A 55,449-nucleotide genomic window follows, 5' to 3' on the forward strand; every position below is an offset into this window, starting at 1 on the left:
CATCTGCTACGCCACGCAGAACCGCCAGCTCGCGGTGAAGGAGATGGGCGCCGAGGCCGAGCTGGTGATCGTCGTCGGCTCCCGCAACTCCTCCAACTCGGTACGGCTTGTCGAGGTCGCCAAGCTCGCCGGCGCGCGCGAGGCCTACCTCGTGGACTTCGCCGACGAGATCGACGAGGCGTGGCTGGAGGGTGTGTCCACGGTCGGCGTCACCTCCGGCGCCTCCGTCCCGGAGGCCCTGGTCGACCAGGTCCTTCAGTGGCTTGCGCAGCGCGGCTTCGAGGACGTCGAGACGATCACCACTGCCGTTGAACAGCAGAAGTTCGCCCTACCCAGGGAACTTTCCTGAGCGCCGGCTTCGCAAAGACCGGACAACCAGGAACCCGACAACCAGGAACCCGACAACCAGGAACCCGACAACCAAGAACCCGACAACCAAGAACCCGACAACCAAGAACCCGACAACGAAGAACACCGCCCCGTCACGACAGCGCCACCCGCGTGAACCGCCCCGCCACCCTCAGATCCCCCTCGATCCGCTCCGCCGTCGCCCGCAGCTCCGGCAGGACGTCCCGGAGGATCTCCTCCACCGTCCGGCGCGCCGCGTGCAGTGCCACGTTCGTGGCGGCGACCGCCCTGCCCGTGCGGTCGCGGATCGGGACCGCGATGGAGCGCAGGCCCTTCTCCAGTTCCTCGTCGACCAGGGCGTAGCCCTGGGCCCGCACCTCCTCCAGTACGCCTGTCAGCGGGGACGGCCCGGCGTCCGCCAGCAGCACCCGCCCCAGTGCCGTCGCCGCGGCCGGCAACCGCGTGCCGATCGTGATGTCGGCGCTCAGCACGCGGCTCGCGGTCGCCCGTGCCGTGCACTGGATGTCCTCGCCCGATGACGTCAGGACCGCCAGCAATGCGGACTCGTGGACGCGGGCCGACAGATCCGCCAGGTGGGGGGTCGCGATGCGCGAGAGGGACGTACGGGACAGGGGCGGGAAGCCCAGGGACAGCACGCGGGGCGTCAACACGAACGTGCGGTCCGTGCCGCCCGTGGTCACCAGGCCCAGGTGCTCGTACGTGATCAGCGCCCGCCGTGCCGTCGCCCGGGCCAGGCCCGTCGCCTTCGCCACCTCCGTGAGCGTCAACTCGGCCCGGCCCTCGCCGAAGGCGGTCAGGACGGTCAGGCCGCGGGCGAGGGACTCGACGAAGTCCCTGCCCAGTTCGTGCTTGGACGCACCCGTCCAGGCGGCCAGGCCGGACGGCGGGGACACCCCCGCCCCCACCCCGGCCCCGGACGCCGCCCCGCTCAGCTCCCCCTCCATGTCCGCCACCGCCACCCGCAGCCGAGGCAGCAGCGTCTCCTGCAGGTCCGCCGCCGAGTGCCGGCTCGTGTGGCTCACCACGCTCGCCACGCAGGCGATCCGGCCGGTACGGGGATGACGTACGGGTACGGAGACCGCCACCAGCCCCGGCTCGATCAACTGGTCGTCCAGCGCCCAGCCGTTCTCCCGGGCCCGTGCCACCTCGAACACGAACTCCTCGTCCGAGCCCGCCCCTTCACGCGGCGGTACGGCCAAAAAGCCCCGGTCCTCCGGGTCCGCCGCCCGGCGTGCCCGCCACCCCTGCCAGTCCTCGTCCGTCCACTCCGTCGCGAACAGCGGGCCCGGTGCGGTGCGTTCGGCGGGCAGCAGGTCGCCGATGCGGAAGCTCAGGGACATCGCGCGGCGGCGGGTGGCCTGGTGGATGAAGCGGATGCCGTCGCGGTCGCCGACCGCCAGCGACACCGACTCGTCCAGCTCGTCGGCGAGGGCGTCCGCGCGGGCGTCGAGCAGCGCCGGCAGACGCAGGGCGGACAGGTAGGCGTTGCCCAGTTCCATCAGTCGGGGGGTCAGGACCACGTCCCGGCCGTCGAGACGGACGTATCCCATGCGCGCGAGGGTGGAGGTGATCCGGTCGACCGTGGAACGGGCGAGGCCGGTGGCCCGTTCCAGCCCGCTCGCGCTCATCGTCCCGTCGGCCTCGGTCAGCCGCCGCAGCACGCCGACCCCCCGGATCAGTGGTGCGACCGCCTCGGCGGGCAGGGCGGGGGAGCCGGCCGGCTGCGCGGCGGCGTTCCAGGTCGTCTCGGCGGGCATCGGTTCTCCGGTACGGCGGTCAGGGCAGGCCTACCGTAATCCCGGCCAGGCACACCCTCGCATCACCTACCCCGGCTCACCCGTACCCGGTAGTCCCCCGAGAGCTCCGCTCCCGCCACCGCGATCCGCACTCCCCGCTTCAGGTCCCGGAACTCCTCGCCGGGGGCGAAGGGCGCGTCGGAGAGTTCCGCGTGGACGTTGGGGCTGCGGGTGCAGCCGCCGCTGTCGCGGCGGGAGTCGTAGACCGTGACCGGGCCCCGGCCGGTGTCGACGTCGGCGTCGACCTTGTAGATCAGGATGCCGGGGCGGCACACCGTCTCGTCGTTGCCCTCGCGGGTGCGCAGTTCGACGGCGTATCCGGTGCGGCGGTCGACGGGGACGAAGACGAGCTTGGGGCCGCCGGAGCGGGCCAGCGGGGTCAGCGTGTAGTCCGTCGTCCCCGGCGTCGAGGCACAGCTCACCTGGGTCGCGTCGAGCCAGCCCAGTTTCCACTTGTGCCAGCCGAGGAAGTCGTTGTCGGCCCCCCAGTCCTCGCTCATGATGTCCCAGTGGCCGACCGCGCCCCCGCCCTCCTGGGTGTAGAGGTCGGGCAGGCCGAAGACATGGCCGTTCTCGTGGGGGAGGACGCGGTAGCCGGTCTGGTCGTAGGAGCCGGAGCCGTCGTCCTGGCGGGAGTAGACGAAGGACGCGTTGGCGACGGGGACGCCGTCCGCCACCGGAGCCTCGGGGTTCCCGGCGAAGGTCACGGACAGGACCGTGTCGAGGGCGGAGGGGCCGGCGTTCGGTGTGACCAGCACGTTGAGGAAGTCGTACGACCGGAAGTCCACCGTGGGATCGGCCGTGGCCACGATGTCCTGGACCAGCTGCCGGTAGCCGGGGTCGAAGGGGGCGCCGCGCTCTATGTCGTACGCCCGGAACGACCTGGGCATGCGCAGCCAGTGCCGGATCGGGGTCTCGGGGCGGTAGTCGAGACGGCCGTAGGAGCTGGTGCGGAACCACTCCTGGGTCTGCGGGAAGAACTCGCCGAAGCGGTCGAGCGCGCTGCCCGAGCCGGGTGCGTCGGAGAAGTCGACCATCAGGGTGAGGGCGCGGACGGTGCCGGTGGAGCGGGAGTAGCCGCGGGAGGTGGGGACGCCCTCGGACATCTGGACCGTCGGGCCGCCGCTGATCAGGCAGGGGCCGTGCGAGGAGGTGCGGGCCAGGGCGATGGGCCCGGCGCCTGCCGTCGTGGCGCCCGGTGCGAGGTGTCCCGTGCCGGCCGACGTGCTGACCGTGAGGATCAGCGCGGCCACGGACGCGAGGGCGACCACGCGGCGCGGGCGTATCCGACGGCTCGGCTGCATGCAAGGCCCCTTCGGTCCGCGGCAGCCGGTGACCTGGAAGGCTGCGCCCTTCGATCACCCTGTGGCGAGGGGGTCGGGGGCGCTCGTTGGAAGAGCCCGAACGTGGGTTTCTCGCTCCCGGGGTATGTGACTCAGGTCACAGGAAATGTCCCGGTGAGCGGGAAATAACCGGGGACCCCATCCCCGTTTAGCCATGTGTCCGAGTGAAACGGGGATCCTTTCCCCGGATCGCACACCTCAGCCTCTGGAGTACGCCGTGGAGACCGCCACCCCCGTCGAGCGCAAGGTGGCCCGGCCGCGCGCCGACGCCCTGCGCAACCGGGAGCGGATCGTCGCCGCCGCCCGGGAGATGTTCGTCGAACTGGGCCCGGACGTGCCGCTCGACGAGATCGCCCGCCGGGCCGGCGTCGGCAACGCCACGGTGTACCGCAACTTCCCGGACCGGGACGCCCTGGTCCGGGAGGTCGTCTGCTCGGTCATGGACCGGACCTCGGGGGCGGCCGAGCGGGCGCTGACGGAGACCGGTGATGCGTTCGAGGCGCTGGCGCGCTTCGTGCACACCGCCGCCGACGAGCGGATCAGCGCGCTGTGCCCGATGGTCACCTCCACCTTCGACCAGCACCACCCCGATCTGGAAGCGGCGCGTGAGCGCGTCGAGCGACTCGTCGAGCGGCTCATGGACCGTGCCAAGGCGGCCGGTCAGCTCCGCGCCGACGTGGGCGTCGGTGACCTGATGATCACCGTGAGCCAGCTCAGCCGGCCCCCGGCCGGCACGGCCTGCTTCAGCCTCGACCGCTTCGTCCACCGCCATCTGCAACTGTTCCTGGACGGACTGCGGGCCCCGGCCCGCTCCAGCCTGCCGGGCACTGCCGTGACCATGGAGGACCTCCGCCAGGCCTGACCGATCAGTTCGGCGCGTCGCGCCGGTCACCACACCGACATCTCCGGCCGTCATCGTCGACGAGCCGTCCCTGAAGACACCCTTTTCGTCCCTTACGACCATCTTTTTCCGTCACGAAGTCCCGAAGTGGGTATCCCCATGTCTGAAACAGCCGCAAAGGCTCCCGGCGCCGCCGACGCCAACCGCTGGAAAGCGCTGACGTTCATCGCGCTCGCCCAGCTGATGGTCGTCCTCGACGCGACCATCGTGAACATCGCCCTGCCGTCCGCCCAGCAGGACCTGGGCATCTCCGACGGCAACCGGCAGTGGGTCATCACGGCCTACGCCCTCGCCTTCGGCGGTCTGCTGCTCTTCGGCGGTCGCATCGCCGACCTGTGGGGCCGCAAGCGCACCTTCGTCGCCGGTCTGATCGGCTTCGCCGGCGCGTCCGCCATCGGCGGCGCGGCCACCAACGAGGCGATGATGCTCGGCGCCCGCGCCCTGCAGGGTGCGTTCGGCGCACTGCTCGCCCCCGCCGCGCTCTCGCTGCTCGCCGTGATGTTCACGGAGCCCAAGGAGCGCGCCAAGGCGTTCGGCATCTACGGCGCGATCGCCGGTGGCGGCGGCGCCGTGGGCTTCATCCTCGGCGGCGTCCTCACCGAGTACCTCGACTGGCGCTGGACGTTCTTCGTGAACATCCCGTTCGCGATCATCGCGGCCGCGGGCGCCTACTACGTCATCCGTGAGCCGGCCGGCGGCCGCAACCGTTCGCCGCTCGACATCCCGGGCGTCATCCTCTCCATCCTCGGTCTGGTCACGCTCGTCTACGCCTTCACCCGCGCCGAGTCCGACGGCTGGGGCGACTCCGTGACCGTCGGCCTGTTCGTCGCCTCGGCGGTGCTGCTCGCCGCGTTCGTCTTCACCGAGTCCAAGGTCAAGGCCCCGCTGCTGCCGCTGCGCGTCATCACCGAGCGCAACCGCGGAGGCGTCTACCTCTCCCTCGGCCTCGCGATCATCGCGATGTTCGGCCTGTTCCTCTTCCTGACCTACTACCTGCAGATCGTGAAGGGCTACTCGCCGGTCAAGACCGGCTTCGCCTTCCTGCCGATGATCGGCGGCATGATGGTGGGCTCCACGCAGATCGGCACCCGCCTGATGACCCGGGTCGCTCCGCGCCTGCTGATGGCTCCGGGCTTCCTGGTCGCCGCGCTCGGCATGCTGCTGCTGACGCGCCTCGAGATCGGCTCCTCCTACGCCAGCACCATCCTGCCGGCGATGATCCTGCTCGGCCTCGGCATGGGTACGGCGTTCATGCCCGCCATGTCGCTGTCCACGCACGGTGTCGAGCCGCGTGACGCCGGTGTCGCCTCCGCGATGGTCAACACCTCGCAGCAGGTGGGCGGCGCGATCGGTACGGCCCTGCTGAACACGATCGCCGCCTCGGCGACGACCTCGTACATCAAGGACCACATCGGCGGCGCCGGTTCCCAGGCGCAGCAGCAGCTGGTCCAGCTGGAGGGCCAGGTGCACGGGTACACCAACGCGATCTGGTTCGCCGTCGGCATCCTCGTGATCGCCGCGACGATCGCCGCGACCTTCATCAACACCGGCCGCCCGGGCACCACCGCGGTGACCGGCTCCGGCGAAGGGGTCGAGGACGAGCTGCCGGTGCCGGTGGTCGCGCACTGACGGCGGCCTTCCGGTCGTACCGCTTCGGGCAACCTGTACGTACGGGGAGGGGACGCTCCGTACGTACGCCCCACCGGACCTGCCCCGGCTGCGCTCAGCGGAGCCAGGGCAGGTCCGCACCCGCTTCGTTCGGCTGAAGTCCCTCGGCGACGATCTGCATGATCTCGCCGAGGGACTTCTGCTGTTCGGGGGTGAGCCGGTCGAACATCGCGTTCCGTACGACCGCCACATGGCCCGGCGCGGCCTTCTGCAGCGTCTGGTGGCCCTGGTCCGTCAGCACCGCGAACTGGCCGCGCTTGTCGGAGGGACAGTCCTCGCGCCGTACCCAGCCGTTCTTCTCCAGGCGGGCGATGGCGTGCGAGAGGCGGGAGCGGGTGATCTTCGCGTGCATGGCCAGCTCGGTCATGCGCAGCCGCCGGTGCGGGGACTCGGCGAGCTTGACGAGGAGACCGTAGTAGATGTGCGGCATGCCCGCGTCACGCTGGAGCTGACGGTCCATGTGGTCTTCGAGGAGCGTGCTGGCGTGTACGTAGGAACGCCAGACGCGCTGTTCGTCTTCGGTGAGCCAGCGTGGCTCTTCAGCGGGTGTGGATGCCGTGTTCATGTACTCCACTGTACGAGGGCTCTCCTTGAATATTAAACAAGTAAGGCGTAGAGTCGGACCCATAAGCTTAAAAGTTGAAGCAAATGGAGCTTCAGACTGGAAGCAACGAGCCACGGAGGAGCCGCCGCCATGTCCGCCGCCACGCAGGAGCGCATGCCCGCCCTCTATCTCAGCCACGGCGCCCCGCCGCTGGCCGACGACCCGATCTGGCCCGGCGAACTCGCCGCCTGGTCGGCGGGCCTGCCGCGCCCCAAGGCGATCCTCATGGTCTCCGCCCACTGGGAGGAGGCCCCGCTCGCCCTCGGAGCCACCGAGGCCGTCCCCCTCGTCTACGACTTCTGGGGCTTCCCCGAGCACTACTACCAGGTGAAGTACGCGGCTCCCGGTGCCCCCGAACTCGCCGAGTCCGTACGGAAGTTGCTGCGCGCCCCCGGCATCCCCGTCCAGGACGTCCCGGACCGCGGCCTCGACCACGGCGCCTATGTCCCGCTGGTGGAGATGTTCCCCGAGGCCGACATCCCGGTCCTGCAGGTCTCCATGCCGACCCTCGACCCGGCCCGCCTCATGGAGATCGGCCGCAAGCTCGCGCCGCTGCGCGACGAGGGCGTGCTGATCGTCGGCTCCGGCTTCTTCACCCACAACCTGGCCGCACTGCGGCACACCGGCGGGGGAGTGCCCACATGGTCGTCCGAGTTCGACGACTGGGGCCGCCGCGCACTGGAGACCCGCGACTGGGACGCCCTGCTCGACTTCCTGCACAAGGCCCCGGCGGGCCGGTACGCCCACCCGCGCACCGAGCACTTCGCCCCGCTGTTCGTCACCATGGGCGCGGCGGACGTGGCCGGCGAACTGGACGCTCAGCAGTCGGTGATCGACGGGTTCTGGATGGGGATGGCGAAGCGGTCGGTGCAGTTCGGCTGAGGCGCTTACAGGTCCTTCTCGTACCAGGCCACGTCCCAGTAGCGGCCGAACTTCCTGCCCACTTCCTCGTACGTGCCGACGTGCCGGAACCCGAAGCGTTCGTGCAGCCGCGCGGACGCTTCGTTGGGCTGGGCGATGCCCGCGTAGGCGCGGTGCAGGTCCTCGCCGGACAGGGCCTCGAAGAGGGCCTTGTAGAGGAGGGTTCCGATGCCGCGGCCGCCCGCGTGCGGGGCGAGGTAGACGGTGACCTCCACGGAGGTCGAGTAGGCGGGCTTGGCGCGATAAGGGCTGGATGTGGCGTAGCCCAGAATCTCCTGTGTGTCCGCCTGCGTGGCAACCATCAGGCGATACGGGCCGTCTTCAGGGTGGGAGAGCAGCCAAGGGCGGCGCTCTTCCGGAGTGAAGACTGCGGTATCGAATGTGATGGACGTCTCACGAACGTAGTGGTTGTAGATGTCGGTGAGCGCTGTGAGGTCGCTTTCGACTCCAGGCCTGACCTGCACCTCAGTACGTTCCGGCGGCATCGGTCCTCCTCGTGTGGCCAGGCAGGGTACTGCATGATCAGAAAAATAGAGGGGTGGGTTGGGAATTCTGTCCGGATTCCAGTCGTTGTTTCCATCGGATGCAGGGCACCCGAGGAGAGTGCCCAGCGTCTAAGGACCACTCGCTCACCTCACCATCGCAAGGGAGCACGCATGGCAACCCGTGCCGTCGCCCGTCGTCAGTCCGCCACCGGCGGGACCGACGCGGCAAGCAGTGTTCGCACCCATGGCGGCGAGATCGCCGACCGCGACCTGGTCGGCATGTATCTCGACGAGATCGCGCGTACACCGCTGCTCGACGCCGCCAAGGAAGTCGAGCTGTCCCAGATCATCGAGGCGGGTGTCTTCGCGCAGCAGATCCTCGACGGGGACGAGGAGTCGAAGGCGGACGCCACCCGCGAGGAGCTCGAGGCCCTGGTTGCCGCGAGCGAGCGGGCCAAGGACGTCTTCATCCGCTCCAACCTCCGACTGGTGGTCGCCGTGGCCCGTCGCTACCCCCGTAGCGGCCTCCCGCTCCTCGACCTGATCCAGGAGGGCAACGCCGGCCTGGTGCGCGCGGTCGAGAAGTTCGACTACCGCAAGGGCTTCAAGTTCTCGACGTACGCGACCTGGTGGATCCGTCAGGCGATCACCCGCTCGATAGCGGACCAGTCGCGCACCATCCGCCTGCCCGTCCACCTGGTGGAGGAGCTGGGCCGGATCCGCCGTGTGCAGCGCGAGTTCAACCGCGAGCACGGCCGCGACCCGGAGCCCGCGGAGATCGCCGCCGAGCTCGACTCGAACCCGGACCGCGTGACGGACGTCCTGGACTGGGCCCGTGACCCGGTCTCCCTGAACATGCCGGTGGACGACGCGGGCGAGACCCAGTTCGGCGACCTCCTGGAGGACGCGTCGGCGGTCTCCCCGGAGCAGTCCGTCCTGACGCTGCTGCGCAGCGAGGAGCTGGACGACCTCATCGGCCGCCTCGACCAGCGCACGGCCTCCATCATCAAGATGCGGTACGGCATCGAGGACGGCCGGGAGCGCACGCTGACCGAGGTCGGCAAGGAGCACGGCCTGACGCGCGAGCGGATCCGCCAGATCGAGAAGCACGCGCTGCTGGAGCTGAAGAAGCTGGCGCGGGACACCGGGTTCGACGCGGCGGCGTGACCGCCTCGCGCGGTCGCTGCGCCGGGAGGCGTGCGACCGCCGGCGGCCGCGTACGCTGGGTGGCGAAAGACAGCGCAAACATGGCGTTGTAACGCCGCTTCAACCGGCGGAGCCCTGGGAACAAGACTTCAGGGCCCAGGAGTTCGAGCGCGCCGGCACGTGTCCCATCGCCGGCTTTCTGTGACCCTCCGACCACCGAGCCAAGTCCCGACGCACATCCCCCCGGCGCCGGGACTCTCCCCGAGCCGGGCTTCGGCGCCCCTCCCCCCGGGCGCCGGGGTCCGGCTCTTTCTCCGTCCGCTGCTGCCCGGGTCTCAGCCCGGACACGCTGGAAACGGCGGGCCACCCCGTACCTGAACCCCGGGGTGGCCCGCCGGATGGCAGATTCTGCCACATGGGCATAGCCTGCCGAACGTGAGCAGCCCCACCCACTCCTCTCCCGCGGCGACGACAGCCGTCTCCCTCACCGAACGACGCAAGGCCGCGACCCGTATGGAGATCGCCCGAGCGGCTGCCGGTCTCTTCGTGAAACACGGCCTGCGGGCCACCCGGGCCGAGGACATCGCCCAGGCCGCCGGCATCGCCCCGCGCACCTTCTACCGCTACTTCGCGACCAAGGAGGAGTCCGTCGCCCCGCTCTACGCGGCGGGCGCCCAGCTCTGGGCGGAGGCGGTACGCGAGGCACCCGCCGACCTGTCCGTGCCGCAGGCCCTGGAACACGCGGTCCGGCACACGTTGATGCCGGGCAGCGCGGTGTCCGCGGCGTCCTGGGAGTGGGTCCGCGCCCTGGTCCGGCTGGCGGCGGCCGGTCCGGGGCTCGGGAAGGTGTGGGCGGAGGTGTGCCAGGCGGGGGAGCGGACGCTGGTGGAGGTGCTCGCGGCACGGCTCACGCGGGGTGACGACAACGTTGCCGGGCGTCTCGCCGCCTCCCCCGAGCTGCGCTTCGCCGCGGCCGTGGCAAGTGCCGCCGTACGTACGGCGGTCGAGGCATGGGGGAAGGGGGACGCCCCGTCCGGCGGACCCGAGGGACCGGCCGGGCTGGCCCTGCGGAATCTCGGGGCGCTGGGCGAGTTCCCGTGGGAGGCGTTGCCGGAGGGGTGAGGGGGATCGCGGTCAGTTCCGGTCCGACCCCGCCCGGACCATTCGCGCACCCAACTCCCGTACACAGCGCACAAGTTCCTCCGGTTCCTGCACGGTGAAGTCGAACCCCAGCATGGCCAGCCGCACGGCCAGCCACTCCACGGACCCGGCCGAACCCCGCAACCGGCAACGCCCCTCGTCCAGCGGCTCGGGCGCCCCGAGCCACGTCGGCACCCGGGCCGCGACGACCTCGGCGGCGGCGTCGAACGTCACCGCGAAGTCGTACGTCTCCTGCTGCCCGTGGATCGACCGCCGCAGGTACTCCGCCGCGTTCCCCGTCGGCAGCTCCCGCGGTGCGAACCGTGCCCCGGTCGCGAAGGGATCGCTCACCCGGTCGACGCGGAAGGTGCGCCAGTCGTCGCGGTCGAGGTCGTAGGCGACGAGATACCAGCGCTGCCCGGTGGACACCAGCCGGTACGGCTCGACCACGCGTCGTGAGTCGGCTCCGTCCTTCGCGCGGTAGGCGAACCGCAGGCGCTCCCGCCCGGCCACCGTGGAGGCCATCACGGTCAGCGTCTCGGGCGCGATGCTCGCCCCGTCGCCGCTGGTCAGCGCGGTGGTCGCGGCCTGGAGGGTGGAGACGCGGTGGCGCAGCCGGGACGGCAGCACCTGTTCCAGTTTGGCCAGCGCCCGTACGGACGCCTCGTCCACGCCCTCGACCGCGTGCCCGGCGCCCGCCCGCAGCCCGACCGCGATGGCCACCGCCTCCTCGTCGTCGAGCACGAGCGGCGGCATGGCCTTGCCCGCGACGAGCCGGTAGCCGCCGTCGGCGCCCTGGGTCGCCTGCACGGGATAGCCGAGCTCCCGCAACCGGTCGATGTCCCGCCGGACCGTGCGGCGGGAGACCCCGAGCCGCTCGGAGAGCTCGCCGCCGGGCCATTCGCGGGGCGTCTGGAGGAGGGAGAGGAGCTGGAGGAGCCGTGCCGGAGTGTCCGTCGTCATGAGTCCGAGGATGCCGCAGAACTAGGACACGATCTGACCTAATGCGGCCATAGCTTGTGGGACATGACCTCCACCGAGCCCACCCTCAGTGCGGCCGGCGACCGGCGTCGCTGGTTCGCTCTCGCCATCGTGATGACCGCGGCCTTCATGGACCTCGTCGACGTCACGATCGTCAACATCGCCATCCCGTCGATCCAGGAAAACGCGGGCGCATCCTTCAGCCAGATCCAGTGGATCACCGCCGGATACGCGCTGGCCTTCGCCGCCGGCCTGATCACCGGCGGACGGCTCGGTGACATCCACGGCCGCAAGCGGCTGTTCCTGATCGGCATCGGCGGCTTCACCCTCGCCTCCGCGCTGTGCGGGTTCGCCGCGGGCCCGGAGATGCTGGTCGCCTCCCGCATCCTGCAGGGCGGTATGGCGGCGCTGATGGTGCCGCAGGTCCTGTCGATCGTGCACGCCACCTTCCCGGCGCACGAACGGGGCAAGGTCTTCGGGCTCTTCGGCGCGATCGTGGGGCTGGGGGCCGTCTCCGGCCCGCTGCTCGGCGCGCTGCTGACCGAGTGGAACCTGTTCGGGCTCGAATGGCGGCCCATCTTCCTGATCAACCTGCCGGTCGGCATCGCGGGCCTGATCCTCGGCAGCCGCTTCATCACCGAGTCCAAGGCCCCGAAGGCGCTGAAGCTGGACCTGGTGGGTGTCGCGCTGGTGACGCTGGGCCTGCTGATGCTGATCTACCCGCTCACCCGCGGCGAGGAGCTGGGCTGGCCGCTGTGGGGATACGTGTCGATGGGCGGCTCGCTCGTGGTGCTCGGCGCGCTGGTGGCGTACGAGCGGCGCAAGACGGTGCGCGACGGCTCCCCGCTGATCGAACTTTCCCTGTTCCGCGTCAAGAGCTTCGCCGCCGGCATCGCCGTGCAGACGGTCTTCGGGGTCGCGCTGGGCATCTTCTTCCTGGTGTGGACCATGTACATGCAGATGGGGCTGGGTTGGAGCCCGCTGCGGGCCGGGCTGACCGGCGTCCCGTTCTCGATCGCCGTGTCCCTGGCGGCCGGACTGTCCGTGCAGCAGCTCGTCCCGCGCTTCGGCCGCAAGGTGCTGCAGGCGGGTGCGCTGGTGATGGGCCTGGGCGTACTGCTCTACATCTGGGAGTCCGAGCGGTACGGCATGGCGATCGCCTCGTGGCAGATGGCCCTGCCGCTGATCGTGATGGGCGCCGGCATGGGCCTGATCGTCGCTCCGCTCACGGACGCGGTGCTGTCGGAGGTGCCGCGCGAGCACGCCGGTTCGGCGTCGGGCCTGATCAACACCGTGCAGCAGATGGGCAACGCGCTGGGGCTGGGCCTGGTCTCGGTGGTCTTCTTCGGTGTGATCGCCGACGACCTGCGGCCGGCCCAGGTGGGCCCGGCCTTCGTGGACGGCTTCCAGCACGCGCTGTGGTGGGTGGCCGCGGTGATGGGCGTCATCTTCCTGCTGATGTCCGCGCTGCCGAAGCGGCCTGCGCAGCATGTGGAGGGAGCCGGGGAGGAGCTTCGGGCGGTGGCGGAGAAGGAGCCCGAGCTCGTGTCCTGAGCAGCGTGAAAAGGGCCCGGCACCTGGGGAGGTGCCGGGCCCTTTGTTGTGCTCGGGGCGTTGCCTCGGGTGTTGCCCGGGGTGTTGTGTTCGGGCGGGTGCTGCCGGACTCGGACCCTCCTGGAAGTCCGTTCATGCCCGAATCACGTCCGAACCTGTTTACTTTCCGGAAATCCGGGCGTAGCCTCCCAGCGAAACCACAAGTTCGGGCACAGATCGGAGGCGAACGGACATGTACGCACCGGAGCGGCAGCAGGAGATCCTCCGGCTGGCCCGTGACGGCGGCCGCGTGGACGTGGTGTCGCTGGCCGAGGAGTTCCAGGTCACGGCGGAGACGATCCGCCGCGACCTGAAGGCCCTCGACCGCGCCGGCCTCCTCCGCCGGGTGCACGGTGGCGCCATCCCCGCCGGGCGCCTCGACTTCGAGCCGGACCTCGCCGAGCGCGAGACGACGGCGGCCGACGAGAAGGACCACATCGCCAAGGCGGCCCTCGCGGAACTGCCGACCGAGGGCACGATGGTCCTCGACGCCGGTACGACGGTGGCGCGGCTGGCCGGCGCGATCCCCCTGGAGGCGGCGCTCACCGTCGTCACGCACTCCCTGCCGATCGCCGCCCGCCTCGCGGACCACCCCGGCATCCAGCTCCACCTCGTCGGGGGGCGTGTACGGCACCGTACGCGCGCCGCCGTGGACGCCTGGGCGCTGCGGGCGTACGGCGAGATCAGGGCCGATGTCCTCTTCGTGGCGGCCAACGGCTTCTCCGCCGACCACGGCCTGACCACTCCCGACCTCGCCGAGGCCGCGGTGAAGCGCGCGGCGATGGCCGCGGCCCGCCGCGTGGTGCTGCTCGCCGACTCCTCCAAGCACGGCCAGGAGCACTTCGCCCGCTTCGGCGACCTGAGCGACGTGGACCTGCTGATCACCGACAGCGGGCTGAGCCCCGAAGACGCCGCCGCGATCGAGCGCGGCGGCACGGAAGTAGTGCGCGCATGATCCTCACCGTCACCCCGAACCCGTCCCTGGACCGTACCTACGAGATTCCCTCGCTGGAGCGCGGCGAGGTCATCCGCGCCACCGGTGAGCGCATGGACCCCGGTGGCAAGGGCGTCAACGTCTCGCGCGCCGTCTCGGCCGCCGGACAGCGCACGGTCGCGGTGCTGCCCCTGGGTGGTGCGCCCGGCGCGCTCGTCGCCGACCTGCTGGACGCGCAGGGCATCGAGGTCGCGCCGGTGCCGGTCGCCGGAGCCACCCGCTCGAACATCGCGCTCGCGGAGTCGGACGGCGTGCTCACGAAGATCAACGCGCCGGGTCCCGAACTGTCGGTGGAGGAGCAGGAACTGCTCCTTGAGACGGTGCGCGTGCAGTCGCGCGACGCGGACTGGATCGCCTGCTGCGGAAGCCTGCCGCGGGGGCTCGCGCCGGAGTGGTACGCCGAGCTGGTCGCGCGGGCGCACGCCGCGGGCGCACGGATCGCGCTGGACAGCTCCGGACCCGCCCTGCTCGCCGCGCTGCGCGAGCGGCCGGACGTGGTGAAGCCCAATGCCGAGGAACTTGCGGAGGCCGTCGGGCGCCCCCTGGCCACGGTCGGCGACGCGGTGAAGGCGGCCGAGGAACTGCGCGAGATGGGCGCGCGCGCCGTGCTCGCGAGCCTGGGTGCCGACGGTCAACTGCTCGTGAACGACGCGGGCGCCTGGTTCGGCAGCGCGCGGGTCGACGTCGTACGCAGCAATGTGGGCGCCGGCGACTCCTCTCTCGCCGGGTTCCTGATCGCCGGCGGCAGCGGCCCCGACGCGCTCGCCTCCGCCGTCGCACACGGCGCGGCGGCCGTCCAGCTGCCCGGCAGCGTGATGCCGACGCCGTCCGACCTGGACCCGGCGGCGGTGACGGTCACGGCCGAGGTGCCGGTGGATCGCGTACTGAAGGAGCCGGTGTCATGACGAACCACTTGTCCTCCGGCGTCCTCACCGGACCGGCCTCGATGCGGCGGGCCTCCCCGTTACTCGCCGCGGCCGAAGGGAGGCAGGGCCACCTGAGCCGGCCCGCCGCCCGGAGGGGGCGGGTCTTCCCCGGTCCCGCCCCCTCCACCCCCATGAACCCCCACTGCACCCCCGTCCCCGCCCCCGCCCACCACACTCCCCGGGCGATACGCGTGCGAAGGAGCCCGCGATGAGCGAGATGATCACCGCGGATCTGGTCGACCTCGACCTGTCCGCCGACACCAAGGAAGCGGCGGCGCGTGCCCTCGCCGAGCGCATGGTCGCCCTGGGCCGGGTGACCGACCTGGAGGGCTACCTCGCCGACGTGGCCGCCCGCGAGGCACAGATGCCGACCGGCCTCGACGGCGGCATCGGTATCCCGCACTGCCGCAGTGAGCACGTCACCGAGCCGACGCTCGCCTTCGGGCGCAGCGCCGCCGGAATCGACTTCGGCGCGGCCGACGGCCCCGCCGACCTGATCTTCCTGATCGCCGCCCCCGCGGGCGCCGACGACGCCCATCTGACGATCCTGTCCTCGCTGGCCCGGCAGCTGATGAACGCCGAGTTCACCGACGCACTGCGGTCGGTGGGCGACGCGGCGGCCGCGGCGGCACTGATCCGCGGGGACGAGCCCGAGGCGGCCGAGGCCACCTCCGAAGACTCCGTGGCGGCGCCGGCGGCGGCCTCCGCCGGCGCCGCCACGGGTACCGACGACGCCGGGGACGCCGGTGCTTCCGAAGAGCGCCCGTTCCGGATCGTCGCCGTCACCTCCTGCCCCACCGGCATCGCCCACACCTACATGGCGGCCGAGTCGCTGGAGAACGCGGGCCGCGAGGCGGGCGTCGAACTCGTCGTCGAGACGCAGGGCTCGGCCGGCTTCACCCGGCTCGACCCGGCGGTGATCGCGGCGGCGGACGGCGTGATCTTCGCCCACGACGTGCCCGTACGCGAAAAGGACCGCTTCGCCGGGAAGCCGACCGTCGACGTCGGTGTGAAGGCCGGCATCAACAAGCCCGCCGAACTCATCGCCGACGTGCGCGGCAGGGCCGAGCGCGGCGAGGTCACCGCGGCCTCCAAGGGCGGTACGCCCGTCGAGCGGGCCGGTGAGGCCGGCGACAGCTACGGCACCAAGCTGCGCAAGTGGCTGATGACCGGCGTCAGTTACATGGTCCCGTTCGTCGCCGCGGGCGGTCTGCTGATCGCCCTCGGGTTCGCCATCGGCGGCTGGGAGATCAACAAGGCGCCCTCGGTCATGGAGCACTTCTCCTGGACCCAGGTCGACAGCTGGGCCGCCCTGCTGTTCCAGATCGGCGGGGTCGCCTTCGGCTTCCTCATCCCGGTCCTCGCCGGATACATCGCCTACGGCATGGCGGACCGCCCCGGTCTCGTCCCCGGCTTCGTCGGCGGAATGATCGCCTCCAACATCGCAGCGGGCTTCCTCGGCGGCCTGGTGGCCGGTCTGCTGGCAGGTGGCGTCGTCCTCGCGATCCAGCGGATCAAGATCCCGCCGGTGCTGCGCGGCATCATGCCGGTGGTGGTGATCCCGCTGATCTCCTCCATCGTCGTCGGCTTCCTGATGTTCGTCGTGGTCGGCAAGCCCATCGCCGAGGCCCAGAAGGGCATGACGGACTGGCTCTCGGGCCTCTCCGGCACCAACGCGATCCTGCTCGGCGTCCTGCTCGGCCTGATGATGTGCTTCGACCTCGGCGGCCCGGTCAACAAGGTCGCGTACGCCTTCGCCACCGCCGGTATCGCCGCCCAGAGCCCCAGCGACTCCGCGATGAAGGTCATGGCCGCGGTGATGGCCGCGGGCATGGTCCCGCCGCTGGGCATGGCGCTCGCGACCACCATCCGCAAGAAGCTCTTCACCCCCACCGAGCGCGAGAACGGCAAGGCCGCCTGGGTCCTGGGCGCCTCCTTCATCTCGGAGGGCGCGATCCCGTTCGCCGCGGCGGACCCGCTGCGGGTCATCCCGGCCTCGATGGCGGGCGGCGCGGTCACCGGCGCCCTGTCGATGGCCTTCGGCGCCACGCTCCGCGCACCGCACGGCGGCGTCTTCGTGGTCCCGCTGATCGGCAACGCCTTCCTCTACCTGATCGCCATCGCGGCGGGCGTGTGCGTCACCACGGCTCTGGTCGTCGCACTGAAGAGCATGCGCAAGCCGGCACCGGGAGCCGTGACCGCCGAGGCGGCGGACGGTGGCTCGGCCACGCAGTCGGCCGAGCGGAAGCAGCCGGTCGCGGCATAGCCCTTTGGGATGCTGTGAGTTGTTCACGGCACATGCGAGATACGTCACGGTCCGGGGCTTCGGTCCCGGACCGTGGTGTCTACTGGAACGTATGCCTGAGCACGTCTCGGTCTACCAGTTGCTTGGTATGACCTTCCTCGTCCTGGTGGCCGTCGCCTGGGCCGCCGGCCTGGTCTTCATGCTGCGCCGCGGCCGCGTCGAAGCCGCCCTGTGGCGCGCTCGGACGCTGCCCGCGCTGCCGCACCAGCGGCAGGTCGGCCCGCAGCGGGAGTCCGTCGAGCTGACGCCGACGGAAGAGGACGAGTTCGCGGGTCTGGTACGACGGCTCAGCGCCGGCCGCTGACCCGCTCGGGGAACCCCGCTCAGGAGACCTGCGCCGCCCGCCGCTCCATCGCGTCCCTGGCCGCGTCCTCGCTCACGTACACCTCGCACATGTGCCGCCCGTCCGGCGTCGCAGTGTGCTCGACCTCCCAGAGGGAGACCTCCGCGCCGTCCCGCAGCAGGAACGCGTGCTCGTAGAGCGAGATGGACAACCCGGCGCGGCCCGTGCGGCTGGGGCGCCCGAAGGCCTGCGTGATCTGGTGCGCGAACGCCGTGGTCAGCAGCTCGGCCGTCTCCGCGTCCGGCCGGTCCGTGTTCTCCGCCCGGCGCAGCACCCGGCGCGCGTGGTCCGCCGAGTCGTCGGGCAGGTACGCGTGGCGCGGCACGGGGATCTGCGACAGCTGCATCGTCACCGGCAGTTCGAAGTCCGGAGCGTCCGCCGGCAGGGGCAGGCGGGCGGTGGCCGCGCGCAGCTCCTCCTCGTCCACGTACACCTCGTGCTGCGGGTCGCTGCCCGGCGCGGTGTTGTGGACGAGCTCCCACAGCGTGAGTGCCGAGCCGTCGACGAGCAGCCAGGTGTGGCGGTACGTCTCGCGGTGCAGCCCCGCGCTGTGATGCGCGGAGTGCAGCGAACTGTCGTGCGCCAGCGCGCAGTCCAGTCGCTGGATCGTCTCGTCGGGCAGCTCGAAGGAGTTCAGGGCACGGCCGAGGAGCCGCGCGAGGTGCTCCTCCGGAGACTCGGGCGACTCGGGTGGTTCGTACGCTGCCGTCTCGTACGGAACGCTCAAGGTTTCTCCCGGCGTTGCTGCATGTCACCTTGTGGGTGCATACCGTAGCCCCTCGGTCGGACATCATGTCCGGGAACCGAGAAAACGTACGCCCGGAAAACGGGCGGGCCGCGGGGAAAGTTCCCACGCGGCCCGATGGTTCGTCAAAAACTGCCGGTCAGAGGCCCCTTGGGCGTCGGGCTGCGATCATGCGGCACTCCCCGCAACCCACTCGTTCCACGCCATGTTCCAGCCGTTCAACCCGTTGTCGGGCGACACCGTCTTGTCGGGGGAGTTCTTGACGATCACGACGTCCCCGACGATCGAGTTGTCGTAGAACCACTTGGCGTTCGTGTCGGCCCCGGCGCCCTGCACGTCCTGGAGGCCGACGCAGCCGTGGCTGGTGCCCTGGCGGCCGAAGGGCGGGTTGCCCTTGTTGTACCAGTAGTTGCCGTGGACGAAGGTCCCCGACGTCGTCAGGCGCATCGCGTGCGGGACGTCCGGGATGTCGTACGCGTTGTCGAGGCCGACCGTCCTGCTGTCCATCCGCAGCTTCGCGAACTTCTCCGAGATCACCATCTGCCCGTTGTACGTGGTGAACTCCGCGCTGCCCGCCGAGATCGGCACCGTCTTGAGGGTCCTGCCGTCCCGCGCGACCGTCATGGTCTGCGTGTTCACGTCGACCGTGGACACCTGCGAGCGGCCGATCGTGAAGGTGACGGTCTTCTTCTGCACCCCGACGACGCCGTTCGCGCCCTCGACCCCGTCCAGGTCGATCTTCATGGTGACCTTGGAGCCGGCCTTCCAGTACTCCTCGGGCCGGAAGTCGAGCCGCTGCGCCCCGAACCAGTGCCCGACCACCTTCTGCCCGGTGTTCGACGACACCGTGATGTGCGACTGCACGGCCTTCTGGTCGCTGATCGCCTTGTCGAACCTGAACGACACCGGCATCCCGACACCCACCGTCGTCCCGTCGTCGGGCGTGTACGTCCCGATGAAGCTGTTGGCCGAACTGACGGTGGTGAAGGCGGACTTGGCGGCCTCGGTCCGCCCGTCCGAGTCCTTCGCGGTCGCCGCTATCTCGTACTTCGTCCCCCGCTCCAGCTGCTCCTTCGGCTTCCAGCTGCCGCCGTCGGCGGATATCGCCCCCGGTACGGCCGTCCCCGCGCCGGCCACCGTCATCTTCACGTCCGTCAGCTTCCCGTCGCTGACCTTCACTCCGGTCGTGTTGATCGACGCGCCGGTCGAGCCGTCCTCGGCCGAGATGGAGATCTTCGCCGCCGAGGACTTGGCGGAGTCCCCGGCGTTCTTGTCGTCGTTCTTGGCATTGGCGCTGCCACCGCACGCGGTGAGGGTGAGGGCGCCGACCATCAGGGCGGCACAGGCCCCGAGTACGCGCCGCGCTGCTTTGTCCGGCGTTGTCACGAGTTGCTCCAATTTAAGATGGTGTGTGCGATCCGCTCCAGTGCGTGGAGAAGGAGGGGATCGATCGGCGGTCGGGTTCCCACAGACCGCCATGAACGCCATCACGTGACAGAACCGGGACAAACAAACGCACGAACGCACCCCCTTGGGGAATGCGCGTCAGCGGCCCCCGTACAACTCCCCGTACGACGGCCACACCCCGCCCGGCCCGTCCACCGACTCGGCCGCGCGCACGGCGCGCACGATCGCGCGGGTCACGACGTCCGCGCCCGCCGCGAGGATCTCGTTCAGCGGGAGGGGACGCTCGGTGTCGAGCGGGCGGGCCCCGGTCGCCAGCGCGAACACCGTGTCGCCGTCGTGGAGCAGATGCACCGGCCGCACGGCACGCGCGAGGCCGTCGTGCGCCGTACCGGCCACCTTCTGTGCCTGCGCCTTCGACAGTTCCGCGTCGGTGGCCACCACCGCGAGCGTGGTGTTGAGCGGGGGAGGCGCGCTCTGCGCCGCGAGGTCGGCGAGGCGCCGGCGTGCGGCATCGTGGACCCGCTCCTGCGGGTACTCCACGCGCCCCTGGAACAACTCCCCGTACAGCACCCCCGTTTCCGGATCCTGTACCGACCCCGCCGCGTTCGCCACCACCAGCGCGGCCACCGTGATCCCCGAGTCGAGGACGACGCTCGCGGTGCCCACGCCGCCCTTCATCAACCCGACCGTGGCGCCCGTGCCCGCGCCCACGCAGCCCTCCCGCACCCGCGCTCCGGGCTCGCTCGCCGCAGCCGCCTCGACGGCCGCCCGGCCGGTGGCCGCGTCGGGCCTGGCCCGGAAGTCGCCGCCGCGCCCCAGGTCGAAGACACAGGCGGCGGGCACCACCGGGACGACATGCGCCGGATCCGCCCCGACCCGCACTCCGCGCCCCTGCTCCTCCAGCCAGGCCATCACCCCGGACGCCGCGTCGAGCCCGTACGCGCTGCCGCCGGTCAGCACGATCGCGTCGATCTTCTGCACCACGTTGCGCGGGTCGAGGGCGTCGGTCTCCTTGGTGCCGGGTCCGCCGCCCCGCACGTCCACGGCGGCCACGGCGCCGCCCGCCGGGGCGAGGACGACCGTGGTGCCGGTGAGCCAACCGTCACCGGTGCGTGTCGCGTGCCCCACGCGCACCCCGGCGACGTCCGTCAAAGCGTCAACTGTCATGGGGCCAGTGTCGTCCAGGCACCGGCCCCGCCCCGGGACCGTCAGGCCGCCGGGGCCGCCCGTCTGCTCTCCCCGCTCTCCCGGGCGACCATCCGCGCCGTCAGCGTGGTGCCGACCGCCACCGCGCCCGCCGTCACCACGCCCGCGGCAAGCACCGCCCAGTCGCCCAGGAAGCTGCAGCAGATCACCAGCAGCGCCGTGGTCGGCAACACCAGTTGCTGGGCGGTGCCCACCTTGAAGTGGCGTGAGTGCAGCACCCAGACAGTGAGCAGGTAGAGCGCCGTCGGCAGGGTCACGGCGGACGACGCCGCCAGCGTGGAGATGTGCGCCTTGCCGATCGCCTGCTCGACCGCGACCTCCAGGCCGGCGCCGATCGCCGCGGCCGAGGCGAAGACCAGGTAGTGGCCGTAGCCCCACAGGAACGCCTGCTTGTTGGAGCGGAGATGGCCGTGGATGGGCACCACGAAGTAGATCCACCAGGCGGCGAAGATGATCAGCAGGCCGCCCGCGGCGATCGGCAGCAGTTCGTCCAGCGCGTCGTTCTCCTCGATGCCGGACTTCACGGCGACCGTGGCCGCGGCGATCGTCTCGCCGAGCACGATGATCGTGAACAGCCCGTACCGCTCCGCGATGTGGTGCGGGTGCCAGGACGTCGGATGGTCCTTCTCGGCGTAGGGCGGCACACACATCTCGAGGAGCGCCATCACCAGGAACACCCAGGGCCTGGCCCCCTCGGGCAGGAACAGCAGCCCCAGCCAGCCGACCTGGCAGAGCAGCACGCCACCGGCGTACCGCAGGGCCATCGTTCTCTCCGGGCCCTCGCTCGACCGTGCCACCCGCAGCCACTGCGCCGTCATGGCGAGCCGCATGATCGCGTAGCCCAGCCAGACGGCCAGGAACTCGTTGTCCTCGAACGCCCGGGAGACCCCGGCCGCGAGCACCAGGACACCGGAGATCTGGAGCAGGGTCACGACCCGGTACAGGGCGTCGTCGTTGTCGTACGCCGAGGCGAACCACGTGAAGTTCATCCACGCCCACCAGATGGCGAAGAAGACCATCGCGTAGTCGAGGATGCCCTCGCCGGTGTGCGCCTCCGCCACGGCGTGCACCAGCTGGATGCCCGCCTGGGCGATCGCCACGACGAAACACAGGTCGAAGAAGAGCTCGAGCGGTGAGGCGACCCGGTGCGCCTCGTCGCGGCCGCGGGCGGTGAGTCTGCGCAGGGGGCTCCGGGAACTGGAGGTCATGAGACCAAGCACAGCAGATGAAGCGCCCTTTTTCTTGTGAATGGATTCACAACCAGGGGAGGGGCTGAACTCCCGGGCCGTACCCTGGGACGTATGACCACCGCCCCCGAGCCCGAACCGCGCGAGCCGAAGCCCGCGCTGATCTTCGACGACCCGCTGGACCAGCAGTCCTCGGACGACACGGACCGCGGGTGGGGCGAGCGGCCCGGCACCGACAGCGCGGCCGACCTGAAGCGCTTCCTCGACGAGAAGCCGCCCCACCATCTGTGAGCCGGGCGGGCCGCAGCCCGCCCGCTCCACCGTCGCTACTGCTCGTCGTGGCCCGAGCCGCGCTGGCGCTGCTGCGCGACCAGCGCGTCGCGGATCTCCTTCAGCACCTCCAGCTCGGTCAGCTCCACGACCTCCTGCGTGCCCTCCTTCGCCTTCCTGCGGGCCTCCTGCAGGGCCAGGTACTTCGACATGGGCAGGACCATCAGGAAGTAGACGACGGTCGCGGTGATCACGAAAGTGAGCGTCGCGCCGAGGACCGAGCCCCACAGGAGCCGGATGCCTTCCTCGCCCTGGCAGTTGTCGCTCAGGCAGGAGCTGTAGGTGTCGAGGTTCTTGGTGCCGATCGCTCCGACCAGCGGGTTGATGAGCCCCTTCACCACCGAGTTGACGATGTTGGTGAAGGCGGCGCCGATGACGACCGCCACTGCCAGATCGACAACGTTCCCGCGCATCAGGAAGGCCTTGAAGCCCTCCCAGACGCTCGGCTTCTTCTCGCTCACGTAGGGGACTCTCCTTGCATGCACAGGTTGTGGAACAAACAGCTCCGCAACCTACGGCAGGACGAGTCAGGCCTGTCCAACCGGGTAGCTCCAACGCGGTCCCTGACGGGAATGGGCACGGGACGGAAAGCACACGGCTCAGCACAGCGTCACCGCCAGCCGGGCCGTCGCGCTCGCACCGGCGAGACTCGCCGCGGTGGAGCGCGGCACCGAGAGCACCACCAGCGCCCCGCCCTCGGTCGCCCCGTCCAGTGGCTCGGGCACCTTCGTCACCCGCGCCCCGCGCGCGACGACGCGCGCGTCGGCGCCGGTCGCCGTCTCCTCGGCGGCGATGACGTCCACCCGGTCGCCGGGCCGCAGCAGCCGGACCGTGGCCCCGTCGGCGATCCGCACCGGCGCCGTCACGGTCTGGACGGCACGGCGTTCCCGTACGAAGTCCGCCTGCGGATGTCCGCGGGTCCGCTCCGCGTCGCGCGGGCCCGACGCCACGAGCGCGGCCGCGGTGACGGCGAGGCCGACCGCCACGGCCCGCCTCCGCTGCCGTACGAGCCGCTGCAGTTGACAGCGTCCGCCGCGGACCCGCACCGGGGCGAAGTGCGGCACCTCGCATGTGGGAGGAGCGTCCGTGCCGAGCGGGCGCGGGGAGACGGGAGAAGGGGAGGGAGCAGGGAAGGGAGAAGGGGCATAGGGCATGAGAACCACCACCTGCGACGAGGGATCGGCTTGCGATGCCACGATGAGGCTTCGCGCCGATTCCCGCTGAGGCCGGTGGGCTACTGGCGGGTTGTGGACAACTCCCTCACCCGAACGGGAAGTTCCGCCCCTGCGGCTCAACCGCCGCCCTGTCCGCTACGGCAGCGCGAACCCCGGATCCATCCCGCCCAGCGCGTTCGTGCACAGGCAGTCCCGCTCCTCGGCCGAGGGCAGCGCGGCCACCGCGTCGAACAGCACGCCCCGCAACCGGTCCACGTTCGCCGCGAACACCCGGAGCACCTCGTCGTGGGAGACGCCCTCGCCGGTCTCGGCGCCGGCGTCGAGGTCCGTGACCAGGGTCAACGACGTGTAGCAGAGCTCGAGTTCACGGGCCAGGGCCGCCTCGGGATGGCCGGTCATGCCCACCACCGACCAGCCCTGTGCCTGGTGCCACAACGATTCGGCACGGGTCGAGAAGCGCGGCCCCTCGATCACCACCAGCGTGCCGCCGTCCACCGGCTCCCAGTCCTGACCGCGGGCCGCCTTCAGCGCGGCGGTCCGTCCGGCCGGGCAGTAGGGGTCGGCCAGGGACACGTGCACCACGTTCGGCACCGTGCCGTCCGGCAGCGGCAGCCCGTCGAAGTACGTGCCCGGCCGGGACTTCGTACGGTCGACCAGTTGGTCAGGCACCAGCAGCGTCCCCGGGCCGTACTCGGGGCGCAGGCCGCCCACCGCACAGGGGCCGAGCACCTGGCGCACGCCGACCGACCTGAGTGCCCAGAGGTTGGCGCGGTAGTTGATGCGGTGCGGCGGCAGATGGTGGCCGCGGCCGTGCCGGGGCAGGAAGGCGACCCGCCGGCCGGCGACCTCGCCGAGGAAGAGGGAGTCGCTGGGGGGCCCGTAGGGGGTGTCCACCTGGATCTCGGTCACGTCGTCGAGGAACGAGTAGAAGCCGGAGCCGCCGATTACGCCGATCTCTGCGTTCGCCATGACCAGCACAGTAACCGGCGCGGTCCCGGCCCGGAGCCCGGGGCCGGAAACCTCGCTCGGAGCCCGGGTCCGGAGACGACGAGAACCCCGCGGTCGGGACGACGGCGGGGTTCCGTGAGCGCGCCTGATGCGGCCTTACGCGGCCGAGCTGCTGCTGGACGAGGTCCCGCTGCTCGACGACTTCGAGTCCGAGGACGACGAAGAGGACGACGACGAAGAGGACGTCGACGAGGCGGACGAGCCGGACTTCGAGTCCTTCGAGTCCGAGGACGTCGACGACTTCGCGGACGCCGGCGAGGTGCTCGACGAGGAGCCGCGGCTGTCGTTGCGGTAGAAGCCGGAGCCCTTGAAGACAATGCCGACCGCGGAGAACACCTTCTTCAGGCGTCCATTGCAGCTGGGGCACTCGGTAAGGGCGTCGTCGGTGAACTTCTGCACCGCCTCGAGGCCCTCGCCGCACTCGGTGCACTGGTACTGGTAGGTGGGCACTGTCTTCCTCCTGGCACTCTCACTCAATGAGTGCTAACGAGGGTCCATAGTGACGTATTCCCGGGAATCAGTCCACTGCCACCGGCACGCGGTGACCGACGCCACGTGCGACGGTGCGGCTGTGCGGCCGCGCCGCGAGGCTTGAGCGCAGCGCCAGCAGGGTCGCCAGGGCGAGCAGTGTGCCGCCCATCGGCACCAGGAACCCGGCGCCCTCCCGGAAGCCGTCCTCCAGCTGCCCGGCGACCGTGACGGCCGCGGCCTGGCCGAGCGCGACCGCGCCGGTCAGCCAGGTGAAGGCCTCGGTGCGGGCACCGGCCGGAACCAGGCCCTCGACCAGGGTGTAGCCGGTGATCAGGGCGGGCGCGATGCACATCCCGACGAGCAGACCGAGGCCGGCCAGGACGAGCACCGAGTGGGCGGCCCACAGGCCGGACGCGGTCAGTGCGAGGGCGGCGTACCCGACGACCAGGCGCCGCTGCGGGGCGACCTTCCACGCGACGGCGCCGCAGACCAGGCCGGAGAGCATGTTGCCCGCGGCGAAGGTGCCGTACAGGACGCCGTTCAGGCCCGGTTCGCCGATCGACTCGGAGAACGCGGCCAGCGAGACCTGCATGCCGCCGAAGACGGAACCGATGCCGAGGAAGGCCACGATCAGGACGCGCACTCCGGGGATGCGCAGTGCGGAACCGTGCTCCACGCGCGCGTGCCCGTCGACGGCGACCGGTGGCTGTGTGCTCTTCTGCGCGGCGAACAGCAGACCGCCGATCAGTGTGAGCGACGCCTCCGTCACCAGGCCCGCGGCCGGGTCGACGGCCGTGCACAGGGCGGTGGCCAGCAGCGGGCCGACGACGAAGGTCAGCTCGTCGGTGACGGACTCGAACGCGGCCGCGGTGGACATCAGGGGCGAGTCCTGGAGCTTCACGCCCCAGCGGGCGCGCACCATGGGGCCGATCTGGGGCTGCGAGGCTCCCGTGGGCACGGCGGCCACGAGCAGGGCCCACAGGGGCGCGTGTGACAGTGCGAGCGCGGTCAGGGCCAGGCCCGACAGTGAGTGCACCAGCACGCCCGGGATCAGTACGGCGCGCTGCCCATAGCGGTCGGCGAGCCGGCCGCTGTAGGGCGCGAACAGTGCCATGGAGACACCGGTGACGGCCGCGGCGGCGCCGGCCGCGCCGTACGAGCCGGTGGTGTGCTGCACGAGCAGCACGATGGAGACGGTGAGCATCCCGAACGGCTGGCGTGCCGCGAAGCCGGGGAGCAGGAACGTCCAGGCGCCGCGCGTGCGCAGCAGTTGCCCGTAGCCGGGGCGGGAGGTGACCGTGGATGCCACGGCCCGTGCCTTTCTGCCGCCTGGTAGCGCGGCCCCTTTTCCTGGGGCGACGGCGCCGAGAGCTGTCCTCTTGCGCGCTGCGGTAGATACCGGCGCCCACTGCGGGGCGTCCCGGCCGCCATACGGTCGCGCCAGCACTGCGTCAGGCAGAGTTGGTTCGATCGGAATGCGCCTTCATCCTACAGGGATCAAGGCCTGGTGCTCCTGTGAAAACGAGCACCATGGAGGTGTTCACCTGCGATTGACTGGGGTGTGAACCGTACGAAACACGCCCTTAACGGCTCGTGCCGTCGCCGTCCGTGCCCAGCCACCCGGCCAGCTTGCCGCCGCGGCCCACCGCGCGCAGCCGCCGCTCGGCAGCGTCCCGGACCGGATCCGTGGCGACCACGAGGAGCTCGTCGCCCCGTCGCAGCACCGTCGTCGGCAGCGGAACGAACGATTTTCCGTCGCGTACGACCAGGGTGACCGCGGCCCCGGCGGGCATGCGCAGCTCGTTGACCTCGACGCCGTGCATCTTCGACTCCTCGGGGATCGCGACGGACAGCAGATGTCCGCGCAGCCGCTCCAGGGGCGCCGACTCGATGCCGAGGTCGGCGGCCTCCGCGTCCTCGCCCAGGCTCAGTTTCCGGGCGAGCCACGGCAGGGTGGGCCCCTGGACGAGGGTGTAGACGACGACCAGGACGAAGACGAGGTTGAAGATCCGGCGGCTGGCCTCGACGCCCTCCACCATGGGGATCGTCGCGAGAATGATGGGCACGGCGCCGCGCAGTCCGGCCCAGGACATGAGTGTCTGCTCCTGCCACGGCACCCGGAACGGCGTGAGGCAGAGCACCACGCTCAGCGGGCGCGCCACCATGGTCAGGACCAGCCCGATGACGAGCGCGGGCAGGATGTCGTCGCCCAGCTCGTGCGGGGTGACCAGCAGGCCGAGCAGGACGAACATGCCGATCTGGGCGATCCAGCCGAGCCCGTCGGCGAAGCCGCGGGTGGCGGGCCAGTGCGGCAGCTTCGCGTTGCCCAGCACCATCGAGGCGAGGTAGACCGCGAGGAAGCCGCTGCCGTGCGCCATCGCGCCCGCCGCGTACGCCGTGACGGCGATCGCCATGACGGCGATCGGGTAGAGGCCGGAGGCGGGCAGGGCCACGTGCCTGAGGCCCCAGGAGCCCAGCCAGCCCACCGCGATGCCGATGGCGGCGCCGATGACCAGTTCCAGAGCTATCTCGCCGACCAGCGCGTACCAGTGCTCGATCGGGCCCGCGGTGGAGAAGGAGACCACCAGGATGACGACGGGGGCGTCGTTGAAGCCGGACTCGGCCTCCAGCGTGCCCGTCACGCGCGCGGGGAGCGGGATTTTCCGCAGCACCGAGAAGACCGCCGCGGCGTCCGTCGAGGACACCACCGCCCCGACGATGAGCGCCTGGCGCCACTCCAGGTCGATCAGATAGTGCGCGGCCGTCGCCGTGACCCCCACGCTCACCGCGACTCCGGCCAGGGCCAGCGCAGAGGCGGCCGGCAGGGCCGGCTTGATCTCCTTCCACTTCGTGCCGAGGCCACCTTCGGCCAGGATCACGACGAGGGCCGCGTATCCGATGACCTGGGTGAGTTCGGCGTTGTCGAAGTGGATGTCGCCGATGCCGTCCTGGCCCATGGCGATGCCGATCCCCAGGTAGACGAGCAGGCTGGGGAGCCCGCTGCGCGAGGAGATCCGAACCGCTGCCACGGCGACGAGCAGGACGAGCGAGCAGACGAGCAGGAGCTGGTTGAGGTGGTGGACAGTCAGCGGCCGTTCCCTTCCCTGGCGCACATGCTTCAAGCGCACGTGAGCTCACGTACATAGGACACGAAGTGATGGTGCTCCGCACCCAAGTACTTCGTTACCTTACCTAACTCTTGACGATTTCTTGACGCTTCCCGAGCGCGTGATCGAACGTTCGTCCGTTCTGGTTCCCGACTCCGCGTCAAGGAGCAACAGGCCCTGCGCCTATGGTTGCTCCAGCGCTCAGTCAAATGGACAAGCCCGCCTGCCGCTCGCGTTAGGACAGCAAGGACAGCGATGCCCCCCAACACCACCGCCTCTTCGGGTCAGCAGCCCGGCAAGTCCGGCAGGAAAAAGGGGCGCAAAGCCCGCCTGTTCGTCCTCGTCCTGGTACTGGCCATCATCGGAGGCGTCGCCTACGGGGCGTACTGGTCCATCAGCACCGTCCGCGCCTCCTTCCCGCAGACGCAGGGCTCGATCACGCTCGAGGGCCTCTCGGGGCCCGTGGACGTGAAGCGCGACAGCTACGGCATCCCGCAGATATACGCCTCCTCCGACGCTGACCTGTTCATGGCACAGGGCTACGTCCAGGCGCAGGACCGCTTCTACGAGATGGACGTGCGCCGTCACATGACCTCCGGGCGCCTGTCGGAGATGTTCGGCAAGGGCCAGGTCAAGAACGACGAGTTCCTGCGCACCCTGGGCTGGGACCGGGTCGCGAAGGAGGAGTACGACAAGACGCTGTCGGCCTCCACGAAGAAGTACCTCCAGGCCTACGCCAAGGGAGTCAACGCCTACCTCCAGGGCAAGGACGGCAAGGAGATCTCCCTGGAGTACGCGGCCCTCGGCTTCGAGAACGACTACAAGCCCGAGGAGTGGACCCCGGTCGACTCGGTCGCGTGGCTGAAGGCCATGGCCTGGGACCTGCGCGGCAACATGCAGGACGAGATCGACCGCGCCCTGATGACCAGCCGCCTGGGCCCCAAGCAGATCGCCGACCTGTACCCGGAGTACCCGTACAGCCGGAACCGGACGATCGTCCAGCAGGGCCAGTACGACGAGCTCACCGGGACCTTCGCGGGAAGCGGGGGCACGTCCGCCGGCGGCACGTCCACGAGCGGCACGAGCGGCACCGCGACGGGCACCTCGTCGTCCACGGCCGGTTCCGCCCTGGAGAGCCAGCTGTCGGGCCTCCAGAACGTCCTGGACGACGTCCCCACCGCCGTCGGAGTGAACGGCAACGGCATCGGCTCGAACTCCTGGGTCGTGGCCGGGAAGTACACCATCACCGGCAAGCCGCTGCTGGCCAACGACCCGCACCTGTCGGCCTCGCTGCCGTCCGTCTGGTACCAGATGGGCCTGCACTGCCGCACCGTCTCCAGCAAGTGCCAGTACGACGTCACCGGCTACACCTTCGCGGGCATGCCCGGCGTGATAATCGGCCACAACCAGGACATCGCCTGGGGCATGACCAACTCCGGCGTCGACGTCACCGACCTCTACCTGGAGAAGCTCTCCGGCGAGGGTTACCTGTACGACGGCAAGGTGAAGCCCTTCACCACCCGCGAGGAGACCATCAAGGTCGCCGGCGGCGCCTCCAAGAAGATCGTCGTCCGGGAGACCAACAACGGACCCCTGCTGTCCGACCGCGACGACGAGCTCGTGAAGGTCGGCAAGAAGGCCACGGTCGACACCTCCGCACCCGACCGCGGCGACGGCTACGGCATCGCCCTGCGCTGGACCGCGCTGGACCCGGGCACCTCCATGGACGCCGTCTTCGCGATGGACAAGGCGACCGACTGGAACGGCTTCCGCAAGGCCGCGGCCCTCTTCGACGTGCCCTCGCAGAACCTCGTCTACGCCGACACCGAGGACAACATCGGCTACACGCTGCCCGGACGCATCCCCACGCGCGCGGAGGGCGACGACGGCTCCATCCCGGCGCCGGGCTGGAACTCGAAGTACAAGTGGACCGGCTACATCAAGCAGGACGAGCTGCCCTACGAGTACAACCCGGAGCGCGGCTACATCGTCACCGCCAACCAGGCCGTGATCGACCAGGACAAGTACCCCTACACGCTCACCACGGACTGGGGCTACGGCACCCGCAGCCAGCGCATCACCGACCTGATCGAACAGAAGATCAAGGGCGGCGGCAAGATCTCCACCGACGACATGCGCCAGATGCAGCTGGACAACAGCAGCGAGATCGCCAAGCTGCTCGTGCCCAAGCTGCTGAAGATCGACCTCGACGACCCCAACGTCCGTGAGGCGCAGGAACTCCTCGAGGGCTGGGACTACACCCAGGACGCCGACTCGGCGGCCGCCGCCTACTTCAACTCGGTCTGGCGCAACATCCTCAAGCTCGCCTTCGGCAACAAGCTGCCCAAGGAGCTGCGGGTCAAGGGGCAGTGCCTGTGGGTCGACCCGGTCAGCACCACCGGCCCCGTCGACGAGACCGGCAAGGTGCGTGAGTGCGGCCAGCGCGACGCCGACCAGGCGCAGCCCGACGGTGGCGACCGCTGGTTCGAGGTGGTCCGCAACCTCATGGACGACCAGAAGAGCGACTGGTGGACGACGCCCGATTCGGGCAACCGCGTCGGCGCCGTCAAGAACCGCGACAAGCTGTTCGAGCGCGCCATGGTCGACGCCCGCTGGGAGCTGACCGCCAAGCTCGGCAAGGACATCGACACCTGGAGCTGGGGTCGGCTGCACCGCCTGTTCCTGAAGAACCAGACCCTGGGCACCGACGGCCCCGGCTTCCTGCAGTACATGCTCAACCGTGGCCCCTGGAAGCTCGGCGGCGGCGAGGCGGCGGTCAACGCGACCGGCTGGAACGCGGCCGGCGGCTACGACGTCGTCTGGGTGCCGTCGATGCGGATGGTGGTCAACCTCGACGACCTCGACAAGTCGAAGTGGATCAACCTCACCGGTGCCTCGGGCCACGCATACAGCGCCCACTACGTCGACCAGACGAGCAAGTGGGTCAAGGGCGAACTGCTGGACTGGTCCTTCTCGTCCAAGGCGGTCGACGACAACACGAGCGACACGCTGGAACTGAAGCCGTGAGCCCCTGACGGCACCCCGAAACGGCCCTCCACGCGCGCGTGGAGGGCCGTTTCGTGTTCAGGAACCGTGCCGGAAACGGCGCACGCCCGACGGCGTCACCACCGCCTGCACCGGCCGGTCGTGCGCCTGAGCGGGCACGCGCTCGACGACCTCGGAGTCGTACAGCAGCACCACCAGCGCGGGGTGTACGCCCGCGCGTTCCAGACGGGCCAGGACGCGGTCGTACGAGCCTCCGCCGCGACCCAGACGCATACCGCGGGCGTCGACCGCCAGGCCCGGCAGCAGCACGGCGTCGGCGGCGGTCACGGCGTCAGGACCCAGAAGCTGCCCGGAGGGCTCGAAGAGGGCCATCTTTCCGCCGTGTTGGACGCGCGCGAGGGATCCCTCGCCGGTGTACGCGCCCCAGTCCAGGTCGTTGTCGGGCAGAAGCGCCGGAAGCAGGACCCGCGCGCCCCGCGCGCGCAGCGCGTCCAGCAGCGCGAGCGTCCCGGGTTCGCTCCCCACGGAGACGTACGCCGCGACCGTGCGCGCACGCGCCAGTTCGGGCAGCTCCAGTGCCCGCCCGGCCAGCGCGGCGGCGGATTCCCGCACGTCATCGGCCGTCAATGTGTTCCTCACCGAGAGGATCTCCCGCCGCAACATTCGCTTGTCAGGCTCGGCCGGACGTCCGACGTGACTCAAAGGTTGCACCCGTACCCTTCCAATACGCTCATATGAGAGCCAATTAACCGGAGCCTCAGATTCCATGCAAAGGCACCGGATAAGGTTGCGGACATGACTCAGTCGCACCCTCGGATCAGCAAGGCTGTCATTCCCGCAGCAGGTCTCGGCACCCGGTTCCTGCCGGCCACCAAGGCCACTCCCAAGGAGATGCTGCCGGTCGTCGACAAGCCCGCGATCCAGTACGTGGTCGAGGAGGCCGTGTCCGCCGGCCTCGACGACGTCCTCATGATCACGGGCCGCAACAAGCGCCCCCTCGAGGACCACTTCGACCGCAACTACGAGCTGGAATCGGCCCTTCAGAAGAAGGGCGACGCCGACCGGCTCGCGAAGGTGCAGGAATCCAGCGACCTCGCCACCATGCACTACGTCCGCCAGGGCGACCCCAGGGGCCTCGGTCACGCCGTGCTGTGCGCCGCCCCGCACGTCGGCCACGAGCCCTTCGCCGTCCTCCTCGGCGACGACCTGATCGACCCGCGCGACCCGCTGCTCAAGCGGATGGTCGAGGTCCAGGAGCACCGCGGCGGCAGCGTCATCGCCCTCATGGAGGTCGCGCCCGAGCAGATCCACCTCTACGGCTGTGCGGCCGTCGAGCCCACCGAGGACGGCGACGTCGTCAAGGTGACCGGCCTGGTCGAGAAGCCCGACCCGGCGGACGCCCCCTCGAACTACGCGGTGATCGGCCGCTACGTCCTCGACCCGCACATCTTCGACATACTCCGCAAGACCGAGCCCGGCCGCGGCGGCGAGATCCAGCTCACCGACGCCCTCCAGCAACTCGCCGAGGACGAGAAGGTCGGAGGCCCCGTGCACGGCGTCGTCTTCAAGGGCCGCCGGTATGACACCGGCGACCGCGGCGACTACCTGCGTGCCATTGTCAGACTCGCGTGCGAACGTGAAGACCTGGGCCCGGACTTCCGGACCTGGCTTCGCAGTTACGTAGCCGAGGAGATGTAGCCACGTTGAGCAGCGCCGCGCCCCGCACCATCGGCCATGACCAGTTGTGGTCGGTGGACGAGCACCTGGAGGACATCCTCGCGACCGTCCGCCCCCTCGAACCCATCGAGCTGCAACTCCTCGACGCCCAGGGCTGCGTCCTGGTCGAGGACGTAACGATGCCGGTGTCCCTGCCGCCGTTCGACAACAGCTCCATGGACGGGTACGCGGTGCGGGTCGCGGACGTCGCGGGCGCGAGCGAGGAGTTCCCGGCGGCCCTGGAGGTCGTCGGGGACGTCGCGGCCGGCCAGGCCGACCTGCTCCACGTGGGGCCCGGCCAGGCCGCCCGCATCATGACCGGCGCCCCGCTGCCGCCCGGCGCCGAGACCGTCGTCCCCGTGGAGTGGACCGACGGCGGCCTCGGCGAGGGCCCGGTGACGGGGATGCGCGCCCGCGCGCTGGCCCCCGACGGCGCCGAGGGACACGTGCAGGTGTACCGGCCGGCCGAGGCACGCGCGCACGTGCGCGCCAAGGGCAGCGACGTGAAGGCCGGTGACCGCGCCCTGGAGGCGGGCACCGTACTCGGCCCGCCGCAGATCGCCCTGCTCGCCGCGATCGGCCGCGGCACCGTACGCGTACGCCCGCGCCCACGCGTGGTCGTCATGTCCACCGGCAGCGAGCTCGTCCAGCCCGGCGAGGAACTCGGCAGCGGCCAGATCTACGACTCCAACAGCTTCGCCCTCACCGCCGCCGCCCGCGACGCCGGCGCCATCGCCTACCGTGTGGGCGCCGTCGCCGACGACGCCGAGACCCTCCGCTCCACCATCGAGGACCAGCTCGTCCGCGCCGACCTCATGGTCACCACGGGCGGGGTGAGCGTCGGGGCGTACGACGTAGTCAAGGAAGCCCTGTCGTACGTCGGCGACGAGGACGAGGCCGGCAGCGGCATCGAGTTCCGCAAGCTCGCCATGCAGCCCGGCAAGCCCCAGGGCTTCGGCTCCATCGGCCCCGACCACACTCCGCTGCTGGCCCTGCCCGGCAACCCCGTGTCGTCGTACGTCTCCTTCGAGCTGTTCGTCCGCCCCGCGATCCGCACCCTGATGGGCCTCGACGACGTCCACCGGCCGACCACCAGGGCGACCCTCACCACCGGCAAGGCGCTGACCTCGCCGAAGGGCCGCCGGCAGTTCCTGCGCGGGACGTACGCCGACGGCGCGGTCACCCCCGTCGGCGGCGCCGGATCCCACCTGGTCGCGGCCCTCGCGCACGCGGACGCCCTGATCGTCGTACCCGAAGACGTGGAGTCCGTGGAGCCCGGCACCGAGGTCGAGGTCGTCCTGCTCGGCTGAGCCGAAGGGTCCGCGCCGCTCGACGGTTCGACTTGGCGGTACCGTGTCGCGCACAGCAGGCTCACGCGCCGCACCGCGCCGGGCCCGGACCGGGAGCGCCACACAGCATGACAGTGCCTTCCCGGGGGGAGACCCCCGGATCCTCTGAGCAGGACCGACTGACCCACATCGACGAGGCGGGCGCGGCCCGCATGGTCGACGTGTCCGGGAAGGACGTGACCGCGCGCACCGCCCGCGCCAGCGGCCGCGTCCTGGTCTCGCCCCGCGTGGTCGAGCTGCTGCGCGGCGAGGGCGTACCCAAGGGCGATGCCCTGGCCACCGCACGGATCGCGGGCATCATGGGCGCCAAGCGCACCCCGGACCTGATCCCGCTGTGCCACCCCTTGTCGGTGTCCGGTGTGAAACTTGACCTGAGGGTCGCGGACGACGCCGTGGAGATCCTGGCCACGGTGAAGACGACGGACCGCACGGGCGTCGAGATGGAGGCCCTCACCGCGGTCTCCGTCGCCGCGCTCACCGTGATCGACATGATCAAGGCGGTCGACAAGGGAGCGGTCATCACGGACGTGAGGGTCGAGGAGAAGACGGGCGGCAAGTCGGGCGACTGGAGCCGGGCATGAGGTATCGCGCTCTTGTGGTCACCGCCTCCAACCGGGCCGCCGCCGGTGTCTACGAGGACAAGGGCGGCCCGCTGATCGCCGACGGCCTCAAGGGCTTCGGCTTCGCCGTCGAGGGCCCGCAGGTCGTGCCCGACGGCGACCCCGTGGAGGCGGCCCTGCGCGCCGGGGTCGACGCGGGGTACGACGTGATCGTCACCACCGGCGGCACCGGCATCTCGCCCACCGACCGAACCCCCGAGGCGACCCGCCGGGTGATCGACCACGAGGTGCCGGGCATCGCGGAGGCCATCAGGGCGTTCGGGCGGGAGAAGGTGCCGACGGCGGTGCTCTCCCGGGGCCTGGCCGGGGTGGCGGGGCGGACACTGATCGTCAATCTGCCGGGTTCCACCGGCGGCGTGAAGGACGGACTGGCCGTCCTGGAGCCCCTGTTGGCACACGCCGTCGACCAGATCCGCGGCGGCGACCACCCCAGACCCGCCGCCAGTAGTGGGGGTGCGAGCTGAACAGCCCATCCTGGCCCGTCGTGCTGGCGGACGGCGATGTCGTCCTCCGGCCGATAAAGATGCGCGACCAGCGGGCCTGGCGCGAGGTCAACCGGCGCAACCGGGACTGGCTGCGGCCCTGGGAGGCGACGATCCCGCCGCCCACGCCCAGCGGGCCGATCGCGCACCGGCCGACCTACCGTCAGATGGTCCGGCATCTGCGGGCCGAGGCGAACGCGGGCCGGATGCTGCCGTTCGTCATCGAGTACCAGGGGCGGCTGGTGGGGCAGCTGACGGTCGCCGGAATCACCTGGGGCTCGATGTGCTCGGGCCATGTCGGTTATTGGGTGGACGAGTCGGTGGCCGGGCGCGGAGTGATGCCGACGTCCGTGGCACTCGTCGTGGACCACTGTTTCCGCACCGTTGGTCTGCACCGCATCGAGGTCTGCATTCGCCCCGAGAACGGGCCCAGCCGCCGGGTCGTGGAGAAACTCGGATTCCGCGAGGAGGGCCTCAGGCCGCGCTATCTCCACATCGACGGCGCCTGGCGCGACCACCTCGTCTTCGCACTCACCGCGGAAGAGGTGCCCGACGGGTTGCTGAGGCGCTGGCAGCGGGCACGATCCAGGAGCACGCCCCACGACAATCCCGCGTAGCCGGTAGCCGGTAGCCGGTAGCCGGTAGCCGGTAGCCGGTAGCCGGTAGCCGGTAGCCCGTAGCCCGTAGCCGGGAAATTGAATGTGTGTTCGAAAATGATCGATGGATGACCGTCTCGGGGCATTGAATTCACTACCTCGGCGACCTGTTGATCGCATCGGTCACAAAAAAAGCTCGAAATATCAGCCAGATCGTGCGACACACCGGCTCAATTGGCAGATGGCCTCACGCAAACCCCTCTACCGTGTGAGGCGTGAGCAGCAGCGGCCTCATCTACGCAGTCATTGTCGGGGCCTGGGCCGCCTACTTGGTGCCGATGTGGCTCCGTAGGCAGGACGAGCTGAACGAGGCCCGTCCGACGGAACGCTTCAGTACGGCCATCCGGTTGCTGTCCGGACGGGCGGGGATGGAGCGCCGATACGCCAAGGACCTGCGGGCGCGCTCCACCGAAGAGGGGGAGCCCAGCGCCGTGGACCCGGGCGCGGTCACCGATTCGGTGGACGTCCGGGCCTTCGCCATGCCTCCGACCCGGCCACAGGCGCAGGCGGCGGTCCAGGCGCAGGCGCCCGCGCGGTCGGAACAGGTACGTGAACAGGTGCGTGAACCGGCGCGCGCATCCGAGAGTGCGCCGCCCGCGCGGAGGCGAGTTCCGCCCGCCCGGCGCACGCCGGCGGAGGAAGCGGCCGCAGCGCGCGCCCGGCGTACGAAGGTGCTCGCGCGCCGTCGGCGTACGACGGTCATGCTCTTCGTCGCCTTCTCGCTCGGCGCGATCGTCGCCGCGGTCGGGGGGCTCACCTTCCTGTGGGCGCCCGGCGTGCCCGCCGTGCTGCTCAGCGCGTACATCGCGTACCTGCGCTCCCAGGAGCGCAGGCGTTTCGCCTACCAGATGGACCGGCGCCAGGCGGAGGCCGCCGCGCAGCGACTGCGCGAGCGTGCGCGCCAGCCGCGCCGACGCGCCTCCGTCGACGCGAGCGCCGACTCCGAGGAGCCGGACGAGGGTCCCGAGCCGGAGACGGACCCCGGAATGTCGGCGCTGGCCGCGGACCGGCGTGCGCTCGTCGAGCAGACCGATCACGCGGAGTGGGTCGACCAGCAGCGTGAGCGGCAGCAGCGGCCGGGCCACGGTGACAGCTGGGATCCGGTGCCGGTGCCGCTGCCGACGTACGTGACCGCGCCGGTCGCGCCGCGGGCCACCTCCGACGTGGATCTCGGGGCGCCGGACGCGTGGAGCTCGGCGCGGTCCAGTGCCGTCACGCCCGAGCAGGAGGCGCGGCCCGATGCGCGGGACGCGGGAGCGGAGGAAGAGGCCGCCGACGCGGAGGACAAACCGGCGGCGGACGGTCGCACTGACGCCCGTCGCGCCGCCTCCGCCCGTCGCGCCCGTGAGCGTGGCCGTACGCCGCTGTTCGACCAGTACGAGGACGGCGACCGGCCGCGCGCCGCGAACGAGTGACCCAGGTGGTTTGACCAGCCGGGAACGGATTTCCAAGCACCCGGACGAGGATGCTAGAGTTTCACTCGTTGCAAGGGCCTGTGGCGCAGTCTGGTAGCGCACCTCGTTCGCATCGAGGGGGTCTGGGGTTCAAATCCCCACAGGTCCACCGCAATGACTGTTCTTGAGCTTGCTCAGGGGTAGTTGACGAAGATCCCGCCCGATCTGACCGATCGGGCGGGATCTTCGCATTTCGCTTCGCGAAACGCCCTCTCAGGCCTGCCTGTTGGAGACCGAGGCGCGCTGTTCCAGCCGCCTCAGGGCCAGCTCGCCCCACTTGAGGTTGTCCCGTTCGAAGGGCGGATCCGTCGTCGCCCGGACCGTCGTCGTCGCCCTGAAGTCAGCGGGGCGTCACCGGAAGCAAGGCCGGTCGTTTGGCCTCGCGGCCGTCGCCGGAGGAGCGGCCGCGTAGCCGTCGGCCGAGCCAGGGGCCCAGGAAGGAACCGGCCCAGCGCAGTTCGGCGCCGAGCGCTCGCAGACCCGTGGGCAGGGGTGCGTCGGGAGGGGGCAGCGGCTGCGTCCAGTCGCCGTCGCTGTCCGGCAGGTCGAGGGCGTGGGCGACGGCGGCCGCGATGCGCGCGTGCCCGAGCGGGCCGGTGTGCAGGCGGTCGGGGCTCCAGAGCCGGGGATCGGTGCCCACCGGGTGGTGTGCGAGGTCGGCGACGGCGACGCCGTGCCGGCGCGCGGCCTCCCGGATCCGGTCGTTGAGGGCGGCGATCCGCGGGCCGACCGGGCGGGCCAGTGGAGCGACCCGTGAGATGTCGGGGAAGGTGAGCGTCGCGACATGGGCGCCCTGGCCGGTGAGCGCGGCGAACATGGTCTCCAGGTGGCCGGCCACCTGATCGGCGTCGAAGGACGGGCGCAAAAGGTCGTTGACGCCGGCGACGACCGTGGCCAGGTCCGGCCTCAGGAGCAGGGCCGGTTCGAGTTGCTCGGCGTGCACCTGTCCGGCCAGGCGCCCGCGTACGGCGAGGTTGGCGTACTGGACGCCCGGACTGTGCCGTGCGATCTGCTCGGCGAGCCGGTCCGCCCACCCACGCAGACCCCGGGCGTCGTCGCCGTCGCCGACGCCCTCGGTCTGGCTGTCGCCCAGCGCCACGTACCGCAGAAACCCATGGCTGGCCATGGCCGACCCCCTCCGTCACACTCCGCGCGCGGGCGCACGGGACCCGCCGCGCAGACCAACCACTGAATTAAGCACCTACTAACATTATTGACTATACGACGGCTTGCAGTGCAGGGCGAGGGTGCTCGCCCGCCTCGGAAGCCGAGGCCGCCACAGCCGAGGCCGCTACAGCCGCTTCGCGAAGCACCGGCTCGACTCGTAGTGCCGGTAGTAGCCGAACTTGGCACACGGCTCGAATCCGCTGGACGTGTAGAGGGCTATGGCCTCCGGCTGTTCGGTGCCGGTCTCCAGGACCATGCGTCTGCGGCCGGCCGTGCGGGCGTCCTCCTCCAGGGCGGCCAGCATCCGGCGGGCGAGGCCGCGGCCACGCATCGCGTCTATGACATACATCCGCTTGAGCTCGGCGTCCCCGTCGACGTTGCCCTCTTCGTTGGTGTCCCGGGCGCGCCAGCCGCCCGTGGCGACGGGGGTGTCGTTCTCGTCGTACGCGATCAGATAGACGCCGTTCGGCGGGTCGAAGTCCGACGGGTCCAGGGTCGTGGCGTCGCCGCCGTCGCCGTAGCGCAGGTGGTACTCGGCCTGGACCTGGTCGTTGAGCTTGACCGCGTCGGGGTGGTCGAAGGGGACGCGACGTATATTCATGTTGATCACCGTATGTCGAATCATTCCAAAGCGGGACTCGGTCCAGTGTGCCGGTATCGTGCCGGGGTGCTCACTGTGACTTCCGCCAATGTGAACGGACTGCGCGCCGCCGCGAAGAAGGGCTTCGTGGAGTGGCTCGCGGAGACCTCCGCCGACGTGCTCTGCCTCCAGGAGGTGCGTGCGGAGCCGCAGCAGCTGCCCGAGCACGTCCGCACCCCCGACGGCTGGCACGTCGTGCACGCGCCCGCCGCCGCGAAGGGCCGGGCCGGCGTCTCCCTCTACACCCGTCGCGAACCCGACCGCGTCCGGGTCGGCTTCGGTTCGTCGGAGTTCGACGGCAGTGGCCGCTACGTCGAGGCCGACCTGCCGGGCGTCACCGTCGCCTCCCTCTACCTCCCCTCCGGCGAGGTCGGCACCGCGCGACAGGACGAGAAGGTCCGCTTCATGGACGAGTTCCTCGTCCACCTCAAGGACCTGCGCGAGCGCTCCGCCGCCGACGGCCGAGAGGTCGTGGTCTGCGGCGACTGGAACATCGCCCACCAGCAGGCCGACCTCAAGAACTGGCGGGGGAACCAGAAGAGTTCGGGGTTCCTGCCGGAGGAGCGCGAATGGCTGACCCGGGTCTTCGATCCGGCGGACGGCGGGTACGTCGACGTCGTGCGGGCGCTGCATCCGGACGTCGAGGGGCCGTATACGTGGTGGTCGTACCGGGGGCGGGCGTTCGACAACGATTCAGGGTGGCGCATCGACTACGAGGTGGCCACGCCCGGGCTCGCGGCCAAGGCCGTCAAGGGTTACGTCGAGCGGGCGGCCACGCACGCCGAGCGGTGGTCCGACCACGCGCCGGTCACCGTGGTCTACGACCTCTAGTCCCGCTTGCGCAACCGGCGGTCACCGTGGTCTACGACCTCTGGTCCCGCTTGCGCAACCGGCGGTCACCGTGGTCTACGACCTCTGGTCCCGCTTGCGCAACCGCCGGTCCAGCGCCAGCGACAGCTCCGCCTCCACCACGCTCCGCGCCAGCGGGCGCATGCGCTGGAGGTCCTCCTCGGGGGCGTGGCGCAGGACCAGTTCGGCGAACATGTCCGCGAGGGCGTCGACGTGTTCGCGGACGCGTTTGCCGGCCTCCAGGACCTCCGCCAGGGGTATGCCCTCGCGGACCAGGTCCGACGAGACGTCCAGGAGGCGTCGGCTGATGTGGACGATCTCGTCGCCGTCGGTGCCGAGGTAGCCGAGTTCCAGGGCGGCGGCGAGGTTCTCGGGGGTGACCTGGCCCTCGAAGCGGGCGGCGAGTTCCTCCGGGGTGAGGCGGACCGGCTCCTCCTCGGTGGGGGTGGCGACGCCGAGCAGGTCGGCGACGTCCCGGCCGTGATCGAGGGCCTCCGCCAGTTCCGCGATACCGGTGAGGGTGTGGCCGCGTTCCAGCAGTGCCGCGATGGTGCGCAGGCGGGCCAGGTGGTGGTCGTCGTACCAGGCGATACGGCCCTCGCGGCGGGGCGGCGCGATCAGCTTGCGTTCGCGGTAGAAGCGCAGGGTGCGCACGGGGATGCCGGCCAGTCGGGCCAGCTCCTCCATGCGGTACTCGCGTGGTGCCTCGGGTCGTCCAGCGTCTTCTGCCACGTCCGCAGCCTATGCAGTACCAGCGGTAACTTTCCTTGCCCCTGCCCCTACCCATGAGTACGGCACTGCTCTACTCTCCCCATTGCGCCAGTATTCACTGGCGGGGTCGAAAAGGCGATGCGTGGAGGCTTCGGGATGGCCGAGCACGAACACGAACATGTGCGGGTGGCGGTGATCGGGTCGGGGTTCGGCGGACTCGGCGCCGCCGTGCGGCTGCGGCGCGAGGGTGTCACCGACTTCGTCGTGCTGGAGCGGGCCGACAGTGTCGGCGGCACCTGGCGGGACAACACCTATCCGGGGTGCGCGTGCGACGTGCCGTCCCACCTGTACTCGTTCTCCTTCGCGCCCAACCCCGACTGGCCGCGCACCTTCTCCGGGCAGGAGCACATCCGCGCGTACCTGGAGCACGTCGCCGACGTCTTCCGGCTCCGCCCGCACATCCGGCTGAACTCCGAGGTCAAGATGATGACCTGGAACGCCGAGCGGCTGTGCTGGGACATCGAGACGGCCGGCGGCTCGCTCTCCGCGGACTTCGTCGTGTCCGCGACCGGCCCGCTGTCGGACCCGAAGATCCCGGAGATCCCGGGGCTCGACTCGTTCCCGGGCAAGGTCTTCCACTCCGCCCGCTGGGACCACGACTACGACCTGCGCGGCAAGCGCGTCGCGATGGTCGGCACGGGTGCCTCCGCCATCCAGATCGTGCCGGCCGTCCAGCCCCTCGCCGGGCGGCTCACCCTCTTCCAGCGCACCCCGCCCTGGGTGATGCCCCGCGTCGACCGGGCGATCACCCCGGCCGAACGCGCGCTGCACCGGGCGCTGCCCTTCACCAGCCGGCTCCGCCGCGGACTCCTGTGGGGCATCCGGGAGTTGCAGGTCCAGGCGTTCACCAAGCGCCCCGACGAACTGGGCCTGGTCGAGAAGCTCGCCAAGCGGAACATGGCCCGCTCCGTCAAGGACCCGGCCCTGCGCGCCAAGCTCACGCCCGACTACCGCATCGGCTGCAAGCGGATCCTGCTGTCGAGCGAGTACTACCCGGCGCTCGCCAAGCCGAACGTGGACGTCGTCGCCAGTGGACTGAGCGAGATCCGCGGGTCGGTCCTGGTCGCCGCCGACGGCACCGAGACCGAGGCCGACGTGATCGTCTTCGGTACGGGCTTCCACGTCACGGACATGCCGATCGCCGAGCGGGTGGTGGGCGCGGACGGCCGTACGCTCGCCGAGTCCTGGAAGGACGGGATGGAGGCCCTGAGGGGGGCTTCCGCCGCCGGGTTCCCCAACTGGATGACGATCATCGGGCCCAACACCGGCCTCGGGAACTCCTCGATGATCCTGATGATCGAGTCCCAGCTGAACTACATGGCCGACTTCGTACGGCAGTTGGACGTCCTCGGCGGCCGGGTCGCCCTCGACGCCCGTCCCGGTGCCGTGCACGCCTGGAACCGGCGGGTGCAGGAGCGCATGAAGCGCACGGTGTGGAACACGGGCGGCTGCGACAGCTGGTACCTGGACGCCAAGGGGCGCAACACCACCATCTGGCCGGGGACCACGGGCGAGTTCCGGCGGGTGACGCGGCGGGTGGATCTGACCGAGTACGAGGTGCTGCGCAAACCCGTCGGCGAGTCCGTCGGCCAGTCGTCCGTCGGCCAGTCGTCCGTCGGCCAGTCGTCCGTCGGCGAGGAGGCGGTCGCATGAGTCGCCTGATGTACGTCTCCTCCGGGCCCTACGCCCCACCCGTCCCCGCCCGCGAACTCACCGCCGTCTCCGCCGACGGTGCCCGTCTGCACGTGGAGGTGCACGGACCCGAGGGCGCGCCCGCCGTCGTCCTCGCCCACGGCTGGACCTGCTCGACCGCCTTCTGGGCGGCGCAGATACGGGACCTGGCCGCCGACCACCGGGTGATCGCCTACGACCAGCGCGGCCACGGACGCAGCCCGGCCGGCCTCGCCTGCGGTACGGACGCACTCGCCGACGACCTCGAAGCCGTACTGGAAGCGACCCTCGCGCCGGGGGAGAAGGCCGTGATCGCCGGTCACTCCATGGGCGGGATGACCGTGATGGCAGCGGCCGGACGGGCCGGATTCCGGGAGCACGCGGCGGCCGTACTGCTGTGCAGCACGGGTTCGTCACGGCTGGTCGCCGAGTCGCTGGTGATACCGATGCGGGCGGGCCGGCTGCGGACCGCTCTGACCAAGCGGATCCTCGGCTCGCGCGCCCCGCTCGGACCGGTCACGCCGCTGGCCCGGCGCATCCTCAAGTACGGGACGATGGGCGCCGGTTCGGCCCCGCACATGGTCGAGGCGTGCGCCCGGATCGTGCACGCCTGTCCGCGCAAGGTGCGGTACGCCTGGTCGGAGGTGCTCGGCCTGCTCGATCTCGACCACGGCGTACGGGAGTTGACGGCACCGACCGCGGTCGTCGTCGGCTCGGCCGACCGGCTGACGCCCCCGGTGCAGGCCCGCGCGCTGGTCGCCGCACTGCCGAACTGCGTGGGCCTGACCGAACTGCCCGGCGTCGGCCACATGACACCGGTCGAGGCGCCCGAGCTCATCACCGCGAAGATCCGTGCACTCGTCACCACGTACGCGCAGCTCAAGGAGGGTGCATGACCAGGGTGAGCCTCGAAGGGCAGGTCGCCGTCGTCACCGGAGCCGCGCGCGGCGTCGGGGAGCTGCTGGCCCGCAAACTGTCCGCGCGCGGGGCGAAGGTGGCGCTGGTCGGGCTGGAACCGGACGCGCTCAAGCAGGTCGCCGAGCGGCTGCACGGCGACAGCGCCCACTGGTACGCCGACGTCACCGACCACGAGGCGATGGCCCGCGTCGCCGAGGAGGTCAAGGAGCGGTTCGGGAAGGTCGACATCGTCGTCGCCAACGCGGGCGTCGCCACCGGCGGTCCCTTCGTCGACTCCGATCCCCTGGCCTGGCGACGGGTGATCGAGGTCAACCTGATCGGGTCGGCGGTGACCGCGCGGGCCTTCCTGCCGTTGCTGACGGAGAGCCGGGGGTATCTGCTGCAGATCGCCTCGCTGGCCGCGATCACGCCGGCGCCGATGATGACCGCGTACTGCGCCTCCAAGTCGGGCGTGGAGGCGTACGCGCACAGCCTGCGCGCCGAAGTCGGGTACAGGGGCGTGCGGGTGGGCGTCGGGTACCTGTCGTGGACCGACACCGACATGGTGCGCGGCGCGGATCAGGACGACGTGATGCGGGAGTTGCGGCAGCGGCTGCCGTGGCCGTCCAACAAGACGTATCCGCTGGGGCCGGCGGTGGACCGGATCGTCGCCGGGATCGAGCGCAGGTCGAGCCATGTCTACGGCCAGTGGTGGCTGCGGGGGATGCAGGGGGTGCGCGGCTGTCTGCCCGCGGTCATCGGGACCGTCGGACAACGGGAGATGCGGCGGTTCGCCACCCGCCTGGAGGGCATCCGGACAGGGCTCGTCGGTGCAGGTGGGGCGGCCGATGAGGAGGCTCGCGCTACGCACCGTGACTGATCGACATGCGTCCTGTGACCGCCCGTGTGAATCTGGTCGAGGCCCCGCCAAGGGGCCCCAGCATCCACCCACCACGGGAGTGAACCCACATGGGTATGAAGGACAAGTTCCAGGACAAGTCGGAGCAGTATCAGGAGCAGGCCAAGCAGAAGGCCCAGCAGGGCCGGGAGAAGGGCCAGGAGCGCGGCCAGCAGGGCCAGGAGCGCGGCCGCCAGGGGCAGGACCCCATGCGCGAGCGCGACGAGGAGACCGAGCGGATGCAGCGCGAGGAAGAGGACCGCTTCGCTCAGGACTACGACGCCTGACGCCTGACGCTGTGGCCGGCTTCGGCCCATGAGACGTGGGGTGCCCTTCATTTGGAAGGGTGCCCCACGTTTTGCTTGCGTTGTGGGTCCGTTGTGGGTGCCTTGTCGGGTGCCGGCCGGTGGGGCTTGTCGCGCCACCGCGCCCTGGGGAATCGGCCTTGCCCCTCTCTCAATGGCGCGGCGGCAGTTCGGGCCTTGAGTGGTTCGGGACGTTCGAGTAGTTCGGGGGCGTTGCAGGGGGGTTCGTTTCCAGTAGGTCGAGCGCCAGTTTCACCGCGTCGTCCAGCTGGGCGTGCCTGCCCTCCGCCCAGTCCAGCGGGGTGCGGAGGATCTCCAGGTCCGGGATGACGCCGTGGTTCTCCACGGACCAGCCGTACGCGTCGAACCAGGCCGCGTTCATCGGCACGGTGATCACCGTGCCGTCGCCGAGTTGGTGGCGGCCGGTCATGCCGACGACTCCGCCCCAGGTGCGTTGGCCGACCACGGGCCCGAGCTTGAGGAGTTTGAAGGCCGCGGTGATCATGTCGCCGTCCGAGGAGGTCGCCTCGTCGGCCAGGGCGACCACGGGCCCGCGAGGGGCGCTGGAGGCGTACGACACCGGCTGGGCGTCCCGTGTCAGGTCCCAGCCCAGGATCCGGCGGGTCAGCTTCTCCACGACCAGTTCGCTGATGTGGCCGCCGGCGTTGCCGCGGACGTCCACGATCAGTGCGGGCCGGGACACCTCCATGCGCAGGTCCCGGTTGAACTGGGCCCAGCCCGAGCCGCCCATGTCGGGGATGTGCAGATAGCCGCAGCGTCCGCCGCTCAACTCCCGTACGACGGCCCGGCGTTTGGCCACCCAGTCCTGGTAGCGCAGCGGTCGCTCGTCGAGGAGCGGTACGACCGCCACGCGCCGCGCCCGTCCCTCCCCCTCCGCCGAATCAGAGGGGCCCGAGGGGCCTTCCTCGGAAGGGTGGTGGTGGGTGACGGGTCGGGCGAACGTCAGCTCCACCGTCGTACCGCCCGCTCCCGCCAGCAGCGGATACGGCCCGGTCACGGGATCGACCGGCCGGCCGTCCACGTGGGTGAGCACCGCGCCTTCCCGGATGCCCGTGCCGGCCAGCGGGGAACGCGCCTTGGAGTCGGAGGAGTCGCCGGGCAGGATCCGCCGGACCGTCCAACCGTCGTCCCGTCGGACGAAGTTGGCGCCGAGGAGCCCCTGCCGGCGCTGGTAGTGCGGCGGGCCCTCGTTGCGGCGGGCGGCGGAGACGTAGGCGTGGGAGGTGCCGAGCTCGCCGAGCACCTCGCGCAGCAGGTCGGCGAACTCGTCGGGGGAGGCGACCCGTTCGACCAGCGGGCGGTACTGGTCGAGCACCGCGTCCCAGTCGATGCCGCACATGCCGGGGTCCCAGAAGTACGCCCGGATGAGCCGGCCGGCCTCCTCGTACGCCTGGCGCCACTCGGCGGCCGGGTCGACCTTGTGCAGGATGCGGCGCGAGTCGATCCAGACGGTGGAATCGCTGTCGCCCATTTCGTTGGACGGCACCGCGCGCAGGTCGCCCTCGTCCACGACGACCAGCCGCGAGCCGTCGCCGCTGACCGCGAACCAGTCCAGGTGCTCGACGAGTTCGGACTTCTTCGCCTTGGTGATGTTGAAGAACTCGAGGGTCGGCCGGCCGCTGGTGTCGTCCGGGTTGGCGAACGTCTCGCCGAGCGCCCCCGAGATCGGCCAGCGCAGCCACACCAGGCCGCCGCCCGCGACCGGGTACAGCGCCGAGTACTTGGAGGCGGTCACCGGGAAGGGAGTCACCCGGCTCTCCAGGCCCTCCGCCTCGACGGTCACCGTCCCGTCGCCGCCCTCGTCCTCCTCCACCGGGTCGAGGCCTCCGGCGGCCGGCCGGCCCTCGGGATTCAGTGCGAAGGGGGAGGGGGTGGCCGAGGACAGGGGGACCAGGTACGGGCGGCAGCCCAGCGGGAAGGACAGGTCGCCGGTGTGCACGTCGTAGACGGGGTCGAAGCCGCGCCAGGACAGGAAGGCGAGATACCGGCCGTCCCTCGTGAACACCGGGTTCTCGTCCTCGAAGCGGCCGTTGGTGACATCGACGATCAACCGGTCCTTTATCCGCGCCATCTTGATCTGCCGCAGCGAGCGCCCGATCCCCGGATGCGACCACGTCAGCCATGCCCCGTCCGGCGAGAAGGCGAGGTCGCGCACCGGCCCGTTGATCGAGCGGATCAGCTCGGTCACCTCGCCGTCGGAGTCCTCGGTCCCCTCGGCGGCAGTCGCGTTGTCGGACACCGCGATGAGGAGCAGCCGTCCGTCGTGCGAGGCGATGGCGAGGCGCTCGCCCTGCGGGTCGGAGACCAGCTCCAGCACCCGTCCCAGCTCGCCGGAGGCCAGCCGCCGGGGCTCACGATCCCCGGTCGCCCTCGGGAGGTAGGCGACCTCGATCGCGTCCTCGCCCTCCGCGTCCGTCACGTACGCGACCTGGCCGACCGAGCCGAGCATCTCCGGGAGCCGGACGCGTACGCCCGGGGTGTCGGTCATGGTGCGGGCGGGCCCGTCGCGATGCGTGAGCCAGTACAGGCTCCCGCGCACCACCACGGCGCTCGCGCGGCCCGTCTCGTCGACCGAGATGCCGTCCACGTGCTGGGTCGCCGGGACCTGGTACGTACGGCGTCCCGCGCGCGGCCCGCCCAGCCGTACGTCGAGCCGGCGGGGCACCGAGTCCGCGCCGAGGCCGTCGACGATCCACAGGTCGCCCGCGCACTGGTACACCACCCGGGTGCCGTCGCTCGCCGCGTGCCGGGCGTAGAAGGCGTCGTGGTCGGTGTGGCGGCGCAGGTCGGAGCCGTCGTAGGCGCACGAGTAGAGGTTGCCGACGCCCTCGTGGTCGGAGAGGAACGCGATCCGGCCGCCGACGAACATGGGGGAGTGGAGATGGCCCCGGAGATCGGCCAGCAGCCGCTCCCCGTGCAGCCACAGCCTCCCCGTCGCCCCGCCCCGGTAGCGCTTCCAGGCGGCCGGCTCGTGCGGCGGGGTGCCGGTGAGGAGCAGGGATTTGCGCTCGCCGTCGAGGTCGGCGACCTGGATGTCGGAGACCGGACCCCAGGGGAGTTTGCGGCCGGGGTCGCCGTCGGGGTGGACCTTGTAAGCCCAGGTGAAGTACGAGAAGGGCTCGCCGTGGGAGGCGACGGCGAGGATGGCGCTCCTTCCGTCCCTTTCCGGGGGTGTCCATCCGCAGACCTGGGTGTCGGCGGACCCCCAGTGGGTGAGCTGGCGGCCGGGACCGCCGTCGACCGGCACCAGATGGATCTCCGGGACCAGACTCCGCCAGCTCGTGTACGCGATATGGCGGCCGTCGGGCGAGAAGCGGGGGTGGCCGACCTTGGTGCGGTCGACGGTGAGCCGCCAGGCGCGGCCGGGGCCGTCGAGGGGGGCCAGCCAGAGGTCGTCCTCGGCCACGAAGCACAGCAGCTCGCCGTGGAGATGCGGAAGGCGCAGATAGCTCACCTGCCCATGCTTCTCCGGTGGATGGACCCGGGCAACTCGTGACATTTGCCCGTGGCGTGACCCACGACACGAACGAAACCGTTTCGTTTCGCTGATGGATGCGCTACATTCGTGACGTACGAAACCGTGTCGTTCGGAGTGGGAAGGTGAGACGGATGGCTGAGGCCGCAACGGTGCGTCGCAGTCGGATCACGCCCGAGCGCGAGGCCGAGTTGTACGCGGCCGTGCTCGACCTGCTCCGGGAAGTCGGCTACGACGCCCTCACCATGGACGCCGTGGCCACCCGCACACGATCCAGCAAGGCGACGCTCTACCGCCAGTGGGGCGGCAAGCCCGAGCTGGTCGTCAAGGCCATGCGGCACAGCAAGCCGGGCAATACCGGCGATGTCGACACCGGCTCCCTGCGGGGCGACTTCCACACCCTCGTGTCACGCGAGGACAACTGCACCATGGAGCGGAACTCCGACCTGATGCGGGCGCTGGCCATGGCGGCCCACTCGAATCCGGATCTCATGCGGGCACTCAAGGAGCTGCTCGTCGAACCGGAGATGGGTGAATTCCAAAAGGTCATGCAGCGCGCGGTGGACCGCGGTGAGGTCCGGGCCGACTGCCCGGCGCGTGAATTCGTCGTGCACATGATGGTCGGCGCCTTCGCCACCCGCACGCTGATCGACGAGCTGCCGCCCACGCAGGAATTCCTTCGTTCGTACATCGACGCCGTCGTCCTCCCCGCCCTCGGCGCCCCCACCACCTGAGACCTCCCCGCCAGTCACCACCTGACGTCACCGCTCAAGTCGTCGGGACGATCACCCCTGCCACCCACCGGGCTGATCACCCCTTCCCTGCACACCACACGACCTGACCGGGAGTACGCCCTCGTGGCCACGTTCCTCTACAAACTCGGCCGGCTCGCCTTCCGGCGACGGCATTTCGTCGCCCTGATATGGGTCGCCCTGCTGACGCTCGCCGGCGTCGGCGCGGCCAGCGCCCCCTCCGCGGGCTCCACCTCCTTCTCCATCCCAGGCACCGAGGCGCAGAAGGCCTTCGACCTGCTGGAACAGCGTTTCCCCGGCGCCAGCGCCGACGGAGCGACCGGGCGCATCGTCTTCAAGGCGCCCGAGGGCCAGAAGATGACGGACGCCGCCAACAAGGCGACCGTCGAGAAGACCGTCAAGGAACTGGGCGACGGCTCCGAAGTCGTCTCCGTCACCGACCCGTTCACGACGAACGCCGTGAGCAAGGACGGCACGGTCGCCTACACGTCCGTGAAGTACGACGCCCCCGGCATGGAGCTGAAGGACGCGACCCGGGACGCCCTCGAGGCGGCCGCGGACGAGGCACAGGCCACCGGGCTGACCGTCGACGTCGGAGGCGACGCCCTGCAGGCCGCGGCCGAGCCGGGGGCGGTGGGCGAGATCGTCGGTCTCGCCATCGCCGCGGTCGTCCTCGTCGTCACCCTGGGCTCGCTGGTCGCGGCGGGGCTACCGCTGCTGACGGCGATCATCGGCGTCGGCATCGGCGTCTCCACCATCACCGCCCTCGCCAAGGCGCTCGACCTCGGCGACACCACCTCCACACTCGCGCTGATGATCGGTCTCGCGGTCGGCATCGACTACGCGCTGTTCATCGTCTCCCGCTACCGGAGCGAGCTGGCCGAAGGCCGTGACCGCGAGGAGGCGGTCGGCCGCGCCACCGGCACCGCCGGTTCGGCGGTGGTCTTCGCGGGTCTCACCGTCGTGATCGCACTGGCGGGCCTCTCGGTCGTCGGCGTCCCGATGCTGACCAAGATGGGCCTCGCGGCGGCGGGCACGGTCGTGGTGGCCGTCCTCATCGCGCTGACCATGATCCCGGCGCTGCTCGGGTACGCGGGCAGGAAGGTCCGGCCGACGGGCGAGAAGCGCAAGCGGCGTGGCGGCGACACGTCCGAGGCGCCCGCGAAGTCCGAGGCGCAGGCCAAGCCCGGCATGGGCACCCGTTGGGCGAGCTTCGTCATCCGCCGTCCGGTCGCCGTGCTGCTGCTCGGCGTGGTCGGTCTGGGTGCGATCGCCGTTCCGGCCACCCAGCTGGAGCTCGGCCTGCCCGACGACGGCTCGCAGCCGACGTCCACCACACAGCGCCGGGCGTACGACCTGCTGTCGGAGGGCTTCGGCCCCGGCTTCAACGGCCCCCTGATGATCGTGGTCGACGCCAAGGACAGCGACGACCCCAAGACGGCGGCCACCACGGTCACCGACGGGATCAAGGGTCTGGGGGACGTCGTGACGGTGACCCCGGCGGCGTTCAACAAGGCCGGCGACACCGCGACGATCACCGTGATCCCGGACTCCAAGCCGTCCTCGGTACAGACCGAGGACCTGGTGCACGCCATCCGTGACCAGGGCACCGACGTCGAGGCGGACACGGGCGCGAGGGTCCTGGTCACCGGTACCACCGCGATGAACATCGACTTCTCGCAGAAGCTCACCGACGCGCTGATCCCGTACCTGGCCCTGGTGGTCGGCCTCGCCTTCCTGCTCCTGATCGTGATCTTCCGCTCGATCCTGGTCCCGCTGAAGGCGGCCCTCGGCTTCCTGCTCAGCGTGCTCGCCGCGCTCGGTGCCGTGGTCGCGGTCTTCCAGTGGGGCTGGCTCGGCGGTCTGATCGGTGTCGAGGAGACCGGCCCGATCATGTCGATGATGCCGATCTTCATGGTGGGCGTGGTCTTCGGTCTCGCGATGGACTACGAGGTCTTCCTCGTGACCCGCATGCGGGAGGCGTACGTCCACGGCGAGTCGCCGAGCCAGTCCATCGTGACCGGCTTCCGGCACAGTGCCCGGGTCGTGGCCGCCGCCGCGGTCATCATGATGGCCGTCTTCGGCGGCTTCATCAGCTCCAGCGAGTCGATGATCAAGATGATCGGCTTCGGTCTGGCGATCGCGGTGTTCTTCGACGCGTTCGTGGTCCGCATGGCGATCGTCCCGGCGGTGCTCGCGCTCCTCGGCAGGAAGGCCTGGTGGCTGCCGAAGTGGCTGGACCGCGCCCTGCCGAACGTGGACGTCGAGGGCGAGAGCCTGCGCACGCAGGACGACATCAAGGACGCGGATCCGGACGAGGACCGGAAGCTGGTGCGCGTCTGACGCGTATCGCTTCCGCTGCTTGACCAGCCGGTGAGGGCTCCGTGGGGACGGGGTGTCCTCACCGGCTTTCCGCGTCCTGGCCGAGCGGGGTGTCGAGGAGCGCGGTGAGCGTGCGCTTCAGGTCGTCGGTCCGCGGGTCGTCCAGCCCGCCGAGCGGGGTGAGCAGCTGGTCGAGCAGTACCTGTACGGCCGCGATGGCCGGCCGCACGGCCGCCCGCCCCTCACCGGTCAGCGCCAGCCGTACGACCCGGGTGTCCTCGGTGTCCCGGGCGCGGCGGATCAGCCCGGCCGCCTCCAGGGAACGGGCCAGCTTCGAGACGTACAGCGCCTCGAGCCCCGTGTAGTCGGCGAGCTCCCGCTGACTGGGCTGCCGCCCCGACCGCTCCATCCCGCTCAGGGAGGCCAGCAGGACGTACTGGGCGTGGGTCAGGTTCAGGGGCGCGAGGGCCTGGTCGACGGCGGTACGCCACTTGTTGGCCAGGCGCCAGACGAGGTAGCCGGGGGTGGGGCCGAGGGCCTTCGGTGCGTCACTCACGCCCGGTACTGTATATGGCTACTGTCTCGCGCCCGAGGTAGGTGACGCCCGGATCGGCGCCGGGCACCTCGATCTCGTCGAACCCGAGACGGTCGTAGAAGGCCCGGGCGGGCGTGTTGGCGGTGACCATGGAGAGGTGCACGGCCGGTACGCCCCTCTGGTGCAGCGCGTCGAGGAACGTCTCCATCAGCGCCCGCCCGTGTCCCAGCCCCTGCCACTCAGGGAGCAGGTCGATGTGGAGATGGGCCGGGTACGCGGCGACCTCCGGCACGAGCATGCGCTCCGGGTGATGGAGAAGAGGGACGATCTCCTCGTCCGGAGTGCGCGGCGGAGCGCTCGAAGCCGGGTACCGCTCGGCGACCGACGGAAGCCACTTCGCCCGGTAGTCCTCGACGAAACGGGGCGTGTCCGCGGTGCCGAGGATGTATCCGACGGCTCGTCCGTGACCGTCGTCCAGTACGAAGGCCAGGTCCGGCTCCAGGTGGACGTACGGCGCCGCGAAGATCGCCGGAAAGATGGTGGGGTCGGTGTAGTGAGGGCGGCTGTCCTGGCCGACGTGTGCGGTACGGACGCAGATGTCGGCGACGGCCTCGCGGTCGGCCGCGCGGTAGGGGCGGATGGCGGGTACGGGGGCCGAAGTCATCGTCGTACCTTGCTGGTTCGGGAGCGCTCTCGCAAGGAGCAGTCCAGCTCCGCCCAGACCGTTTTGCGGGGATGCGGGCCCGGGGCGACGCCCCAGCGGTCGGCGAGGGCGTCGACGAGGAGAAGACCGCGTCCGGATTCGGCGTCCGGTACCGAGCCGAGGCGAGGGTGACGGTCACCGCGGGTGTCCGTGACCTCGATACGGAGGGTGGTGCCGACGACGTGGAGGGTGACGCGGAAGTCCCTGCCGGGGACGCGGCCGTGGGTGGCCGCGTTGGTCGCGAGTTCGGCCACGATCTGGGCGGCCTCGTCCAACGGGTACTCCCAGGCGCGGAGTTGCTCGGTGGCCAGGAGCCGGGCGAGGCGGGCGCCGCGGGGAGTGGAGGAGAGGAGGGCGGTGAAGTTGCGGACGGGGGTGGCGACTTCTTGGTTCATGTCACTCAGCGTGGCTGATTCTGCTTGCGTGGAGGGGTGACGGTGCCTGTGCGTACGGTGACTGTCCTGGCTTTGTCCTGTGCTGTCTCGGCTGTCTCAGGTGACGTACGGGTACGGGTGCGCGTTGGAGGTGGACATGAACGAGGGTGCGGACGAAGCGGGTTGGGATGTGGAGCCCGGCGACGAGATCGAGCCGTTGGTTCAGGCGGTGGGGCGCCTGCTCAAGGTGTGCCGGGAGGCTGCCGGTGTGCGGGCGGCGGATTTCGCGGAAGTCATGGGCTACGGCGAGGACATGATCCGGAAGATCGAGCGTGGGACCCGCATTCCCCGCCCGGAGTTCCTGGACAGGGCGGACCAGTTCCTGAAGGCACAAGGGCACCTGAGGGCGTTCATGGAGGACGTGCGCAAGGCTCGGTATCCGAAAAAGGTGCGGGAGCTGGCGCAGTTGGAGGAGCGGGCGGTGGAGATGCTGCTGTACAGCAGCCACAACATCCACGGCCTGTTGCAGACGCCGGAGTACGCGCGCACGCTGTTCGGGATGAGGCAACCTGCGCTGAGCGAGGACGTCGTGGAGCGGGAAACTGCCGCACGCGTGGCCCGTAACGCCGTCTTCGATCGGGATCCGGCGCCGACGCTCAGCTTCGTCCAGGAACAGGTGACCCTCGAACGCCCCTACGGTGGGAAGATGGTGCTGCGCCGACAGCTCGAACACCTCTTGGAGGTAACGCAGTTGCGGAATGTCACACTCCAGGTCATGCCGACCGATCGCGAGGAGCACGCCGGGGCGGCGGGCCGGATCCAGGTGCTGAAGTTCGCCGACGGCACGGCGATCGGACGTTCCAGCGGCGCGTTCAACGGGCGCCCGGTCTCGAACCCCAGGGATCTTCGAATCCTTGAACTGCGCTATGGCATGATCCGGGCGCAGGCTCTCACGCCGAGGGAGTCGCAGGCCTTCATCGAGCAAGCGCTGGGGAGACTATGAGCACTGCCGAACTCCACTGGGTCAAGAGCAGTTACAGCGACAGCAGCGAGCCCGGCGACTGCGTCGAGGTGGCCACCACCCCCGCCACCATCCACATCCGTGACTCCAAGACCCCAGAGACTCCTCACCTCGCCGTCTCCCGCGTCACCTGGGCCGCCTTCCTCGACGGCGTTTCCACCAACTGACTGTGGGATCGGGGCGGTACGTTCTCACCGGTACGCCGGGTGCGGGCAAGACGTCGATCCTGCGGGGTCTGGCCGAACTCGGCTACGAGGTCGTGGAAGAGGCGGCCACCGCGGTCATCGCACGGGCGCAGGCCCAAGGCGAGGAGGAGCCGTGGACGCGGGCGGGCTTTGCCGATGAGATCGTCGAGCTGCAGAGACAAAGGCAGTTGGAGACCTGCGCCACAGGCACCGTCCAGGTCTTCGACCGGTCCCCGGTGTGCACGCACGCGCTGGCCAACTACCTGGGGCGGCCGGTGTCCCGGGCCCTGACCGAGGAGATCGAGCGGATCACCGCCGAGGAGATCTACGAGCGGCAGGTGTTCTTCGTCCGCAACCTGGGGTTCTGCGAGCCCACCGCAGCCCGCCGGATCACCTTCCAGGAGTCGCTGGCCTTCGAGGAGCTCCACGAACAGAGCTATCGCGCATTCGGGTACGAACTCGTCGACGTCCCGGCCGGCGACCTTGCGTACCGGGTGGCGGCGGTCAGTTCAGTGATCGGGGTGTAGGCGGCTCAGCGCCTGCATGGCCTCGCGCTCCACGCGGGAAAGGTCGCCAAGGAGGGTGCCTGCCTGTACGAGGTACTTCGGATCGCCTGACGCACCGGCCTGTGTGATCAGTGCCGCGGCTTCCGTCCACAGGGTGGCTGCCTCCGCGTACAACCGGTGGCCGGTGCGCAGGTGGCCGCTGTCGACCTGTTGGGTGCATTCGGCGAGGAAGTCGCGGTAGAGGTTGCGGAACAGGGCGCCGCCGGTCCCGGCCTTCTCCATCAGGAGGGCGGCCTGCGTCAGGTCCCGCTGCGGGTCGTCGGTGCGCTGGAGCCAGGTGCGTACCCGCTTGCCGGCCTTCTCGATGCCGCGGTGGCCGAGGTTGGCGATGGGCGGGTCGAGGAAGGCGTCGGCGCAGGCGGTGATCGCGGGAATGATCCGGGTCTGTGGGGAGGGCAGGTTCCTCGGAACGGTGAGGGTGAAGGACCGGTGCCTGGCGGTCATCGGACCGCGCGCGGCCCTGGCCTCGGCGAGGCTGGTCCGGCTGGTGGACACCGCTCCGCCCTGCTGGTCGGTGTCCACCAGGAAGGCGTCGTGGTCGTCGTAGCCGTACATGGCGACGACATGACCGCCGAAGTGCACCTTCGACCCGAAGTAGTCCAGGTGGTAGCTGTCGAGCTGCAGTCCGACGGGGTGGCCGGCATCGATGGGGGCCACCACGTTCTCCCATGCCCTGCGGGGCGAGGTGGTCTCCTGGACCAGAAGCTCCAGCTCGAGTCCGGTGGCAAGGTTTCTGGTGAGGTCGAAAGGTTTGACCCGTCCCCCCAGGAAGGGAAAGCCCATGTTCTTGCTGTCCCAGTAGATGAAGGACAGACCGGAGCCGAGGCCGAAGAGCATGGGCTCGGACAGATCGAGGCCCTGGT

Annotated in this window: 52 protein-coding genes, 1 tRNA gene and 1 pseudogene (2 of these 54 cut by a window edge); 30 read left to right on the plus strand and 24 right to left on the minus strand. The window is 70.5% G+C overall.

The window, feature by feature from the left end:
* A pseudogene (gene ispH / locus ADK57_RS39235) lies at positions 1-349 on the plus strand (4-hydroxy-3-methylbut-2-enyl diphosphate reductase); it begins 454 nt to the left of the window's first position.
* A gap of 133 nt (positions 350-482) precedes the next feature.
* Here the strand turns inward: ispH and ADK57_RS39240 are convergent.
* Together ADK57_RS39240 and ADK57_RS39245 are read right to left on the minus strand one after the other, a co-directional pair.
* The gene (locus ADK57_RS39240) at positions 483-2,126 is read right to left on the minus strand and encodes an IclR family transcriptional regulator domain-containing protein (RefSeq protein WP_053754492.1); all 1,644 of its coding nucleotides are present in this window, start codon (positions 2,124-2,126) and stop codon (positions 483-485) included.
* 62 nt (positions 2,127-2,188) lie between these two features.
* Positions 2,189-3,469: a M6 family metalloprotease domain-containing protein gene (locus ADK57_RS39245; RefSeq protein WP_053754493.1), complete on the minus strand. Its 1,281-nt coding sequence runs from the start codon at positions 3,467-3,469 to the stop codon at positions 2,189-2,191.
* A 256-nt stretch (positions 3,470-3,725) separates the two neighbouring features.
* Between ADK57_RS39245 and ADK57_RS39250 the strand changes: the two genes are divergently transcribed.
* Both ADK57_RS39250 and ADK57_RS39255 read left to right on the plus strand, forming a co-directional pair.
* Positions 3,726-4,370 carry a TetR/AcrR family transcriptional regulator gene (locus ADK57_RS39250; protein ID WP_199830780.1) on the plus strand — a complete coding sequence of 215 codons (645 nt, stop codon included), beginning with the start codon at positions 3,726-3,728 and terminating at the stop codon, positions 4,368-4,370.
* 138 nt (positions 4,371-4,508) lie between these two features.
* Positions 4,509-6,038, plus strand: coding sequence for an MFS transporter (locus ADK57_RS39255; protein ID WP_053754495.1), 1,530 nt, complete (start codon positions 4,509-4,511; stop codon positions 6,036-6,038).
* Positions 6,039-6,132: 94 nt separating this feature from the next.
* On the opposite strand, the gene ADK57_RS39260 is transcribed toward ADK57_RS39255, so the two are convergent.
* On the minus strand, positions 6,133-6,642 hold the full coding sequence (locus ADK57_RS39260) for a MarR family winged helix-turn-helix transcriptional regulator (RefSeq protein ID WP_053754553.1): 510 nt from the start codon (positions 6,640-6,642) through the stop codon (positions 6,133-6,135).
* A 129-nt stretch (positions 6,643-6,771) separates the two neighbouring features.
* Between ADK57_RS39260 and ADK57_RS39265 the strand changes: the two genes are divergently transcribed.
* Positions 6,772-7,563, plus strand: a complete 792-nt coding sequence (locus ADK57_RS39265; RefSeq protein WP_053754496.1) for a dioxygenase — start codon at positions 6,772-6,774, stop codon at positions 7,561-7,563.
* A 5-nt stretch (positions 7,564-7,568) separates the two neighbouring features.
* Here ADK57_RS39265 and ADK57_RS39270 read toward each other — a convergent pair whose 3' ends face one another.
* Positions 7,569-8,087, minus strand: a complete 519-nt coding sequence (locus ADK57_RS39270) for a GNAT family N-acetyltransferase (RefSeq protein WP_053754497.1) — start codon at positions 8,085-8,087, stop codon at positions 7,569-7,571.
* Between the two features lie 171 nt (positions 8,088-8,258).
* On the opposite strand from ADK57_RS39270, the gene ADK57_RS39275 reads away from it, so the two are divergent.
* Both ADK57_RS39275 and ADK57_RS39280 read left to right on the plus strand, forming a co-directional pair.
* Positions 8,259-9,254: a sigma-70 family RNA polymerase sigma factor gene (locus tag ADK57_RS39275; protein ID WP_053754498.1), complete on the plus strand. Its 996-nt coding sequence runs from the start codon at positions 8,259-8,261 to the stop codon at positions 9,252-9,254.
* Between the two features lie 492 nt (positions 9,255-9,746).
* Positions 9,747-10,355 carry a TetR/AcrR family transcriptional regulator gene (locus ADK57_RS39280; protein ID WP_053754499.1) on the plus strand — a complete coding sequence of 203 codons (609 nt, stop codon included), beginning with the start codon at positions 9,747-9,749 and terminating at the stop codon, positions 10,353-10,355.
* Positions 10,356-10,367: 12 nt separating this feature from the next.
* On the opposite strand, the gene ADK57_RS39285 is transcribed toward ADK57_RS39280, so the two are convergent.
* Entirely contained in the window at positions 10,368-11,336 is a 969-nt protein-coding gene (locus ADK57_RS39285; RefSeq protein WP_053754500.1) for a helix-turn-helix transcriptional regulator, read from the minus strand.
* A 63-nt stretch (positions 11,337-11,399) separates the two neighbouring features.
* Between ADK57_RS39285 and ADK57_RS39290 the strand changes: the two genes are divergently transcribed.
* The 5 genes from ADK57_RS39290 (at position 11,400) to ADK57_RS39310 (ending at position 17,476) form a co-directional block, all read left to right on the plus strand.
* Entirely contained in the window at positions 11,400-12,908 is a 1,509-nt protein-coding gene (locus tag ADK57_RS39290; RefSeq protein ID WP_053754501.1) for an MFS transporter, read from the plus strand.
* A gap of 232 nt (positions 12,909-13,140) precedes the next feature.
* Positions 13,141-13,902 (plus strand): DeoR/GlpR family DNA-binding transcription regulator, encoded by a 762-nt coding sequence (locus ADK57_RS39295; protein ID WP_053754502.1) that lies wholly within the window; start codon positions 13,141-13,143, stop codon positions 13,900-13,902.
* Positions 13,899-14,846 carry a 1-phosphofructokinase gene (pfkB, locus tag ADK57_RS39300; protein WP_053754503.1) on the plus strand — a complete coding sequence of 316 codons (948 nt, stop codon included), beginning with the start codon at positions 13,899-13,901 and terminating at the stop codon, positions 14,844-14,846. Before ADK57_RS39295 ends, pfkB begins: the two co-directional genes overlap by 4 nt.
* A 229-nt stretch (positions 14,847-15,075) precedes the next feature.
* Positions 15,076-17,133, plus strand: coding sequence for a PTS fructose transporter subunit IIABC (locus tag ADK57_RS39305; protein ID WP_053754504.1), 2,058 nt, complete (start codon positions 15,076-15,078; stop codon positions 17,131-17,133).
* A gap of 91 nt (positions 17,134-17,224) precedes the next feature.
* The gene (locus tag ADK57_RS39310; RefSeq protein ID WP_053754505.1) at positions 17,225-17,476 is read left to right on the plus strand and encodes a hypothetical protein; all 252 of its coding nucleotides are present in this window, start codon (positions 17,225-17,227) and stop codon (positions 17,474-17,476) included.
* Positions 17,477-17,495: 19 nt separating this feature from the next.
* On the opposite strand, the gene ADK57_RS39315 is transcribed toward ADK57_RS39310, so the two are convergent.
* From ADK57_RS39315 to ADK57_RS39330, 4 genes are all read right to left on the minus strand, one after another.
* On the minus strand, positions 17,496-18,242 hold the full coding sequence (locus ADK57_RS39315) for a DUF6227 family protein (RefSeq protein ID WP_053754506.1): 747 nt from the start codon (positions 18,240-18,242) through the stop codon (positions 17,496-17,498).
* Between the two features lie 186 nt (positions 18,243-18,428).
* Entirely contained in the window at positions 18,429-19,646 is a 1,218-nt protein-coding gene (locus ADK57_RS39320; RefSeq protein WP_053754554.1) for a L,D-transpeptidase, read from the minus strand.
* 159 nt (positions 19,647-19,805) lie between these two features.
* Complete coding sequence (locus ADK57_RS39325; RefSeq protein WP_078973576.1) at positions 19,806-20,834, minus strand: P1 family peptidase; 1,029 nt, start codon at positions 20,832-20,834, stop codon at positions 19,806-19,808.
* Positions 20,835-20,875: 41 nt separating this feature from the next.
* Positions 20,876-22,081 (minus strand): low temperature requirement protein A, encoded by a 1,206-nt coding sequence (locus ADK57_RS39330; protein WP_053754508.1) that lies wholly within the window; start codon positions 22,079-22,081, stop codon positions 20,876-20,878.
* Between the two features lie 93 nt (positions 22,082-22,174).
* On the opposite strand from ADK57_RS39330, the gene ADK57_RS49495 reads away from it, so the two are divergent.
* Complete coding sequence (locus ADK57_RS49495) at positions 22,175-22,351, plus strand: hypothetical protein (protein ID WP_107091756.1); 177 nt, start codon at positions 22,175-22,177, stop codon at positions 22,349-22,351.
* Between the two features lie 35 nt (positions 22,352-22,386).
* On the opposite strand, the gene mscL is transcribed toward ADK57_RS49495, so the two are convergent.
* From mscL to ADK57_RS39360, 6 genes are all read right to left on the minus strand, one after another.
* Positions 22,387-22,851, minus strand: a complete 465-nt coding sequence (gene mscL / locus ADK57_RS39335) for a large conductance mechanosensitive channel protein MscL (protein WP_053754509.1) — start codon at positions 22,849-22,851, stop codon at positions 22,387-22,389.
* Between the two features lie 138 nt (positions 22,852-22,989).
* Positions 22,990-23,544, minus strand: coding sequence for a hypothetical protein (locus ADK57_RS39340; RefSeq protein WP_053754510.1), 555 nt, complete (start codon positions 23,542-23,544; stop codon positions 22,990-22,992).
* A gap of 156 nt (positions 23,545-23,700) precedes the next feature.
* Entirely contained in the window at positions 23,701-24,534 is an 834-nt protein-coding gene (locus ADK57_RS39345; protein WP_053754555.1) for an S-methyl-5'-thioadenosine phosphorylase, read from the minus strand.
* A 135-nt stretch (positions 24,535-24,669) separates the two neighbouring features.
* Positions 24,670-25,023, minus strand: coding sequence for an FmdB family zinc ribbon protein (locus tag ADK57_RS48385; protein WP_078973577.1), 354 nt, complete (start codon positions 25,021-25,023; stop codon positions 24,670-24,672).
* A gap of 67 nt (positions 25,024-25,090) precedes the next feature.
* Positions 25,091-26,353 (minus strand): MFS transporter, encoded by a 1,263-nt coding sequence (locus tag ADK57_RS39355; RefSeq protein ID WP_053754512.1) that lies wholly within the window; start codon positions 26,351-26,353, stop codon positions 25,091-25,093.
* Positions 26,354-26,627: 274 nt separating this feature from the next.
* Positions 26,628-28,172, minus strand: a complete 1,545-nt coding sequence (locus ADK57_RS39360; protein ID WP_234390551.1) for a potassium/proton antiporter — start codon at positions 28,170-28,172, stop codon at positions 26,628-26,630.
* 234 nt (positions 28,173-28,406) lie between these two features.
* On the opposite strand from ADK57_RS39360, the gene ADK57_RS39365 reads away from it, so the two are divergent.
* Positions 28,407-31,178: a penicillin acylase family protein gene (locus ADK57_RS39365; RefSeq protein WP_053754514.1), complete on the plus strand. Its 2,772-nt coding sequence runs from the start codon at positions 28,407-28,409 to the stop codon at positions 31,176-31,178.
* A gap of 57 nt (positions 31,179-31,235) precedes the next feature.
* Here the strand turns inward: ADK57_RS39365 and ADK57_RS39370 are convergent, their stop codons facing one another.
* Positions 31,236-31,820 (minus strand): 5-formyltetrahydrofolate cyclo-ligase, encoded by a 585-nt coding sequence (locus tag ADK57_RS39370; RefSeq protein ID WP_078973578.1) that lies wholly within the window; start codon positions 31,818-31,820, stop codon positions 31,236-31,238.
* A gap of 132 nt (positions 31,821-31,952) precedes the next feature.
* Here ADK57_RS39370 and galU point away from each other — a divergent pair, with 132 nt between their 5' ends.
* The 7 genes from galU (at position 31,953) to ADK57_RS39405 (ending at position 37,543) form a co-directional block, all read left to right on the plus strand.
* Positions 31,953-32,855 carry a UTP--glucose-1-phosphate uridylyltransferase GalU gene (gene galU / locus ADK57_RS39375; protein WP_053754516.1) on the plus strand — a complete coding sequence of 301 codons (903 nt, stop codon included), beginning with the start codon at positions 31,953-31,955 and terminating at the stop codon, positions 32,853-32,855.
* Positions 32,856-32,860: 5 nt separating this feature from the next.
* The gene (gene glp / locus ADK57_RS39380; RefSeq protein ID WP_053754517.1) at positions 32,861-34,183 is read left to right on the plus strand and encodes a gephyrin-like molybdotransferase Glp; all 1,323 of its coding nucleotides are present in this window, start codon (positions 32,861-32,863) and stop codon (positions 34,181-34,183) included.
* A 107-nt stretch (positions 34,184-34,290) separates the two neighbouring features.
* Positions 34,291-34,803 carry a cyclic pyranopterin monophosphate synthase MoaC gene (gene moaC / locus ADK57_RS39385; RefSeq protein WP_053754518.1) on the plus strand — a complete coding sequence of 171 codons (513 nt, stop codon included), beginning with the start codon at positions 34,291-34,293 and terminating at the stop codon, positions 34,801-34,803.
* Complete coding sequence (locus ADK57_RS39390; protein ID WP_053754519.1) at positions 34,800-35,306, plus strand: MogA/MoaB family molybdenum cofactor biosynthesis protein; 507 nt, start codon at positions 34,800-34,802, stop codon at positions 35,304-35,306. The genes moaC and ADK57_RS39390 overlap by 4 nt, the downstream gene beginning before the upstream one ends.
* Positions 35,307-35,326: 20 nt before the next feature.
* On the plus strand, positions 35,327-35,941 hold the full coding sequence (locus ADK57_RS39395) for a GNAT family N-acetyltransferase (RefSeq protein WP_078973579.1): 615 nt from the start codon (positions 35,327-35,329) through the stop codon (positions 35,939-35,941).
* A gap of 254 nt (positions 35,942-36,195) precedes the next feature.
* Complete coding sequence (glpR, locus tag ADK57_RS39400; protein WP_053754520.1) at positions 36,196-37,395, plus strand: gephyrin-like molybdotransferase receptor GlpR; 1,200 nt, start codon at positions 36,196-36,198, stop codon at positions 37,393-37,395.
* Between the two features lie 74 nt (positions 37,396-37,469).
* Positions 37,470-37,543: transfer RNA gene (locus tag ADK57_RS39405), tRNA-Ala, on the plus strand.
* A 231-nt stretch (positions 37,544-37,774) separates the two neighbouring features.
* Here the strand turns inward: ADK57_RS39405 and ADK57_RS39410 are convergent.
* Both ADK57_RS39410 and ADK57_RS39415 read right to left on the minus strand, forming a co-directional pair.
* Entirely contained in the window at positions 37,775-38,560 is a 786-nt protein-coding gene (locus ADK57_RS39410; protein ID WP_053754521.1) for an SGNH/GDSL hydrolase family protein, read from the minus strand.
* A 165-nt stretch (positions 38,561-38,725) separates the two neighbouring features.
* The gene (locus ADK57_RS39415; RefSeq protein ID WP_107091759.1) at positions 38,726-39,202 is read right to left on the minus strand and encodes a GNAT family N-acetyltransferase; all 477 of its coding nucleotides are present in this window, start codon (positions 39,200-39,202) and stop codon (positions 38,726-38,728) included.
* A gap of 66 nt (positions 39,203-39,268) precedes the next feature.
* On the opposite strand from ADK57_RS39415, the gene ADK57_RS39420 reads away from it, so the two are divergent.
* Positions 39,269-40,072: an exodeoxyribonuclease III gene (locus tag ADK57_RS39420; RefSeq protein WP_053754523.1), complete on the plus strand. Its 804-nt coding sequence runs from the start codon at positions 39,269-39,271 to the stop codon at positions 40,070-40,072.
* A gap of 75 nt (positions 40,073-40,147) precedes the next feature.
* Here the strand turns inward: ADK57_RS39420 and ADK57_RS39425 are convergent, their stop codons facing one another.
* The gene (locus tag ADK57_RS39425; RefSeq protein WP_053754524.1) at positions 40,148-40,777 is read right to left on the minus strand and encodes a MerR family transcriptional regulator; all 630 of its coding nucleotides are present in this window, start codon (positions 40,775-40,777) and stop codon (positions 40,148-40,150) included.
* A gap of 180 nt (positions 40,778-40,957) precedes the next feature.
* Between ADK57_RS39425 and ADK57_RS39430 the strand changes: the two genes are divergently transcribed.
* The 4 genes from ADK57_RS39430 (at position 40,958) to ADK57_RS39445 (ending at position 44,614) form a co-directional block, all read left to right on the plus strand.
* Positions 40,958-42,514, plus strand: a complete 1,557-nt coding sequence (locus tag ADK57_RS39430) for a flavin-containing monooxygenase (protein WP_053754525.1) — start codon at positions 40,958-40,960, stop codon at positions 42,512-42,514.
* A complete protein-coding gene (locus tag ADK57_RS39435) occupies positions 42,511-43,428 on the plus strand; it encodes an alpha/beta fold hydrolase (protein ID WP_053754526.1) in 918 nt (305 codons plus the stop codon). The genes ADK57_RS39430 and ADK57_RS39435 overlap by 4 nt, the downstream gene beginning before the upstream one ends.
* Positions 43,425-44,309, plus strand: a complete 885-nt coding sequence (locus tag ADK57_RS39440) for an SDR family oxidoreductase (protein WP_053754527.1) — start codon at positions 43,425-43,427, stop codon at positions 44,307-44,309. The genes ADK57_RS39435 and ADK57_RS39440 overlap by 4 nt, the downstream gene beginning before the upstream one ends.
* Positions 44,310-44,398: 89 nt before the next feature.
* Positions 44,399-44,614 carry a hypothetical protein gene (locus ADK57_RS39445; RefSeq protein ID WP_053754528.1) on the plus strand — a complete coding sequence of 72 codons (216 nt, stop codon included), beginning with the start codon at positions 44,399-44,401 and terminating at the stop codon, positions 44,612-44,614.
* Between the two features lie 169 nt (positions 44,615-44,783).
* On the opposite strand, the gene ADK57_RS39450 is transcribed toward ADK57_RS39445, so the two are convergent.
* Complete coding sequence (locus ADK57_RS39450) at positions 44,784-48,107, minus strand: S41 family peptidase (RefSeq protein ID WP_053754529.1); 3,324 nt, start codon at positions 48,105-48,107, stop codon at positions 44,784-44,786.
* 155 nt (positions 48,108-48,262) lie between these two features.
* Here ADK57_RS39450 and ADK57_RS39455 point away from each other — a divergent pair, with 155 nt between their 5' ends.
* The gene (locus ADK57_RS39455; protein WP_053754530.1) at positions 48,263-48,862 is read left to right on the plus strand and encodes a TetR/AcrR family transcriptional regulator; all 600 of its coding nucleotides are present in this window, start codon (positions 48,263-48,265) and stop codon (positions 48,860-48,862) included.
* 123 nt (positions 48,863-48,985) lie between these two features.
* Positions 48,986-51,223 (plus strand): MMPL family transporter, encoded by a 2,238-nt coding sequence (locus ADK57_RS39460; protein WP_053754531.1) that lies wholly within the window; start codon positions 48,986-48,988, stop codon positions 51,221-51,223.
* 58 nt (positions 51,224-51,281) lie between these two features.
* On the opposite strand, the gene ADK57_RS39465 is transcribed toward ADK57_RS39460, so the two are convergent.
* Genes ADK57_RS39465 through ADK57_RS39475 form a run of 3 tightly spaced genes read right to left on the minus strand, consistent with a single transcriptional unit; the run spans position 51,282 to position 52,835 of the window.
* Positions 51,282-51,758 carry a MarR family winged helix-turn-helix transcriptional regulator gene (locus ADK57_RS39465; RefSeq protein ID WP_053754532.1) on the minus strand — a complete coding sequence of 159 codons (477 nt, stop codon included), beginning with the start codon at positions 51,756-51,758 and terminating at the stop codon, positions 51,282-51,284.
* Complete coding sequence (locus tag ADK57_RS39470) at positions 51,751-52,401, minus strand: GNAT family N-acetyltransferase (RefSeq protein WP_053754533.1); 651 nt, start codon at positions 52,399-52,401, stop codon at positions 51,751-51,753. The genes ADK57_RS39465 and ADK57_RS39470 overlap by 8 nt, the downstream gene beginning before the upstream one ends.
* A complete protein-coding gene (locus ADK57_RS39475; protein ID WP_053754534.1) occupies positions 52,398-52,835 on the minus strand; it encodes an ATP-binding protein in 438 nt (145 codons plus the stop codon). The genes ADK57_RS39470 and ADK57_RS39475 overlap by 4 nt, the downstream gene beginning before the upstream one ends.
* A gap of 136 nt (positions 52,836-52,971) precedes the next feature.
* On the opposite strand from ADK57_RS39475, the gene ADK57_RS39480 reads away from it, so the two are divergent.
* Genes ADK57_RS39480 through ADK57_RS39490 form a run of 3 tightly spaced genes read left to right on the plus strand, consistent with a single transcriptional unit; the run spans position 52,972 to position 54,547 of the window.
* Positions 52,972-53,817, plus strand: a complete 846-nt coding sequence (locus tag ADK57_RS39480; RefSeq protein WP_053754557.1) for a helix-turn-helix domain-containing protein — start codon at positions 52,972-52,974, stop codon at positions 53,815-53,817.
* Entirely contained in the window at positions 53,814-54,002 is a 189-nt protein-coding gene (locus tag ADK57_RS39485) for a DUF397 domain-containing protein (protein ID WP_053754535.1), read from the plus strand. Before ADK57_RS39480 ends, ADK57_RS39485 begins: the two co-directional genes overlap by 4 nt.
* A 2-nt stretch (positions 54,003-54,004) precedes the next feature.
* Positions 54,005-54,547: an ATP-binding protein gene (locus tag ADK57_RS39490; RefSeq protein ID WP_053754536.1), complete on the plus strand. Its 543-nt coding sequence runs from the start codon at positions 54,005-54,007 to the stop codon at positions 54,545-54,547.
* On the opposite strand, the gene ADK57_RS39495 is transcribed toward ADK57_RS39490, so the two are convergent.
* On the minus strand, positions 54,530-55,449 hold the 3' portion of the coding sequence (locus ADK57_RS39495) for a BtrH N-terminal domain-containing protein (RefSeq protein WP_053754537.1). 76 nt of this gene lie beyond the right edge of the window; the window shows 920 of its 996 coding nt (coding positions 77-996); the start codon falls outside the window, past its right edge — the gene reads right to left on this strand; the stop codon is at positions 54,530-54,532. The genes ADK57_RS39490 and ADK57_RS39495 overlap by 18 nt on opposite strands.

The organism is Streptomyces sp. MMG1533 (assembly GCF_001279775.1).
GTDB lineage: Bacteria > Actinomycetota > Actinomycetes > Streptomycetales > Streptomycetaceae > Streptomyces.

Bases quoted from the DNA above. Each gene is read 5' to 3' on its own strand.
- ADK57_RS39390 (WP_053754519.1), top strand. From the start codon at position 34,800: ATGAGGTATCGCGCTCTTGTGGTCACCGCCTCCAACCGGGCCGCCGCC.
- ADK57_RS39365 (WP_053754514.1), top strand. From the start codon at position 28,407: ATGCCCCCCAACACCACCGCCTCTTCGGGTCAGCAGCCCGGCAAGTCC.
- ADK57_RS39440 (WP_053754527.1), top strand. From the start codon at position 43,425: ATGACCAGGGTGAGCCTCGAAGGGCAGGTCGCCGTCGTCACCGGAGCC.
- ADK57_RS39295 (WP_053754502.1), top strand. From the start codon at position 13,141: ATGTACGCACCGGAGCGGCAGCAGGAGATCCTCCGGCTGGCCCGTGAC.
- ADK57_RS39305 (WP_053754504.1), top strand. From the start codon at position 15,076: ATGAGCGAGATGATCACCGCGGATCTGGTCGACCTCGACCTGTCCGCC.
- ADK57_RS39325 (WP_078973576.1), bottom strand. From the start codon at position 20,834: ATGACAGTTGACGCTTTGACGGACGTCGCCGGGGTGCGCGTGGGGCAC.
- ADK57_RS39285 (WP_053754500.1), bottom strand. From the start codon at position 11,336: ATGACGACGGACACTCCGGCACGGCTCCTCCAGCTCCTCTCCCTCCTC.
- ADK57_RS39445 (WP_053754528.1), top strand. From the start codon at position 44,399: ATGGGTATGAAGGACAAGTTCCAGGACAAGTCGGAGCAGTATCAGGAG.
- ADK57_RS39415 (WP_107091759.1), bottom strand. From the start codon at position 39,202: ATGAATATACGTCGCGTCCCCTTCGACCACCCCGACGCGGTCAAGCTC.
- ADK57_RS39340 (WP_053754510.1), bottom strand. From the start codon at position 23,544: ATGCCCTATGCCCCTTCTCCCTTCCCTGCTCCCTCCCCTTCTCCCGTC.
- ADK57_RS39265 (WP_053754496.1), top strand. From the start codon at position 6,772: ATGTCCGCCGCCACGCAGGAGCGCATGCCCGCCCTCTATCTCAGCCAC.
- ADK57_RS39245 (WP_053754493.1), bottom strand. From the start codon at position 3,469: ATGCAGCCGAGCCGTCGGATACGCCCGCGCCGCGTGGTCGCCCTCGCG.
- ADK57_RS39410 (WP_053754521.1), bottom strand. From the start codon at position 38,560: ATGGCCAGCCATGGGTTTCTGCGGTACGTGGCGCTGGGCGACAGCCAG.
- ADK57_RS39255 (WP_053754495.1), top strand. From the start codon at position 4,509: ATGTCTGAAACAGCCGCAAAGGCTCCCGGCGCCGCCGACGCCAACCGC.
- ADK57_RS39425 (WP_053754524.1), bottom strand. From the start codon at position 40,777: ATGGAGGAGCTGGCCCGACTGGCCGGCATCCCCGTGCGCACCCTGCGC.
- ADK57_RS39475 (WP_053754534.1), bottom strand. From the start codon at position 52,835: ATGAACCAAGAAGTCGCCACCCCCGTCCGCAACTTCACCGCCCTCCTC.
- ADK57_RS49495 (WP_107091756.1), top strand. From the start codon at position 22,175: ATGACCACCGCCCCCGAGCCCGAACCGCGCGAGCCGAAGCCCGCGCTG.
- ADK57_RS39275 (WP_053754498.1), top strand. From the start codon at position 8,259: ATGGCAACCCGTGCCGTCGCCCGTCGTCAGTCCGCCACCGGCGGGACC.
- moaC (WP_053754518.1), top strand. From the start codon at position 34,291: ATGACAGTGCCTTCCCGGGGGGAGACCCCCGGATCCTCTGAGCAGGAC.
- ADK57_RS39480 (WP_053754557.1), top strand. From the start codon at position 52,972: ATGAACGAGGGTGCGGACGAAGCGGGTTGGGATGTGGAGCCCGGCGAC.
- ADK57_RS39455 (WP_053754530.1), top strand. From the start codon at position 48,263: ATGGCTGAGGCCGCAACGGTGCGTCGCAGTCGGATCACGCCCGAGCGC.
- ADK57_RS39260 (WP_053754553.1), bottom strand. From the start codon at position 6,642: ATGAACACGGCATCCACACCCGCTGAAGAGCCACGCTGGCTCACCGAA.
- ADK57_RS39290 (WP_053754501.1), top strand. From the start codon at position 11,400: ATGACCTCCACCGAGCCCACCCTCAGTGCGGCCGGCGACCGGCGTCGC.
- ADK57_RS39330 (WP_053754508.1), bottom strand. From the start codon at position 22,081: ATGACCTCCAGTTCCCGGAGCCCCCTGCGCAGACTCACCGCCCGCGGC.
- ADK57_RS39280 (WP_053754499.1), top strand. From the start codon at position 9,747: ATGGAGATCGCCCGAGCGGCTGCCGGTCTCTTCGTGAAACACGGCCTG.
- ADK57_RS39430 (WP_053754525.1), top strand. From the start codon at position 40,958: ATGGCCGAGCACGAACACGAACATGTGCGGGTGGCGGTGATCGGGTCG.
- galU (WP_053754516.1), top strand. From the start codon at position 31,953: ATGACTCAGTCGCACCCTCGGATCAGCAAGGCTGTCATTCCCGCAGCA.
- ADK57_RS39470 (WP_053754533.1), bottom strand. From the start codon at position 52,401: ATGACTTCGGCCCCCGTACCCGCCATCCGCCCCTACCGCGCGGCCGAC.
- ADK57_RS39345 (WP_053754555.1), bottom strand. From the start codon at position 24,534: ATGGCGAACGCAGAGATCGGCGTAATCGGCGGCTCCGGCTTCTACTCG.
- ADK57_RS39270 (WP_053754497.1), bottom strand. From the start codon at position 8,087: ATGCCGCCGGAACGTACTGAGGTGCAGGTCAGGCCTGGAGTCGAAAGC.
- ADK57_RS39370 (WP_078973578.1), bottom strand. From the start codon at position 31,820: ATGTTGCGGCGGGAGATCCTCTCGGTGAGGAACACATTGACGGCCGAT.
- ADK57_RS39310 (WP_053754505.1), top strand. From the start codon at position 17,225: ATGCCTGAGCACGTCTCGGTCTACCAGTTGCTTGGTATGACCTTCCTC.
- pfkB (WP_053754503.1), top strand. From the start codon at position 13,899: ATGATCCTCACCGTCACCCCGAACCCGTCCCTGGACCGTACCTACGAG.
- ADK57_RS39485 (WP_053754535.1), top strand. From the start codon at position 53,814: ATGAGCACTGCCGAACTCCACTGGGTCAAGAGCAGTTACAGCGACAGC.
- ADK57_RS39240 (WP_053754492.1), bottom strand. From the start codon at position 2,126: ATGCCCGCCGAGACGACCTGGAACGCCGCCGCGCAGCCGGCCGGCTCC.
- ADK57_RS39435 (WP_053754526.1), top strand. From the start codon at position 42,511: ATGAGTCGCCTGATGTACGTCTCCTCCGGGCCCTACGCCCCACCCGTC.